Source organism: Bacillus cereus group sp. MYBK108-1 (genome assembly GCF_051917185.1).
In the GTDB taxonomy this organism is placed as follows: Bacteria; Bacillota; Bacilli; order Bacillales; family Bacillaceae_G; genus Bacillus_A; species Bacillus_A cereus.
Window position 1 is genome coordinate 115343 of the sequence record NZ_JBQAHZ010000009.1, and the last position, 57671, is coordinate 173013.

Sequence of the window (57671 nt, forward strand, 5' to 3'; positions counted from 1 at the left end):
CTTGCTCATTTCCCATTTAACCACCTCATATTTTATTAACACGCTCTTCTCATATGTAACAACATTTCTTAGCTATACTGATGACATAAGCACCCTTTTACTATTTATGAAAACTTCATTTTATTTATTCTTACTTTTATGTTGGGACATATTTCATGCTTCGCTTTATATTTGATACAATCAATACAAAAAACATAATACGGGAATCCGTACATTTCAAAGTCTAAGAGGAGGTTATATTTTGTTGGATTACATTTGGCTAGATGACAAATCACCAATTTTAGAACAACTACAAAGAAACTTTAAATCTGCAGCTATATTGCTACATCCTTTTATCCAAATGCCTTTAGGATGGGAAAAGTCTGTGAGAAAAAGACCATATGAGCACATCTATCCTAGCGCTGAAGAAATCATTTATAATGGGAAATCCGTTTCTTGGAAGGAAATGATGTCTTGTAGTGGATTACATTCATACGCAGACCTAGCAATGGCCATGTTGACTTCCATTAGTGCCCTTTCAGAAGAATATAAAAGAGAGGATTTAGCTGAAAAGCTACATTCAAACTTAAAAAAAGATCTTTATTATCCAACAGAAGATTATACATCTATATTTTTATTACACAAATTACTTAAACTCCTCGGTTCTAAAGGTGCAAAAAATCTATATTTCTCTGAACCAATTCTTGATACAAACGGATTATTACAGGTAAATAATACTACTCCATTAGATATTTGGGACATTAGCAATAATGAGTTAATTATTACTGGCGAAGATAATGAGTATGCGTTTATGAGTATATACGATTCCTTTACAACCTTATTATTAGCTAAAGAAGAAAATATAGAATATATTGTTCATTCAATGAACGTTGAAGCTATCATTTGTGACAAAAAAACGATGATTGATTGGTATTTTTAAATTAGTAATTTCTTAAACTATAAAAAAGAAACTTGCGCTTATACACAAGTTTCTTTTTAAAAACATCCTTATTTTTTCACAACTTCATGTCCACCGAACTGATTACGTAATGCTGAAACTACTTTTCCATGGAATGTATCATCTTCCTGAGAACGATAGCGCATAAATAATGACATAGCGATAACTGGTGCTGCAGCTTGAAGTTCAAGTGCAGTTTCAACAGTCCATTTTCCTTCTCCTGAAGAGTTCATTACACCTTTAATGCCATCTAGTTTCGGATCTTCTGCAAATGCTTTTTCAGTTAAGTCCATTAACCAACCACGGATAACTGATCCGTTAGCCCATACTTTTGCAACATCTTCATAATTGAAATCAAAGTCACTCTTATCTAGTACTTCAAATCCTTCAGCGATTGCTTGCATCATGCCGTACTCAATACCGTTATGAACCATTTTCAAGAAATGACCACTACCAACACGGCCAGCATAAGAATAGCCATTTTCTACTGCTAAATCTTTAAATAAAGGTTCTAATTGGTCGTAAATTTCTTTTTCTCCACCAACCATTAAGCAAGCACCGTATCTAGCTCCTTCTACACCGCCTGATGTACCGATATCTACATAATGTAATCCGAAGCTTTTTGCTTCTTCAGCACGGCGTAACGTATCTTTATAGAATGAATTTCCGCCTTCAATAACGATATCACCTTCATCTAATAATGGATATACATCTTTTAGTACTGACTCTACAACTTCTCCTGCAGGCACCATTACCCAAATTGTACGAGGAGCTTCTAGTTCAGCAATCATTTCTTTTAATGTATGACGTGCAGTAATTCCTAGTTTTCCTGCCTTTTCAACAAGCTCTTTATTTACATCGTATACAACTACTTCATGCTTGTCTTCATATAAGTGTTCAGCTAATGGAAATCCCATTTTTCCTAATCCAATTAAACCTAGTTTCATATTAATCAATCTCCTATTCTATACAAATATATTTAATATCGAAATTAGCCCAAGTGCTACTACAGATAATATAGTCTCCATTGCAGTCCATGTTAATAATGTTTCTTTCACAGTCATTCCGAAATACTCTTTAATCATCCAAAATCCTGAATCATTCACGTGTGATAAAATTAATGACCCTGCACCAGTTGCAAGTGCTAATAATTCAACATTTACACCTGGTGTGCTTGCTGCAATCGGCGCAACAATACCAGCTGCTGTCATCATAGAAACAGTTGCCGATCCAGTTGCAATTCGGATTAGTGCCGCAATTCCCCACCCTAATAATATCGGTGAAATATGTGATTCTTTCGCCATATCTGCAATTGTCGTTCCAATTCCAGAATCTAATAATACTTTATTAAATGCGCCGCCTGCACCAATCACTAACAATATGTTTGCAATAGGTCCAAGGCAATCATTTGTAAATTGTAACACTTTATCTTTTGAGAAACCTTTTGCATATCCAAGACTAAAGAAAGAGTAAATGGTTGCAATTAATAAAGCCACAATCGGATCTCCAATAAAGTGTAATACTTGTGCTAGTTGACTCGTTTTATTTAATGCAACTTCTGCTATTGATGCACCAAGCATAAGAAATACTGGAAGTAAAATTGTAAACAATGTATTCCAAAAGCTAGGAAGCTCTTTTTTATTATCTTTTTCAACAAATTGCTCCGCTATATCTAATGGTACTTCCTTATGTATACGAGCACCAATCCATTTCCCGTAAAGTGGACCTGAAATAATTGCAGTTGGAAGTCCGACAATTAACGCATATAAAATTGTCTTCCCTACATCTGCTTTAAAAATACCAACTGCCGCCATTGCCGCTGGATGCGGTGGAACAAGTCCGTGTACGACTGACAGTCCTGCTACTAGCGGAATACCAATTGTAATAAGTGATACCCCAGTTTCTAACGCAATTGTAAATACTAACGGAATTAATAGTACAAATCCAACTTGGAAAAATACCGGAATCCCTACTAAAAATGCAACGAACATCATCGCCCAGTGAACTCGTTTCTTCCCAAAACGATTAATTAATGTGTTAGCGATACGTTCAGCACCACCAGATTCGGCCATCATTTTTCCAAGCATCGTTCCTAGTGCTAAAACTATTGCTAAAAACCCTAATGTATTACCAAGCCCTAGTTTAATAGAATCAATAATCCCTGGATCTTTTGGTGAAGTTCCAATTAAAGGCATTCCCATTGCTAATCCTACACCAATTGCTGTTAAAATTAATGCGACAAATGGATGCCATTTTACTACCGTAATAAGTAAAAGTAGTATGACAACTGCCGCTAGTACGATCCCAACTACCATTTCTCCCAATCCCCCTATTGTTTACGTTGGAAAGCAGCTATACAATCAAATTCTTCTTTCAAGCGATTGTAAAGTCGTTCATACATATAAAACATTTCTAAATATATAGCCGTATTTTCTTTATTCGGTACATGGTGATGGACAATATCAATCCAATCCTTTACCTCTTCAAGAGAATCAATTTTTCCTACAGCATATAAAGCAACTGCCGCTGCCCCAAGCGCAGATGCTTCATGACTTTCAGGTACAAGCAATTCTTTTCCCATCATATCGGACAACATTTGTCTCCAAAATGCAGATTTTGCAAACCCTCCTGAAACTCGTATTTCAGTAAGTGGCCCTGTACAATCCCTGATTGCGAGTGCTACTGAATATACACTCATACAAACACCTTCCATCACTGCACGTATAAAATGTTCTCGCTTATGTTGAAGATTGATTCCAAAGAATGTACCACGAGCATTTGCATTCCAGTAAGGTGCGCGTTCTCCAGATAAGAAAGGTAAGAACAATAGCCCATCCGCTCCAGCTGGTACGCTTTCTGCATATTTAATTAATAAATCATAAGGATCAATGCCGAGCTTTCTTGCTACTTCTTGCTCTGGACTACCAAATTCATCACGTAACCATCTCAGTAATATTCCGCCGTTATTCGTTGGACCACCGATTACCCAGTGCTCATCTGTTAATGCGTAACAAAACGTTCTCCCTTTCTCATCTGTATTTATATTTGATGAGATTGTTCGAACCGCACCACTCGTTCCAATCGTAATTGCAGCCGCACCCGGTGATATCGCACCAACTCCTACATTTGCAAGAACCCCATCACTTGCTCCGATGACAATTGGTGTTTCTGCACTTATCCCCATCTTCTGTGCTAACTCTGGCTTCATACCTGATAAAATATATGTAGTTGGTACAGGGGTTGATAATTTTTCTGATGACATATGTAACATAGTTAAAACATCTTCATCCCAGTTTAATGTTTCTAAATTAAATAACCCTGTAGCAGAAGCAATCGAATAATCAACTACGTAGCGTGAAAATAATTGGTAAATCACATACTCTTTAATGGAAATGAATTTATAGGCACTTGTATATAACTCTGGTTCCTCTTCTTTCATCCATAACAATTTAGAAAGTGGTGACATCGGATGAATCGGTGTACCTGTACGTCTATAAATTTCATGCCCATTCATTTGTTGTAATAATTTTTCTGATTGCTTCGTACTTCGATTATCTGCCCAAATGATAGAACGCGTTAATGGCGTACCATTTTCATCTACTGCAATTAATGCGTGCATAGCTGTACTAATACCGATTGAAGAAATATCTTCTGGTAATACATTACCTTTTTCAATGGCAACGCTTACACTTTTGTATACAGCGGCACATATTACATCAGGATCTTGCTCAGCCCATCCTACATTCGGTTGAATAATTGGGTAATCGATTGCATGTGATGCAATGACTTTTCCTTTTTCTGTGAACACAACCGTTTTTGTACTTGTGGTACCGATATCAATCCCGATTACTCTCCCCCTTGTTTCCATGCGAATCTTCCCTTCATTACTAGCAAAATACGATTTAGTAAACCGTTTACATGAATTAGTATATAAAATATTTTTTCATTTATCAAGTTATAAAAAGAAAATTTTTTTCATACCAAAAATAAATCCCCTCATTCCATTTCACTTATATACTAAATTTAGCTTTTCCATGCGGTAAAATTACGTTATATTCGTTACGCAATACACTCTTTCCTCTCATTAACAACACATACATAATCCTCCATACGTTCTACTTATTTGCTTGAAGAAAAAGTTGAAAAGCAATATTCATTTTTAGCGGTCACGTAACATCACCATCAAGCCAAGAAAAGTAACTAACCGCAGAATGAGAATTCTGTGCATTTTACTCATATTTATTGTTTTAGGTTCACTAGTCTTTTATCTTGATAAACATAGAGCGTGGCCCCCTACTATCACTTTTTTATCTTGTAAATATATCTTGCATACTATAAAACCGAAAAGTATTTTTATTTTTCAGAAAAATAAAAATAATAACACGAAATTTATTGTATAATGTTGTAAAAAGATGTCGGAGGGATTTAATGTTAAATAAAATATCTCAATTCACAATTAAGCTTTCATCAATTCTTTTATCACTCTTACTATTATTAAATTTACCTTATTTATTTATCACTCAACAAGGATTTACCTTTCAACCAATTTATTTTTTTAATCAGACCGTTACTATGTTAAAACAAGTTTTTTCCCCTGAATCATTAGTGATTATAGGATCAGACCCGAAGTTTGGCCATTTCAAAAAAACACCATTATTTCCAACTGTTTTAGAACCTTACCTATATTCATTTACTATATTATTTTTAGCCTTTTTTCTTGCTCTCTTTTTATCATCTAGCATGGCATTTTTTTATTTTTTAGCAAAAGATTATATAAAAAAATGGATAAACCGAATTGTGTTCATATTAGAAGCTGTCCCTGATATGATGATGATGATCTGTTTGCAAATATTTTTCATATGGGTACTTCAGAAATTTGGGGAATCTCCTGTCACTATTATTTCCTTTAATGAAAATCGAGCTTATTTACTCCCTATTTTATCATTAGCTGTCTTACCTACATTACAAATGTTTCGGATGATGGTGTTATACATAAAAGAAGAGCAAGGAAAACATTACGTAGAGGTTGCATATGGAAAAGGCCTTTCATCAAGTTATATACTATGCATTCATTTATTCAAAAATATATCTATCCACTTCTTCCACCATTTAAAAACGATTTTTGTTTTCTTACTTTCTAATTTATTCATTTTAGAATTTGTTTTTAATATGGAAGGCATTATTCAATTTTTATTTAATAAGGCGTTTGTTTCACCTCCAGCTGCATTTATCATACTTGTTATGATTATTTTACCATTTTATGCTATTTTCCAAATAGTCTCATTCATGATGAATAGATGGAAAAAGCAATTGAAAGGAGTATCATTATGAAATCTATTTGGAAATCAAAACGCTTTTTAATCGGCTTTACTTATCTATTCATACTTATTTCAGCTAGTTTTATTTATAGTTGGTTCTTTAAAGATAACATCCCAAAACCTCCTCAGTTACTTTACAATGACAATAACGAATTACTTGGAAAGGCCCCCTTTCCGCCATCGTTAATTCCACCTTTTGGATCTGATCGTTTTGGAGAGTCTGTTTTCTTACAAATTGTAGAAGGAGCAAAATTCACTATTTTATTAGCCATGGCAATTAGCTTCTTTCGAATTTTATGCGGAACATGTATAGGAATCCTCTTAAGTTTATTTGCTCCAAAACTCAAGAGATTTTTCCAGTCATGCTCAGAAGTTTTTTATTACATTCCAACTCTATTTATCGCATTCATACTCATCACGCCCGTTAATATTATAATCACATCAAATGCTGATGGGGTAGATCCAAATATTTCATTTACGTTTTATCAAGTACTCGTACTTATTTTCGTCGCTCTGCCTACACTTTCTTTATACATATCCTCAGAGGTTGATGAATTTATGAAACAAGATTACATCTTAAGTTCACAATTACTGGGGGCTAGTCGTTTTCATATTATAAAAAAACACTTACGAGTCTTATTACTTGACCGCTTATTTGTATTATTTATGGAACATATCGTCCAAACACTCATACTCGTTATCCATTTAGCGTTGCTTAACATTGTAATTGGCGGCATACAAATGCGTGAACTCTATGACGGAGTGCTCAAACCTGTTTCTCTATCTAATGATTGGGCAGGTCTTATTGGATTAAATCGTAATGAAATGAATCTTTCATGGTGGATTATTTTTTATACTCTCGCTTCATTCTTTATTACGATTCTATTTATTAAGCTTATGACCATCGGGATTCAAGATGCACTGAAAGCAAGAGATTCGCAAATTGTAGCAATTCAAAACGTTCCAGATCATAAAAAATTTGTTAAACATAAAGATTCCTTTTCGTTTGCAAATAAAGTAAACCTTTAATCATTTCTCATTAATGAAGTATTAATTGGCATCGATATTAGTAGAAAATAAAGAAGATGATCCCTATTAAATACAGGGATCATCTTCTTATGCTGTCTAACTTTTTTACATGTCCTTTGCTAGACTCATGTTTTTTATATTTAAAGTGAATTATTTGCAATCACAATTATGTTTTTTAAAATCAATTACCATACGCCCTTGAATTCTACCTTGTTCCATTTCTTCGAATACATTTTGTACTTTATCTAGCGAACAAGTTTGAACAACCGGCACTACTTTTCCTTCTGCCCCAAACATAAACGCCTCTTCCAAATCTTTACGAGTACCAACTAGAGAACCAACTACTTCAATTCCATCCAGTACAAGTCGTGGGATGTTTAAGTCCATTGTTTCTACTGGTAGCCCTACTGCAACTACTTTACCGCAAGCACGTACTGCATCAACTGCTGAGTTAAAGGCTACTTTAGAGACTGCTGTTACTACCGCAGCATAAGCGCCACCAAACTTCTCTTGCACAATTTTATCAGCAGGACCTTGAGAAATTGGATTGATAGTCATATCAGCACCAACTTCTTTCGCTAAGGCTAATTTATCGTCATTAATGTCTACTGCGATTACCTTTGCACCAAATACATTTTTAGCATATTGGATAGCTAAGTTACCTAATCCACCGCAGCCATAGATTACAATAGGTTGACTAGGTTTAATATCTGATACTTTAATAGCTTTATATGTAGTTACACCAGCACAAGTAATTGATGATGCTTGAGCAGGATCTAATCCTTCTGGTACTTTTACCGCATAATCAGCTGTAACGATACATTGTTCAGCCATACCACCATCCACTGAATAACCAGCGTTTTTAACTTCACGGCAAAATGTTTCTCTACCAGTTACGCAATATTCACAACGTCCACAAGATTGGAACATCCATGCAATACTTACACGGTCACCTATCTTTAGTGAAGTAACATCATCAGCTATTTTCGTAACAATACCTACACCCTCATGACCAAGAATACGGCCATCAGTGTTACCAAAATCATGATTCGCAACGTGTAAATCAGTGTGGCAAACTCCACAATACTCTACATCTACTAACGCTTCACCTGAGTGTAACGGACGTAATTCTTTTTCAATCACTTCGATGTTTGCTTTGCTGTTTTTATTAACCACTACTGCTTTCATATGTGATCTCCCCTTTAGTGTTTTAGCATTTTAATGAGTTTATCTCACAACTACTTTCTTCACTACTTTGGCTAGTTATTGTACCAAATTTAAGTGTTCAATCATCATTACATCTTCATCATAACATGACACTTCATAAACAATTTGTGAAATTATGAACAATATTTGAATTATTACATAAATCGGTCTTTATTTTAAATTTTTAAAAATGAGAGTTTATCACTGACTATAAGTAAGTCATACATTTCTAAAAGAAAATAAAGTAACAAACTTCTCATCGATAAAAAAGCTCTTCACTCAATATTTTCTATATTTAAACACTTAGTTTCACAGTAATAGCCTTTGCCACCAACATAAACTTTTTCTATTTTATTCTTGCTATTGGTTGCTAATTTAACTAATATTTCGGAAGGCGAGTGTAAAGAATAACCTTGTTCAAATACATAGACTTCTTTTTGCAAATAGTGCTGTTCATAAAGATAGCAAGCTAATGCACCGTTTGAAGTTCCAGTCGCTGCTTCTTCATTAATGTCGTATAGTGGAGCAAAATTTCTGCATATAATTCGATTGTCATTAAAAGTATATAAATGCATCCCGACAACATTATAATACTTGCTGATTTCTTTAATTTTTTCAAAATTAGGTTGCAGTGCATGTAATTGTATTTCGCTTTTTATAGGAATTAAAATATCTTTTAAGCCAGTGGAGACAATTTGAATTGGGTATTTATTGTCTATATCTTTACTATCAAAACAGTCGGTGAACTCGTTTGGAGATACAACATCATAGAATCTCGGTTTATTTTGTTCCATGAATATGATGTCATCTTTTATAGTGATAGTAAGAACACCGCTGTTCGTTTCAATCGTATAGCGATTCCTGAAAAGTTTATTTAAATGCATCAGTATCGCGAAAGAGCCAATTGTGGCATGACCACATAAATCAACTTCTTCTTTTGGAGTAAAATACTCAAATTTATAATCAGCAATTTCAGATTCTGATATAAATGCGGTTTCCGCATAACCCAGTTGTTTGGCTATTTCGATTTTTTGAGTAGTGGTCAATGTATTTGTATTCTCAATAAATACCACTCCTGCTTTATTTCCGCCTTTATGCTCCTTGCTAAATGCACTTGCAACATAAACAGATATTTTCATAAGACATCTTCCTCACTTATAGTAAATTATAGTATAGAAAGCACTACATATAAATTCCATTGGATAAATTATCCCTAAAATAAGAAACAAACTATTTTTAGCATTTGAACTCTCCAAAAATAGTTTGTCTACAGTCTGAAAGCTCTTCATTTGAAGAGCTTTTTTTATATTCGCTTCATCGAAATCGTTTCACGTATACTTTGTAAATTTTTTAGAGTTTCCTCTTGTCGCTGCAACGACAACCCTACATACAAAGTATCTAATAAGCTTAACTGTGCTAATCGTGATGAACTTGCTTCTGTGCGGAATTCAGTCTCACGTGTTGATGTATATAACGTTATATCAGCAAGTTGACTTAATGCTGATTTCTTATAGCTCGTAATCGCAATAATTTTGGCTCCTCTTGCTTTCGCTACTTCTAACGCTTCAAGTAATCCTTTATTGCTACCAGAATGAGAAATACCAATAACAACTGAATTTTCTGAGAGTAAACCTGCTCCCATAATTTGAAAATGCGAATCAGTATGAGCGATACAAGAAATACCCGTTCTCATAAACTTATGATACGCATCCATTGCAATAATACCAGAGCCACCATTTCCATAAAACTCAATTCGACTTGCTTCTTGTAAGGCTCGTACAGCCTGCTCAAGTGCCGTTTCATTAAGCAAATGTAAAGTATCTTGCAGTCCTGTAATATGCGAATGAAAAACTTTTTTAGCAACAGTTACCATACTATCTTCTGCTGATACCTCTTCATGAATATTTTGCATCGGTGTATGTACAATTTCACGAGCTAATGTAATCTTTAAATCTTGAAAACCTTGCAAACCAAGGTTTTTACATAAGCGGAATATCGTAGCTTCGGAACTATTCGTAACTTCAGCTAATTCTGTAATAGATTTATGTACAACATCTTGTGGATGTTTCAAAATATGTTCGGCAATACTTCGCAATTTCGGTGATAAACCATTTAACGAAGCCTGAATCTTTCCAATCCCACTTCTTGTACCAGGCATAGCATATCCTCCCCTTCCATCGTAGCTTTATCCTGTAAAAACCGATTAGTTAAACTAATCATCAGTGGGGATGGTCCCCCACTGATTAGAGTTTCACTTTATTGTACCTAATTATCGAAAGAAGAAAAACCTATATTAGGGATTACTATAAATTTTAATTGCTCCTATGTATTCTGTCATACGATATAACAGAATTATTCATGCTTATGAATAATTCTCTCCATGTTTCACTGCGTATAATGCGGCTTGCGTACGATCATCCACTTCCAATTTAGCTAAAACGTTTGAAACGTGTGTTTTCACAGTTTGTTCTGTAATATGAAGTTCTGCTGCAATCTCCTTGTTGCTTCTTCCTTTCGCAATTTCGCGAAGTACCTCTTGCTCTCTTTTCGTTAACATTGAAAAAGGATTTTCTACTTCCTTCTTTACTGCAGAACGCCCCATTAATGCAGGTGTTACTTTCGGGTGAAAATTCGCATTTCCTTGATGTACTGCAATAATAGAAGCGACAAGTTGCTCAGGTTGTACTTCTTTTAATTGATAACCATCTGCTCCAGCTTCAAGTGCTGGTATAACATAATCTTGCTCTGAAAAACTACTTAATATAAGTACCTTTATTGTCTCATCATATTGCTTTAGACGTTTTGTTGCCTCAATTCCATCCATTTTCGGCATCGATACATCCATTAGTACGACATCTGGTCTTTCTTTTTGCATGAAATGTAATGCCTCTTCGCCATTTTCCGCTTCCCCAATAATTTCAAATTCTTCTCTCGTTTTCAAAAAGAATACAAGTCCTCTTCGAACGATATGATGGTCCTCAACTAGTAGCAGTTTAATCTTCAACCTTATTCTCCCCTTCAAATCGGCAATTGAATTTCTATTTTTGTACCCTTTTTCAGCTCTGTTATAATTTGAAACGATCCCTTCATTAACTGAATACGTTCCTTCATACTTTTCAGGCCAAGTGCTGATTCCCTTACTTGTTCTTGTATAAATCCTATTCCATTGTCTTCTATATAAAAATGTAACTGGTTATTTTCTATTTTCAAAAGAATATGTACCTTTTCACACGAAGCATGCTTTTTACAATTATGTAGCGCCTCTTGGCTAATACGCCATAAAACTTCTTCTATTTCATCCCCAATTGAAACCATCCCATCAATTCGAACTTCCACTTGAACTCCTAATAACTTCCCGTAATTTTGAATTGCTTCTGCTAATCCTTTCTCCAATCCTTCAGGTCTTAATTGCCAAATTAATAGCGTCATCTCTTGTAATGCTTCTTGTGATAATTCCCCAATATAACTTAACATCTCTTGCAATTCTCTATCTTGCGTCATATTCAGAGTACCTTTCGCTGTTAGCATAATAGAAAATAACAATTGTTTTACTGAATCATGTAAATCACGTGCAAGTCGATTTCTTTCCGCTACCACTACATATTTACGTTCTTTCTCAACTAATTGAATACGTTGTATTGTCGTTCCAATTTGAAATGCAATTGATTCTAATAACGCTAACTCTTCCTCAGAAAAATGAGTCTTATGAGGTGCAGCCACATTTAGTAGACCAAATTTTTCTGATCCAGACCTAAGCGGAATTGTCGCATGATGTGTAACATCTTCTGTCTCTCCCCAATTACATTCAATTGCATCTTCTATTCGCTTACATTCAATAATATTAGTCGCTTTTTCCAATCTCCCATTCACAAAACGTTCTACACACCAACAGTTTCCTTCACACATCGGCTTCTTCTTTTGCCACGTAAGAGCCTCTGGTAAATTTTCGTCTACAAGCATGCTGTGCTTTCCACTTTCATCAATAAAGAATATCCACCCTGTTTGTAAATTCATTACTTGTAACAATGTATGCAACACTTTTTCTAACATATCCTGTAAGTTTGTTGCTTCATTTAATAATTCAGCAATTTCTTTTAATGCTTCTAAACGACGCATCTCTTTTTCTTCAAAGTTCATTCTCATCACCAACTACAATTATAACATTAAGAAATTTCTAAATTCTATAAATAAAAAAAGAACCGAATTCCTTCAGCCCTTTCTTTATATCAATCATTTTATTATTGTTATTCTATCCAATGTTGGAAGCAGAATTTTTGTTAACAAACGATTCTACTTTAGCTGTCCGATAAAGATTGTCCACCATGGATATGCTGTAAACCTTCAGTAGTAACAACCATATTCGCTGCTGGCATTTGCACTTGATTCTTATGGAACATAGACATTAATTCAAATCTTACTTGTCTAGAAGTTTCAAAATAATCTTCTGGCTTTATTAAACCTGTAATACAAAATTCATAGCCAACATATTTCAAGTTAGGATTTAAGTCTGTAACACCGACGTATTTAAATGGTTCAACAGCCTCATCCTCTACTCTATAAAGAGTTTGATTCAATTCTTCATTGCATATAACACATACTTCTTCTAACAATTCCTTCACTCTTGTTGGATCTTCCTGATAACTTACCGTGATGCGTTCAATTACACGCATCCATCCTTTATTAAAATTTTGTATCGTTCTAATCTCTCCGTGCGGGATGGTAAGTAGTTTTCCTGACCATTCACGAATTTGCATAAAACGAATACTAATCTCTTCAATAGTTCCTGAATTTGTTCCGTTAAAAGTTACAAAATCACCAACCCGAAACTCTTTGTCCGCTAATCTTGCAAAGCCTAATATAACATCTTTTAGCATCTGTTGTGCAGCAAAACCGATGACAACTCCAGCTATCCCTGCACCTGCAATAATACTTTTTATATCTACAAATTGGCTAATTAAATATATGATAAGACTGATGATAATGATATATCTAAAAATAGATCGAATTACACTTTGAATCGTCTGCTCTACCTCTTCATCAAAAAAGCTTGATTTCCTAAAAAACCAATCAATAATACGGTTTATTACAAAAGAAATAATGATTAAAACTAAAGCAAATAGTAAAAATCTTAAAAGTAAAAACTCTCTTACATAATTAAAAAATTCTTCAGTATACGTTAATAAGCTCATTTAACCACTTCCTTACTAATTAAAAAATTCATAATCGCCTAAGTTTGTTCCAGAAAAATCTATTATCCTAATCTAAAATGCCACTATCCTTACTATGTATTTTGACTCTATTACTAATTCACCTTAAACAGTATGTCTAGGTGTTCTTTTTCCTTTCCCTTTAAATATACCCTTTTTAATAACCTAAGGGGGAGCGAATCGTGAAATTTTTTTATACGTTAAAACTTTATTCATCTCATTACGATTTCAACTCATTTATTCATTAACTACGTAAAAAAAGAGCTGAATTTATCAGCTCTTTTATTCAATATTAATTGTTGTCTTACTACTTTTTTCTTCTTTCAATTTTGGCAATTCAATTGTCAGTACGCCATCTTTATAATTTGCTTTAACATTTTCTTCCTCAACTTGTTTAAAATTAAAGCGTCGAGTTACAGAACCTATAGAACGTTCTTTACGAATATATGTGCCATTCTCATTTTTTTCGTCTACTTCATTATGATTCGTTGCTTGGATCGTTAATATATCTTGTTCAAAATCAACTTGAATGTTTTCTTTTTGAAAACCTGGTAAATCTGCTTTCACAGTATATTTACCAGATTGCTCATGAACATCTACTTTAAAAGTATCCATGTTCAGTGGCTTAAAGAAAGCATCTGTCATCCCTTCTAATAAAGAAGGCCCAAAATCAAAAATGCCATTTTGACGTTTTGTTATCTCTGGAAATAAATTACGCATATTTTTTCCTCCTTATTATTTATGAATGAAAGGATTATCTCTTTCTGCCTTTATTATAACATTTGGTCAAAAAAGGTCAAAGTTTTTGTTTGACCTTTTTTGATGTATATTTTACCAAATAAAACAAATAAGTTATATGTCATCTCTCCCCTTATAAAGAGGAATATATTTACATAATAACGAATAGTTTATTTGCTCTTATTTTTTCTTACGGAGGTTACATACAATGGGATATATTGAAGAACTTAGAAAAGTTGTCGGATCAAGACCACTCAATCTAGCAGGAGTTGCTGTAGCTGTTTTCAATGAACATGGACAAATAAAAGAGACCTTTTTTAAAGGCCTCTTTTTTCACTTCACTTCTGCATGTAAGCATGACTTAAGATGTCCAAGTGCATATTCATGCCCTTGTGCATTAAAAGATGCAACCGCCTTTTCATAAACAACAATTTTAAACCCTTTATTATAAGCATCTACTGCTGTATGAAGAACACAAATATCAGTACAAACACCTACAAGATGAACTTCTTCTATTCCTCTTTCTCTTAGCTTCATCTCTAAATCCGTTCCAGCAAACGCACTGTATCGCGTTTTGTCCATATAATATACATTCTCTGCATTTTTATATGTTTCGTACACATCTTGTAATTCACCAAACAAATCTCTTCCACTTGTACCAGCTATATTATGAGGTGGGAATAACTTTGATTCTGGATGATATGCATCATTTTCTTCATGTTTATCAATAGCAAAGACAACGTAATCTCCATTTTCAATATATTGCTTCGTTATATGTACAATTTCCTTCTCAATTTCCTGTCCTGGTTTCCCGCAAGTTAAAGCACCCTTTTCCGCTACAAAATCATATGTATAATCAATATTAATAAGAGCTCGTTTCATAACCACTATCTCTCCTTCTTCTGTTTCACAGTAAACAATAGAAAATTTGTTATTACGACATCGTATGTACTATTCGACATTTCAAATGAAATACCTACATTTTTCTTCTGAAACTTACCTTAGTCCGAGTTTATCATATAATAGATAAACAATGGTAAAACAAATAGCTCCTATTAACAAGTCATGAATTTGATAATTGAGCGTTATTTGCATAAACTCTTGTATCGTAAACCAAATTACTGCCATCATTAGGCTAATCAAAATGATACGAATACACCGATTCACGTATTCAACCTCTTTCTCTGTCATAGTAGTAACAAGTGATTACTTCCTATTTAATCGTATTAGAAAATGAAATAAGTTATTCACTCTTGCCCACTTTAGTCCAAACAAAAAAGCACACTACTTTTTGAGTAATGTACTTTTTATTCTTATTAAGACGCAGGTTTTGTCTCAAATGTTGCTTGATTAAAACTAATAACCTTTCCTTTCGGGTCATTGTTTTCATACTGAACTGCAGTAATTGTATGACTACCTGTTTCCAGCGTTTTTTCTTTTAACTGCACTGTTGTCTGCGTTGTACTAGTTACTTGATGTTTATCTGTATACATTTGATCTACAAATACGAATGTTTCTTTATCACTTTGAAAATTAGAAAGTTCTAATTCAACTTGCTGAATTAACGTATCCTTTTTGATGAATACAGTCGGTATATTGCCGTTTTCAGAAGTACCATCTGGAGTAATAACTTTTACTTTCCCTTCTCCAATTGACATTGCTCCTTCAGGAAATACAACCATATTCTCATCACTTGCGTTTACAACTTGTTCTTCCTGTTTTGATTGCGCGTCCTCTTTTTCCTGTGGAGCACCGCAACCAACTAATAACAATACAGACAATCCAGTGATTATGAATTTTTTCAAAATTCATCCCCCCTGTAACTTCATTATAATTTATTATACAAAAATAACTTTTAAATTTTGAGACTACTTTCAACACTTTCATGAACAAATAGAATCTTGCTCACGATTAATGTATCATACTTTCCTTAATAGAACATTAATTTTTTTTATGAAATAAATAGTAATTTCCTCTTATCTATCATTTTAGCCCAACATATGAATTACATACCCTCAAAAATAAAAAGACATTGTTAATTCAATGTCTTTTCTATACAGCAATTAAAAAACAAACGTTGTAATCTCATCTACTTCTTTTCTTGGAAGTTTCTTCGGTTTATCTTTCGGAAATCCGAGTGAAATAACCATATTTATTTGTTTTTCAGGCTCAACTTGTAAATATTGGCGCAGTTCATCTTGAGCTAGCAATACTGGCCCTGTCATTGGACAAGTACCAAGTCCCTTTGCATGTGCAGCTAACATTAAGTTTTGTGCCGCTAAACAGCTACTCTTAATGCCTTCTTCCTCCCAAACTGAATTTGGAACAAAAGCAATTGGATCAAATATCTTTTCACGGAACTTTGATTCATATGGTGTTGCCAAACATACGATTAATACTGGTGCCTCCGAGAAAGCTGTTGCATATGGTCCGAAAGAACGTGTAAGTAATTTCCCTGCTTTCTCTTCTCCATTTTCTGCTGCTTTTGCCGCAAGTTTATGTAATGCATCCCACGTCATTTGTTCAATTTCTTTAATCCTCTCTCGATTCATGATAACTAAGAATTCCCACGTTTGTGAATTCGTATCACTTGGTGCGTAACGAGCACAATCAATTATTTCTTTTATATCATTAGTAGATACTTCTTGATCTGTAAACTTTCTAACACTTCGTCTTCCGTGAATTACTTCTTTAAAATCTTCATAATTCATATATTAAATCCCCTTTTTACAGCGTTTTCAAAACTTGTCCTATGCTTGAATTATATCATGAAAAAAAGCCGGAAGAATACCAGCTTTTTTCTTCATGATTAATTTGTCACTTTAAACAAACGAATACTCTCTTCGTATGCAGCTTGTAGTTTTTTCGTAATTGGTCCTCTTTCACCAGCCCCGAACTGTTCATCACCAATTTGAACGACTGGGAATATTTCAAGTGGCGTCGCTGTAAAGAAGCACTCCTCAGCGTCATATACTTCTTGTAATGAAAACTCTCGTTCCTCTACATCGATATGTAACTCTTTCGCTAATGTAATTACATAGTGACGTGTAATACCATGTAAAATGAAATGATCCGCTGGATGTGTAATCAACTTATTATTCTTCACGATAAAGAAATTGGAATGACACCCTTCAGTCACAATACCATCTCGTACTAATATTGCTTCTTGATACCCTTGTTCATTTATTTTGTTTTTGATCATGATATTAGGAAGCAAATTTAAAGATTTTATATGGCAAAACTTCCACCTGATGTCCTCTTCTACTGTCACCTTAATCCCTGCCTCCATTGAAGCAACTGGTCTTGGGAACGAAACAAGATTTGCAAAATATGTCGGTTGTAAATCTGATTCATATACATGATTGCGCGGTTGTGCACCTCTTGATATTTGTAAATATACATTCCCATCTTCTTGAAATTGATTTTTTTCAATCATTTGATATAACTCTTCTACTAATTCTTCCTTCGTAAATGGTGGAATTAGTTTTATTTCTGCCATAGAGTTAAAGAATCGTTCCAAATGTAAATCTAATAAATGAGGCTTGCCATCGTATAGTCTAAATACTTCATAAATCCCATCACCAAATTGGAAGCCTCTCTCTTCTAATGCTACCATCGGCTGTTCTTCTTTCGTATTAATCATTCTCCCATTAAACAAGATCCAATCTTTATGAGTAGCTTTCATTCTTCCCCACTCCTTTATCACATGATTGATTTTATTGTACAACTTATGACACCCTGAAAGAAGGAATTTTCTGTATTTTCACAAACTAAAAATACATCACTTCGTAAAAGTGATGTATTTTATCATTTATTTAAGGAAATATTTTTCAATATCATCTAACATAAGGTTCGCAGCTTTAATACCGCCTGCTGTATTCCAGATTACCTCATCCACTTGGAATACTTTATTATTTTTAGAAGCCTGTAGTTGCTTAAAGAGTGGATCTTCTGTCCATTCCTTCGCTAACGAATTTCCTTCATTATTCTTATCTGCATCTTTATCAGACGTGAAATAGAATAAGTAGTCTCCGTCCATATTTGGAATCTGCTCTTTTGTAATTCCTTTTATCGCAAAATCATCTTTATCTTGTAATGGTGGTCGTTTAAATCCAATATCATTTAAAACAACGCCCGAGAATGAGTTTTTTTGATAAATACGAACATCACCTGGCACGAAACGAATAATAGAAACTTTAGAATTCAATTTATCGCCTAACTTCTCTTTCATTCCTTCAATGCGTTTTTTATAATCATCAAGAGCTTTTTGCCCTTCTTTTTCTTTATTTACAGCTTTTGTATAAAGTGTAAAGTTTTCTTTCCAATCACCGCGTAATGTTTCTGCATAAACAGTTGGTGCGATTTCTTTTAGCTGATCATATATTTTTTCATGACGCATTTTATTTCCGATAATTAAATCTGGCTTAAGCTTCATTACAGCCTCTAAATTAATATCACGTTCAGTTCCTACAACTTCCGTGTTTTTTAACTCTTTCGCTAAATGAGGATACCATTCATCACCAGCACGTGGTTTCGTAGTCCCCACTGGCGTTACGCCCACAGCTAGGAGAGCCTCTGCGCCTTCATTTGTTAAAACAACAACTTTTTTAGGTGTACCATTTACTGTCGTTTCACCCATTGCATGCTTTACCGTATATGAATCTTTTGCTTTCGCTGATATATTATTTTCTTTTTTCTCTTCTTTACTACATCCTGCAATTACAACCATGAGTATCATAATGCAGAACATAATTAGTTTTTTAGTATGTATCATATGTCCTCCCTAGATGAAATCGATTATCATTAACATTTAAAGATTAATGTATCTTACATACATTGTCAATGTATATCAGAAAACTTTTTTAATATATACTATTTAGATTCTATCCGCTTTTCTAATGTTTCTTTTTAAAACATAGTGCATAAGTATGAAAAAAATGTTGTTATTAAAATGCGTACCCTTGTTATACATAACAAGGATACGCATCCATATTGCACTATCATTTCAATTCCTAATATTGAGTATACTTAATATACGCTGAGTCATTATATACCCACTGATTTCCCCCAAGGTTTAACCAACCATTTTCATTTATATATACTAAATAAGATTCTGGAGAATTTAATTGGCGGATAACTGCAGATGTAGTTGATGGACCACTTCTTAAATTTACATTCATCCCTTGTATATATGCAACCCCAATCGGGCTTCCATCACTATTGCTTGTCTTTACAAAATTAATGTAAGAAGGATCATTATACACCCATTGTCCATTCCCCAAATCTAGCCATCCATTACTTTCTTGATATACAACGTAAGATTCTGGAGAATTTAATTGACGAATAACTGAGGAAGAAGTTGATGGACCATTTCTTAAATTTACATTTTTCCCAAGAACATAAGCGATTCCCTTCGTTTGAGGTGTCGGTTGTGGGTTAGGAGGTTGTGGATTTGGAGTTACTCCAAAAATAGCTGCTATTCCATTTGCATACGCTTGACTTAGATCTTCAATAAATTGTGGATTTTTTAATAAATTTGCATCAAAAGCTGTATCAATAAAAGCAGTCTCAGTTAAAATTGCATCCATTGCGGTTTCTCTTAATACCGCATAATTTTCTTTTTTTGCTCCTCGATCACGAAGACCATATTTTGTTAATACAGGATTGACAGCTGTATGCATTTTTTGTTGCTTTGCATATGCAGTGCTGCTATTGGATAACGCATTATAAATATAACTTTCAAAACCTGTACCCCCGCCGCTATTAATATGAAATGAAATAAAATAATCCGCACTGAAAGCATTAGCAATATTAGCACGTTCAGATAAAGAAATAAACACATCACTATCACGTGTCATTTTAATTGTAATTGGGTAATTTACCGTTAAAATGTCTCGAACGCGTCTAGCAATTTGAAGTGTTAAGTTTTTTTCTACTAAACCATTACCAACAGCACCAGAATCATATCCACCGTGCCCTGCGTCTATAACAAGTTTCATTTTATTGACCCGCCCCTTTCTTGTAATATGTTTGCATTTCTACTCGTCCTATTTTATGTAAAATGTACAAATTCTGTTACAATTGCAAATAAAAAAACCGCCTTATGTAAGGCGGTTTCTATCATCTTGCTTTAACCAATTTAAAATAAATATATACGATTGATAGTGAACATAACGTATGCAAAATAAAATAAATAAAAGTGCTATTCCAACACCACTATAAAGTAAACCGAACTTTAAAAAAACATTTACAAGTGGTGGAAAGTTTATTAGATTTTGTAATGTACTAAGCATACAAAACATAATGAAAAAGACAGGGACGTATTGTAATTCATACGGCTTTTTTTTCTTAATCATTCTTTTCCGAATGATTATATGACATAATTCTGCTACTATAAAGCACCCTCCAATTAATACAAGACCAGAAGTCATCGTCATACATCCACCTGCCTTATATTTATTGTATCGCATAAATAATCATCGTTATATTTTCTTTACATACTCTTCATCTTCTGAAGTAAAACCAAAACTCTCTATGAAAGACTTCGCCTTTTCTGTTAATTTCTCTTGTAGCACTTTTATTTCTTTCACATTTCTTTGTTTCATCATTTCTTCAAATGTAAAATACGTATTTGTACCATAACCGTAACCTTGGTAATCAAAATGAATAATTAGCTGTGATAAAACAGCCCGTTCCTCTTGTACACTATAATCTATTACACCAATATATGTATCATCAACTTTCACACAGTACTGTACCTTTTTCTCACCTAAACTATGCGATTTAAACATTTCTTTAACAACGCTTTCATTTTCTACAGTAACTTTCTCAAACGTAATCATATGTTGTCCATCCTTTTACTATTATTGTATCAATAATACTTCCTATTTATGAAAAAAACCTTAAGACCGTATGCGATCTTAAGGTTTTTCTAATTAAACTAAGCTATACGCACGTTTTGTTTCTTCATGGAACTTATTCGTATCGTATTTATGCTCAACATAAATTTGGTGCCATACCATAAACGCAAGTACAGTCCAAATTTTACGGCTATAATCGCCTTTATCTGCACAATGTGCTTCCAGTAAGTTTAATACATACTGTTTGTCGATTAAATGCTCTGTCTTACTTTCGTTTATAATATTTATAGCCCAATCATGCATTTCGTCTTTTAACCAGTGACGAATTGGTACTGGGAATCCAAGTTTTTTACGATCTAATACGTGATCTGGAACGATTCCGCGTGCTGCTTCACGTAAAATAGCTTTCGTAGTTCCGTTAGCAATCTTAAATTCAGTTGGAATTTTAGATGCAACATCGAATACTTCTTTATCTAAGAACGGTACACGAAGTTCTAATGAGTTTGCCATTGTCATTTTATCAGCTTTTAATAAAATGTCACCGCGTAACCATGTGAACATGTCAATGTACTGCATTTTACTTACATCATCATAATCTTTAATCTCGTTATACAATGGTTTCGTGATATCCATATAGTTAACACTTTCATTGTAATACTTCATTAATTCAGCTTTTTCTTCTTCACGGAAGATTTTAGCATTTCCATAGTAACGCTCTTCAATTGGTGTACATCCACGCTCTAGGAAGCTCTTACCTTTAAATCCTTCTTTAAGAGCACCACTTAATGCTTTTAGAACGCTCTTACCTGGGCTAGGAATGTAAGAGAACATTTTTAGTGAGTTTGGCTCACGGTAAATGTTATAACCACCAAATAGCTCGTCTGCGCCTTCACCAGAAAGAACAACTGTTACATGTTTACGTGCTTCTTTCGCAACGAAGTACAATGGTACAGCTGCTGGATCAGCTAAAGGATCATCCATATGCCAAATGATTTTTGGGAACTCATCCATAAATTCTTTCGCTGAAATGAATACGTTATGGTTTTTAACGCCTAATTTCTCAGCAGTTTCTTTCGCAACATCAACTTCACTGAAACCACGTTGCTCAAAACCAACAGAGAATGTTAAAAGATTTGGATTCATTTCTCTTGCGATAGAAGCGATGATAGATGAATCGATACCACCAGATAAGAATGAACCTACTGGTACATCACTACGCATATGCACTTTTACTGAATCATATAACACATCACGAATTGCTTGGATATGCTCCTCTTTCGTTGCACTTGAAGCGTTGAAATAAGGTTTCCAGTAGCGATGGATTTCCATCTCTTTACCGATTTCTTTTACGAAATAATGACCAGGCTCGATTTTATTAACATCAATTGTTAAAGTTTCTGGCTCTGGACCATATTGGTACGTAAAGTAATGTTGTAGTGACGTTGGATTAACGCCTTTATCTTCCATCACATGCATAATACTTTTCTTCTCAGATGCGAAGAATGTAGTATCACCTTGTTGTGCGATGTATAAAGGTTTAATACCGAAGTGATCACGTGCACCGAAAAGTTTCTTTTCTTCACGATCCCAAATCATAAATGCAAACATACCACGAAGGTAATCTACACATTTTTCTTTCATATGTGCATACAATGCAATGATAACTTCTGTATCAGATTGCGTTGCAAACGTTGCACCTTTTTCAAGTAACATTTCACGTAATTCTACATAGTTGTAAATTTCACCATTAAAAATAATTACATATCGATCATTTTCATAAGTTAGCGGCTGATGTCCTGCCTCTAAGTCAATGATGCTTAAACGGCGGAAGCCAAATTGTACATGTTCATCACGAAAATATCCTTCGTCATCTGGACCACGGTGGAAAATCATCGTGTTCATATTTTCAAATTGATGTTTTTCTGTTTCTGAAAACTCTCTAGGGTTTTCACATAAACATCCTACAAAACCACACATACTTCTTACCCTCTTTCAGTTTTCATTCTGTCTCTATACTACTATATCAACCCTATTTATACTAGCATAATCAACTGAATATGGCGACCAAAAACTATAAAAAAATCACTCCATTTCACATTTTTAACAATTTTTTATGAAAACATGAAAACTAGGCACTCACCTTTCTCCGCTTTTGTCATATGATATTGCAAATTGATTTCTAGGAGGGAATACCATGAGTGAAGAAAAAAAAGATTCTTCTCGCCCACCGGTTCGTAATTACTTAAAGCAAATTGATGATTTCTTCGAGCAAACACCTCTTCGCAATGTAATCGCTGATTTAAATCATTTTTTCCAAAAAGGAAACCGTTTATTAACATTCCCTGTAGATTTATATGAAGTTGGTGAAGAACTCGTTGTTACAGCTGAACTACCAGGTATACAAAAAGAACAAATCCAAATTGAAATACAAAGTGAATACTTAAAAGTCTCTGTAAAAGAAGAGATACTTGAAGAGGAAGAAGAACAAACATCCCATAACTATTATCGCCGAGAACGTTCCATTTCAGAAGCATCAAGATTGATTAAATTGCCGTATTCAATTAATAAAAAAGCGGCAAAAGCTTCTTATCAAAACGGCGTATTAGAAATTCGGGCGCCGAAACTTCCCCAGCAACATGACATTTTATCGATAGACTAATGCAAAAAAATAAGGGTGCTATGCACCCTTATTTTTAACCCACTAATCGCTTCATATCACGTATAATGTCTTCGTATGGCGTATTACTAATGCCACTATACTTTTTCATTACTTTTCCGTTTTGATCAATTAAATAAAATGATGTACCATGCATGACCTGACCGTTCTCCGGCTTATCTACAAGTGATTGGAAATTATCTTTTGAAAACTTTGTAATATCTTCTAACGAATACCCCGTTAATAAATTCCAGTTACTAGTATCCTCTGTAAACTTTTGAATAAAAGCTTTCAGATTTTCTGGCTTATCAAGGTCTGGATCTACACTAAATGAAACAAACTGAACGTCTAATTTCTCTTCTTTTGCCATCTTTTGAAGCTTGGCCATATTTGCAGTCATTGGTGGACAAACTGTCTGACAATTTGTGAACATAAAATCTGCAACCCAAACTTTCCCTTTTAAATCTTTTGTACCAAATTGCTTTCCATCTTGATTTGTAAATTGGAAGGTTTCTAAATCCCAATTTAATGGTTTACGAAGCTTTGAACCTGATTCACTACATCCAGCAAGTACAAAGAGACAAAATACAACCATAAGACCAATTATTTTTTGATAACGCTTCATTTATAAACCTCTTTTCTCTATCCTAAATTTAAATAGGTTATGTTTATAATAACAAAAGTTAACACTACGAGAAAATTGTTTACTACATTTGTTCACGAAATCGTACGAATTTACGTATGTTACTTCTTTATTTCAAGCGAATTACTAGACAAAATATATTTTTTTACTATTATTTCTATAAATAAAAGTGATAAAACTAATTTTATTGTTACTTTTGTAAATACCTCTCCCTATTTTTTAACAATTCCTTAAACATTAATCCATGTTTTACACTGTATTCCTTAACAACATTTCGGTACAATACAAATACAACGATTTTAAATGAGGTGATGTTCATGGCAAAGCGCTATGAAAATATGGATAATGTTAGTACAAAAAAATCAATTCGCTCTTTTTTACGCTGGCGTAAAGAACGAAAGCAAAACAAAAAAGATTTTTCTTTCTTAGTAGAACAATCACCCGTTAAACAAAGTGCATTTTTGCAAAGTAATGTTGAAAAAACGACTATCACATGGATTGGGCATTCCACTTTTCTTATCCAAACGAATGGACTTAATATATTAACAGATCCAGTATGGGCTAATAAATTAAAGCTAGTTCCAAGACTTACAGAACCTGGACTCTCTATAGAATCACTACCTAAAATTGATATTGTCCTTATTTCACATGGTCATTATGATCATTTAGATTTTTCAACTCTTCGTCAGTTGAATGATGATGTTCTATATCTTGTACCTATTGGATTAAAAAAATTATTTACTCGTAAGAAATTTAAACATGTAGAAGAGTATAAATGGTGGGAAAGTACGATAATTAACGAAGTTTCTTTTCACTTCGTACCTGCTCAGCACTGGACGAGAAGATTCTTATTTGATATGAATACGTCTCACTGGGGTGGATGGATTATTGATAATGAAACGACTATGGAAACCATATATTTTTGTGGTGACAGTGGCTATTTCCAAGGTTTCAAAGAAATTGGTGAACGCTTTTTAATTGATATTGCTCTTATGCCCATTGGCGCTTATGAACCAGAATGGTTTATGAAAGTATCTCATGTTTCACCTGAAGAGGCCGTGCAAGCTTATTTAGATTTAAACGCTACGCATTTTATACCAATGCATTACGGAGCTTTTGCACTCGCCGATGAAACACCTCGTGAAGCAATAACTAGACTTCGAAATAATTGGAATTTGCGCATGTTACCGTGGGAACAACTGCATGTACTCTTTTTAGGTCAAACTTTTATTTATAGTAACGCAACAAATAATAAGCAAATAAACGAAAAAATTGAAACTTTACATGTGTAACGTAATGACTGATTTTCTATATCCAACATATAATATAGAAAATCCTATAGTGAAACTTTAATTAGTGGTTTTTCTTCATCCCCACTGATTATTTGCCTTCACCAATCAAGCTTTTACGGGCAGCCCGCTACCTAACCTCTTTGCTCCAGCTAAATTTGAGGTAGAGAGTTTTACTGTCCGCAAATAGCGGGATAAAGGGTGTTTTCTATGAATGAATATTTACAGACTCGCTATATCATTAGCGGTAGTGCCTGTGTAGCTCTTCTTATTTCTTACTTTCTATTTACATAAAAAAGCTACTTGAAATATATTTTCAAGTAGCTTTTTTATTACTCTGCTAAATACATAAATCCGATTGCGCCCGGACCTGTGTGAGTACTAATAATAGGCGTTGTATAGAAAATTTCTGATTGAGCAAATCCACTCACTTTTTCAACCGCCGCTTTCATACTTTCAGCTAAAGGAATTGCTTTCGCATGCGGAATTGCAACAGCTTTTACGACTTTTCCAGCCGTATCTTGCTCAAATAACTTAGCTAATGTTTTTACAATTTGACCTTGGCTACGAACTTTCGTTACAGGATTATAAACACCGTCTTCAAGACTAGCAATTGGCTTTATATTAAGTAGCGAACCGATAAACGCTTTTCCTTTACCGATACGTCCACCCTTCACTAAGTTTTCTAATGTATCCACTACTACATATAAACGAGTATTCTTTCTTACTTCATCTACACGTTTTAAAATTTCTTCTAGTGAGCGTCCGTCATTTGCCATTTTTGCAGCTTCAATTACTTGATATGCTAAAGCATGTGTAATAAATTGAGAATCAACAACTGTTACTTTTGTATCAGTCATTGATGCAGCGCTATTTGCAGTTGCTACAGTACCGCTCATTCCACTTGTCATATGGATAGAAAGGACTTCGCTTCCATCTTCCCCTAGCTTGTCATACATTTCTACAAATGTACCCATAGCTGGTTGTGATGTTTTTGGTAATTCCTCTGATTTAATCATTTCTTCAATAAATTCGTCAGGTTGTAAATCAACGCGATCTAAATATGTTTGTCCATTTACAGAGATTGATAATGGTAAAACATGAATGTCATACTTTTCGATTACGTCTTGTGATAAATCTGCCGTTGAATCTGTTACAATTTTAATTTTTTGCATACTATACTTCTTCCCTTTCCAATACGCTCTCCTTGTTATTATACTAGTATTCCCATTGCTTTCAACAATTTGGAACGAAATTTCATCAAATTAATTATATTTTCATATCTAAAATGAAAAAGACAGAGTTTACTAACCCTGTCCGTACTTCGTATCATGCATTTTTTTCAAGGGTATTTGTTTTATATACATTTAAATAATCATTCCACTTCAAACAATTTTGTAAATATTCACGGAAAGAATACGAAAATCTTGGGTGTTTTTGTTTTTGAATTTTTGCAATAAATAATTGAAGACGAGACTGAATTAGAAACGATAATGGATGCTGTGCCTGTAGGACAGGGATTTCGAATATTTTAATGCAATCCCCTGTTGAATGAGTGAAATAAAAACTTTTCGTAATCACAATATCAATCCTCTTTTTCATTGGATTTTTGAACTTCCTCTACTTTGCGCTGTAACACGTTGTTTAAAGTGGAGTAAAATCAGACTTATATGATTTCTGTAGTCCTTATGGCTAGAAGATTTATACTCTATTCATCTCCACCTAATTCACCTTCCCGTCCTAAATATCTCTGAGACGGGAATCTCATTATCCATCAATTGTTTAATACATTTAGTATAAGCTTATAAAAGCGCAAAGTTTGTCTAAATTTTGGAGATTCTATAATTTTTTTCTTCTATATATTGTATACGTTTATAGCTATAGTATAACAAATAAATAAAAAAGTGCCTTTATAACGAGGCACTTTTCGACTGCATTTCTTCTCTTTTCTTTTTCCTCTTACTAACAACCTTTGATAACGCAATACTTACTTCATAAATACAAATAAGCGGCACTGCAACTAAACTATGAGATAAAAAGTCTGGCGGTGATATACAAGATGCAATGATAATTAATGCTACGTAAGCATACCTTCTTATTTTTATTAAAAATTCCGCCGTAAGTATTCCAATACTAGTTAAAAACATTACAACGACTGGCAATTCAAAAATCACAGCAAATGGAACTGTTAAATTAAGTACAAAATGAAAATACTTTTCTGTCGTAAACATCGTATTAAACATTTCATTACCTATCGTAGTTAAAAAGTGAAATAGAAACGGCATTACAATAAAGTATCCAAAACATAAACCTGCAATAAATAATATAGACAATACCGGTATATACATTATTGTCATCTTTTGTTCATTTGGATGTAAACCCGGTTTTACAAATAACCAAATTTGTATAGCAGCAAAAGGAATTGTACAAACGATAGCAAATACTGTAGCAATCGAGAAAAAAATCCACAATACATCACTTGGACCGAGAACAGTTAATTTCATTGGTAAATCTTTTACAAGCCAAAAATAAATATCCTTTGTAAAAGTAAATCCAATAATTAAAAATAGTACAAAGGATAACACCGTATATATTACTCTTTTTCGAAGCTCAACAATATGTTCTACTACGCTCATTTCCCGATTTTCCATCTCGTTCACCACACTTTATTTATCCATTACAAGGAAAATACACTACATTTTTTCTTTCTTTTCCTTTTCTTGAAATGCGTCATCTGTCAATTCTTTCGTTGATTTTTTAAACTCTTTTAACGTTTCCCCTAAAGCCTTCCCGATTTCCGGCAATTTTTTAGGTCCAAATAAAATGAGTACTGCTACTAAAATTAAAATTAACCCTGGAAAGCCAATATTTGAAAACATTTCCCCATCCCCTTTATTAGTAGTTTCCTTGTCCTACTATTACATAATTTTATTTTGTCAAAAAAGTTTGAAAACGTCAACAAATCCATTGTCTTTTGTCAAAAAAATTCAAAAATATAATCAATTATACAAATTTCATTTTCTATTGCTCTTGTGTATGATATGGTAAGGGAAATGACATATTATTTTATGATAGTAGAAAGGATTTGCATTATGACTGAAAAAATGACACGAATGACCCAATTTGTAAAAGAAGAAATTGCAAATGCAATTACACATGGTATCGGTGCCATTTTAAGCATCCCTGCCTTAATCATATTGATTATTCATGCTTCTAAGCACGGTACCGCATCAGCCGTAGTTGCATTTACTGTTTATGGTGTAAGTATGTTCTTACTGTACTTGTTTTCAACATTGCTACATAGCATTCATCATCCTAAAGTAGAAAAAATATTTACTATTTTAGATCATTCAGCCATTTACTTATTGATTGCTGGCACGTATACTCCTTTTCTACTTATTACACTTCGTGGCCCATTAGGATGGACGTTGCTTGCTATAATATGGACACTAGCAATCGGAGGTATCGTCTTCAAAATTTTCTTTGTACGTCGCTTTATTAAGGCATCAACGCTATGTTATATCATAATGGGATGGCTCATAATCGTTGCTATTAAACCACTTTATGAAAATCTAACTGGACATGGTTTTTCACTACTTTTAGCAGGTGGCATTTTATATTCTGTCGGAGCTATATTCTTCCTTTGGGAAAAGCTACCTTTCAACCATGCCATATGGCACCTGTTCGTTTTAGGTGGTAGTGCGATGATGTTCTTCTGTGTACTCTTTTATGTCTTACCTACAGCATAATAAAAAGGATTCAGCTTACGATAAGCTGAATCCTTTTTTATTACTTATGTAATTGTGATGCAATAACTTCCTGTGTATGCTTCGTTAATTCTTTAATATCCATATTCGCATAATCTTCAGGTGTAATCGGCTTAGAAATTGTTACTGTTGCATGAGCTGGCTTCATACGATTTCCATTCGCTTCAAACATCTTATATGTACCATCTAACGTTACAGGTAAAATTGCTACACCTGACTTTACTGCAAGATGAAAACTACCAGCCTTAAACTCTCCAACTTCGCCACCCTTACTTCTCGTTCCTTCAGGGAAAATTACGATAGAATGTCCATTCTTTAATAGTTCAATTCCATCTTTAATCGCTTGAAGAGATTGACGACGATCGCTACGATCCATAAATACACAATTCATCAGTTCCATCCAAGTTGGTACAACTGGGAACTTTTTAATCTCTGCTTTTGAAACGAATCCAATTGGTTTATTTAAGTAACCTAGTAAAACAGGGATATCCATATTACTTTGGTGATTACTTACAACTAGCACTGGCTTGTCTTTCGGAACATTTTCAAGTCCTTTCACTTCTACTGCCCCTCCAGCTACACGTACCATTTTCTTACCAAACCAATTTGTCGTTTTATACACAGCATTGTCTTTTTCTTTTGGCGCCATCGTATTTACTTGTCTTTTAAGACGCCACATTCTCGGTGTAATCGCAATTACGATTAAAATTAAATAAAAGATTTTAAAAAACGTTTGAATCATACAGAACCCCCACCTATTATCATTCCGACCTTCATTATACTAGACAAACGAAGGAAAAAGAAGAAAAAAAGTCCAAACAGCAAGTGTTCGGACTTTTTAAGCATTCTATATTAGAAACGTTTTGCTAATTCACGAGCATTAGCAATTGCTGCTTCTTTAATTTCTTGTGCTTTTTCAGGGTTTGCATTCATGCCTTCAACTGCAATATATTCAGTATCATTCACACCGACAAATCCTAATACAGTCTTTAAGTGATTACGACCGAAGTCTACAGCTGCGTATGCTCCTTCAGAATATACGCCACCTGTTGCTTGAATGTGAAGTGCTTTTTTACCTTCTAATAAGCCGACTGGACCATTTTCAGTATATTTGAATGTTTTACCTGCGATTGCTACGTTATCTAAGTATGCTTTTACTACTGGTGGATAGCTAAAGTTCCACATTGGAGTTACGAATACATAACGATCTGCATTCATAAATGTTTCTAAGTTTGTGTTCATTGCTGCTACTTTTTGTTGTTGAACTTCAGTTAAAGCTTCAAAGCCTTCACCTGCTGCAAATTTACCCCAAGCAGCAAATACATCTGCATCAATTGCTGGTACTGTAGTGTTGAATAAATCAATTGTTACAACTTCGTCTTGTGGATGTTCGTTTTTATAAGCTTCGATGAAAGCTTCCCCTACTGCCATTCCGAAAGAACCTTCTGCTGAATTTGGATTTGCTGTGATAAATAGTACTTTTGTCATTGTATTCTCTCCCTTTTTTCTCTTTATCTTTAATTCAAGATTTGTTTTTTAAAAGTTAATAACTTACCTTATGTAAGTATAATACAAAAAGTTTTAATCAATGTCAATAAAAAATAGCTACTTTTTTTTCGTAAGTTAATGATTTACTTTGTTTCCTTAAAATTTAGTATACAGATATTACAAACTCTTTCATATAAAAAGGCTACCTCTACAACCTATAGAGATAGCCTTCTATTACATATTATTTTTGAAATACATGTTTTACTTTTTCAGCTGGAATATTACTTCCGCCTCTACCTTTTACATCTTCAATCATCATTGTAATGACCATATCTGGCGAATTTAAATCAAATGCAGCGAACCAACCTAGTTCTTTTCCTTCGGCCTCTTTTGATACTTTTAATTCCGCTGTACCTGTTTTTCCAGCAAGAGTCATACCATCAATTTTAGCAATTTTCCCTGTACCATCTGGATCATTAATTACTTTCGTCATTGCAGTTTTTAATATATCCTGATTTCCTTTAGAAATTACATTTTCTTTCCAAGCTTTTGGTTGTTTATCTGTTTTAATAATATACGGTGACGGAATCGTTCCATCATTTACAATTGGCGCATACGTTAAAGCTAAATGAAGAGGAGTCATTAATACTTGTCCTTGTCCATATCCCGTATCTGCCATTTGAATATCATTTTTAATGCCGTCATTTGCAATTTTAGAAGCAGGGAATCCATATTCAATTGGTAGTTTCTCATCGAATCCGAATTTTTTTGCTTCACTCATAAACTTGTCTTTTCCGATTTTCAAAGCTTCTTGTGCGAAGTAAATATTATCCGAGTATTTCATCGCCTTATCAAGATCAATCGGATTTGCATCTTTCACACGCGTTACATAGTAATTACCCCAAGAAGAATCTTTTGTCCATTTTAATCCTTCAATTTTCAACTCTTCTTTTGGATCAATCGTTTTCGTTTCAAGACCAATTGCAGCTGTAATAGGTTTAAATACAGAACCTGGTACCGACAATTGTGTAAAGCGATTTGTCATTGGTTTTTTCGGATCATTATTCCAAGCTTCGCGTTGTGCCTTCGATGTCCCTCGTGCAATTATATTAGGATCATATGCTGGACTACTTACTAGTGCAATTGTTTCTCCACTTTTCGGATTAATTGCTGCACTTGAACCAGCTTCGCCCTTCATTTCATTATACGTTTTTTCTTGAACAACACTATCAATAGTTAAAGTTACATTTTCTCCATCAACAGCATCTGTTTTTGCCAAGTTTTTAATTTCTTTTCCTTGCGCATCTTCTACAAAGACACGGCCACCTTTTTTACCGCGTAGCTTTTCCTCTAATACTTGCTCTAAACCAGCTTTACCAACTGGGTCATCAGCTTGATAGCCTTTCTTTTGTAGCGTTTTTAAATCTTCAGCATTTACCTTTCCAATATAACCAGTCAGATGAGCTGCCGCTTCCCCTAACGGATATGTACGAACATTTACAGGTTTTGTTGAAACACCTGGTAAATCAATGTACGTATTTTGTGTTGCCCCTTCAGGCAAAATTCCAATTGGTACGAGATACCCTGGTTTTACCCATTTAGCAGCTAATTTTTGATCAATTTCTTCTACAGACATATTTAATAACTTCGCTACTGTTTCTTTCGTTTGCGGAGCAGTATCGCCTAACTTTTCAGGAATCAATCCGATTTCAGAAGCTTTCCCATTCGTTGCAAGACCTTTTCCATTACGATCGTATATTTCACCACGTTTTGGCTGTGTTGTCTGCATACGCACTTTACTATCTTTCGTCATGCCTGGGAAAATAAAATCAGGAGTCCAATCTATTTTCCAAGATTCTTTATCTCCATCTTTTTCTTTCACCATCTTTGCTTCATGACCAAATGTAATTTTACCACCAACTGTATCCATGCTTACTTTAAAAGGAACAGGGCCTTCATCTTTTTTATCTTCTTTTACTTCCCCTGTTTCTACCTTTAAGTCTTTCACTTCGATACCAGAATAAATTTTTTCATATTTCTCAGTAAACTCTTTCTTTGAAATATCTTTTTTTGCATTTTTTGATAGTTGATCATACATATCTGCAAATTTTTGTTTATTCCACGCTTTTACATATGTATCAAACGCTTCTTGTGGTTTTTCTTCTTTACCACATCCAACTAACATGAATGTTAAGCAAAGAAAAAGAATCCCCCATATCTTTCTCAATCGATTCTCCTCCTCTTTCTATATTAGTACTTTTGAAAATTTTAGCATTTTTACATGCTACCTATCATTATAGCACTATCGAATCTCATCTATAAACTTATATTGGTGAATATAAATAAAAAGATTGATGCGAATTCTCACATCAATCTTTTTTATTATTGTTGTTTCTCATATACATGGTAATAATACGTATATGGGTTTTTTTCATCCGTTAAACCTTTTTCTACAAAAATCTCTTTCCAATTTGTCATATCTATTTCTGGGAAGAATGTATCTCCTTCAAATGCATGATGGATTTTTGTTATATATAACTTGTCTACATAAGGTAAAAAGAGGTCGTAAATTTGCGCTCCACCAAAAATAAAAATCTCTTCTTCATTTTTACATAGTTCAAACACTTCTTCTACAGAATGAACAACTTCACAACCTTCAACATGATACCCTTCATTACGAGTTACAATAATATTACGTCTTCCAGGCAGTGGTCTACCAATCGCTTCATAGTTCTTTCTTCCCATAATAAGCGGGTGACCCATCGTTGTTTTCTTCACGTATTGTAATTCACTCGGTAAACGCCAAGGTAAATTATTATCTTTACCAATTACTCTATTTTCGTCCATAGCGACCATAAATGAAACAATCATTTTTTCATCTCCTCTACAATTATACTGCAACCGGTGCTTTAATTGCTGGATGCGGATCGTATCCTTCAATCGTTAAATCTTCCATTTCAAAATCGAAAACAGATTTCACATCTGGATTTAATGTAAGTTTCGGGAATGGACGTGGTTCACGTGCCAATTGCTTTTCTACTTGTTCAAAATGATTTGTATAAATGTGTGCATCACCAATTGTATGAACAAATTCTCCCACTTCAAGTCCGCATTCATGTGCAATTAAGTGTGTTAGTAGTGAGTAACTTGCAATGTTAAATGGAATTCCAAGGAATATGTCACCACTTCTTTGATATAACTGACAAGAAAGCTTTCCATCTGCTACATAAAACTGGAATAGCGTATGACAAGGCGGTAAGGCCATACTTGGTACATCTTCTGGATTCCAGGCAGAAACGATTAAACGACGTGAGTCTGGTGTTTTTTTAATCATTTCAATTACATCTTTTAATTGATCAAGTGTCTCACCAGCTGTCGTTTTCCAAGCACGCCACTGTTTACCGTAAACGTCTCCTAAATAACCATATTTATTTGAGAACTCATCATCTTCTAAAACGTTCTTTTTAAACAATTCCATTTGCTCGTCGTACTGTACTTTAAATTCTTCATCTTGTTGTGAGCGAAGACCAAAATCAGTCATGTCAGGACCAGTATACTCATCACTTTCTACCCAGCTCTTAAAAGCCCATTCATTCCAAATGTTATTATTATGCTGCAATAAATAGCGAATATTTGTATCACCTTTCATAAACCAAAGCAGTTCACTTGCTACAAGGCGAAACGGTACTCTCTTTGTTGTTAATAAAGGAAAACCTTTACTTAGATCAAAACGCATTTGATATCCAAATACAGATACAGTGCCTGTCCCTGTACGGTCTTCTTTCTTCGTACCATGTTCCATTACATGGCGGCATAAATTTAAGTATTCATTTTCAGCATGTTTCATATGTAGGAAAACCTTCTTTCAATCGTATATGCAATTTATCATAACATGAAAAATGATAAATTTAATAATCCTAATTAATAAAATTTCTTGCGCTAATTCTTACAAAATTATTAACTTTCCAAATATAAAAAGGTTTTCATTTTCTATTACCGAAAGTATAGTGCGGTAGAACAAAATTTATATTTGGAGGTTAGAAGTATGTCTAAAATTGAAACGCCTGTTATGACTTCTTTACAAACAACGGCTGAAAAAATGATGAAGGATTTAAATGTTCCTGGTGCTGCTGTCGCTGTTATAAAAGACGGTGAAGTTATTATTTCAGAAGGTTTCGGCTATCGTAATATAGAAACAAAAGAGGCTGTTACACCGAATACTCGATTCGCAATCGGTTCCTCAACGAAAGCATTTGGCACACTTTCATTAAGCTTGTTAGCACAGCAAAAAAAGTTTAATTGGGATACCCCTATCCAGTCCTATATACCTAACTTTACTTTATCTGAACTACTTGCTAGCTCACAAGTTACAGGACGGGATTTAGCTTCTCATCGAACTGGAGTGAGTCGTCATGAGGCTCTTTGGTACAGTTCTTCCTTATCTCGAAAAGATCTCGTTGAAAAAATAAAACATTTACCACTTGATGCACCGTTCCGAACTGCATTTCTATATAACAATTTAATGTATGCAACAATTAGCTACATTGTTGAAAACATTACAAATCAAACGTGGGAGCAATACACTACAGAACATATTTTAGAACCTTTAAATATGAGACATACAAACTTCTCTGTTAACGATTCACAAACTACAGATGATTACGCTTTACCTTACATTGAAAATGACGGTGAAATAAAAGCAGTTCCATTCCGTAACATCGATACAGTTGGCGCTGCTGGGTGTATTAATTCCACAATTGAAGATATGGCAAATTGGGTACTTCTCCACTTAAATGAAGGAAAATTTGGAGATCATGAATTAATCTCCTCTGAATTATTACAACAAATGTATACACCACACAATTCAATTCCAGACCAACCGGTTTTATCACTCCCTGAATCTCCATTAAATAGTTACGGTCTTGGTTGGTTTATTAGCGCTTATCGTGGTAAAAAAGTGATTCATCATGGCGGTAATATCGATGGATTTTCAGCGCTTGTTTCATTCATACCAACAGAAAACATAGGCCTTGTCATTTTAACGAATGCTGGAGGAACATTACTTCCTACTTATCTCGCTAATCAAATTTATGACGAACTACTTGAATTAGAATCCATTGATTGGCATAAACGTGCTGTAGAAGATACTAAAAAAATGAAGGAAATGATGAAAGAAGCAACTGAATCCCTCCCTGAACAAATTAAAGGGACTACACCTTCGCACAAGTTAGAGGATTATACTGGTACTTTTGAACATCCTGCATACGGAACATTACAAGTATACAAACGAGATGATTCGTTATATGTACAATTTATGGAAATGGATATTCAATTAGGGCATCATCATTACGACATCTTCTCTGCAAAAGTTGACTTATTCCAAATGAAAATGAGCTTATTATTCGCTTATGAAATGAATGTAAGTGGTGAATTCCCATCCCTTCAGTTACATGTACCAGCTACATTAAGTACTCAGCCGCTTACATTTAAGAAAATTAAATAAGTATTTTGATGGTAAAAAATAAAGGTAGGTGCGAATCACACCTACCTTTTCTATTTCATATCAATCTTATCTGGTTGAAACCAAATTGGCTTCGATAACTCAAAGTTATTATGATCCTCTAAAACTATAGTAAGGCGCTCTAACATATCATCTAACATATGCGGCGCTGCTCGTAATGTCCAGACAACTGAGGAGAAAACTGTCATACCAACGTACACCGTGTATAATTTCCAGAATTCCTCTGGTATTTTTCTATTAAAGTATCCTTCTATTTGTCCGATTGAATACGGAATACTAATGTCCCTTGCAAACAGTGCAATTTTCACAAAATCATGAAGTGGGTCGCCCCAGTCGTAGCCATTAAAATCAACAACACCTACATATTTTCCATCCCGTACAATTATATTTTCTAAATGAAAATCATCGTGTTGAAATCGATTGGGGCGGTTCTTTAAAGATATTTCATTTTCTTCAATAAACTTTATGATTTTATCATCATTTTTTATGTTTATTCCACATGTTTTATATGCCTCTAAATATTTACTATGTTTTTTCATTGCTCTTTCATACCATGGAAGTATATTATTAGGTGCTTCATATGTATGCATTTTTGCTAAATCTTTCCCTGCCTCTATACCAATATCATATTGTTCTTTTGGTGAATACGTAGGCAATAACTTCTTCGCATCTTCCCCTTCTAAATACGAAAAGATGCCATAGCATAAACCTTCTTCTGCCAACAAACCTATTTCAATTGGTTTTTGTGCTTGCACACTACGATTTTGCATTTCATTTAAAATTTGAAACTCTATTTTCTTTCTTTCATACTCTTTTATATCGCCTGTCCGCAATAAATATTTATCATTATTCGCACTCGTAATTATATATTTCTTATCAGGTGAAAAACCTTTAGAAATTTCTTTAATATCCACTGCATTTTTTACTATTTGTATATTGTTTTGCCATGCTGTAATTATCTTCATATCTATTCCCCTTACATTTCTGCATTTGGTGTATAGGCAACTTCTACAATAAATCCATTCGGATCGTAAAAATCAATCGTATAGTAACCTTCCGAATAATGATTCATTTCAATTGGACCACGTATTACCTTCACTTTCGTACTAGAAAGAAAATCTGCTACTTCCTCAACTACTTCTCTATGAATAGCTTGATAACAAATATGTCTAGGCCCTAACGTCCTTACAATTTCCTCATCTACTTCTTTAAAGTATATTTCACTTTCTCCTGTGCTATATGCTATTTCATTTAACTTTCTCCACCCAATTATGGAAAACAACTTATTATAAAAAGAAATGGATTCCTCTAAATTTGCTACCCAAAATTCAATATGATGAATGCCTGCTCGCAGTGTATTCATATTAAGAATACGCTCCTTGTACTACTTGCACAATTTCCATCGGCTTATGAACCATGTAATCTGGTGCATCTTTTTTCACTGTTTCAATAACATCATATCCCCAAGATACCCAAATTACGTTCACTCCAGCCTTTTTACACGCTGCTACGTCTCGCTGTTCATCACCGACATATAACATATCTTTCTCTGTTATTTTTTTTGATTTCAAAAATCTTTTTATCATTTTATCTTTACCAAACAAATTTTTAGAACAATACACTTCTTGAATATTTTCGATACCATTCTTGTGTAAAAACGCCCGAATATGCTCTTCTGAGTTCGATGATATGACTGCAATTCCGTAGCCTTTTTTATGTAGTTCATCTAATACTTCTTTCATCCCATGGAACAAAACGAGATTTTTTATAGCAGGCTGATATAATTTATAAAATTCCAACGCTAATATCGGTAGTTTATACAGTGGTACATTAAGTTGTTTACATCTCTCTGGCATCGTTAATTTACGTAAATGTTCAATTTCGTCTTCCTTTACTGCTTTATACCCATGTTTTTCAGCAAGTTGATTATAAATCGGTACAAATATATTTTGTGAATCTACTAATGTGCCATCAAAGTCAAAAACAATATATTTTTGCATTCCCATACTCCCTTTGCTTCTTTTTTCTAAACCTATGTTATTCAACAACATAGTTGTCTGTCCCTTCTATAAAAATAAAAAAGAACAAGATTTTCTCTTGTTCTTTTTAAGACAACCATTTCGGTGGTACATTCGTATTCCAATAAATATTTCCTAACTCATGATGTCCAGAGTATCCATCATCAAAACGGTGGTAATGGAAATTAAAATAATAACCATCTTGCGGTGGATGATCTCTTCTTACATGGAAACGCAATAAATCATTTCCAGATTTCGTATCGTAGACGTGAAAAATCTTCTCATTATTTCCACCAGCTGGTTTTTGAGAAATCGCTAATGATTGTAGTGAATCTTCTGGTACATCACTAGCAAGCTCAGCAATTGCCTCTTCAATTTTCGGTAATATTACATCTTTAAACTCATCTTCAATTACTGGACCAATTTTAGTACCAAACTTTTGCATCGACTGCTTCTCTGCTTCTTGCATTGCATAAGTAATAAAAGTATCGGTGGTTAACCTGTCATTCGTTTCTTCATATGTATAGGACGTGCTCTCCAAACTTTGTTGCCCAGCTGTGCTCGTAGGCTTGTCCGCAGCTTTGGCATTATCAAGTAATATGGAAGGAGGCGTCACTAAACCAAATGTAAACACGGTAATTAATGCGACTAAGGTTTTTCTAAACCAATTTGGCATTTATGTTCCCTCCCCTTTCACTCATTATTTTTTATATAACGGTGGTTTCTTCTATTATACAAAATGATTGTAATTTTTGCACTTTACAATTTTGTTAACGTTCACATATTTTTCACTTGAATATGAAATTGTAAGATTTCATACAATAAAAATACAACAACAATAAGGAGGCGATTAGATGACTTTAGATGTCATGTATTCCGCCGCAAGTATACTCGTTTTAGTATATTTTATTTATCAATGTGTTACAGACTAGAAAAAGAGCCGTCAATGGCTCTTTTTTAATGGTACAAATACAATCCATACAATTAATAAAATAAAAACAACGCTGCCTACCACAGCTGGCAATAAATAAAACTGTGAAAGTATAACTATTCCATATAAAAGTATTGCTGGTAGTAATAAATAACGATCTGCCTTCCATCTTAACAATAGTAATTTCCCTTCATCACAATATAAACGAAGAAACATCTTATTCGTAAATTCATTCCAATAATCACGTGCATAGCGAGAAATTGCAACTACAGCAAATACGAGAACAATAGCTGCAATCCACCTTGGAGTCATAATTATACTTGCAGTACTGATACATATAATTTGAATATAAAATATTCGTGCAGTACTTGTACGGAAAAATTCTTTCAAAAAAGATTCGACAATACGAGAATCAGCTTTTTTCCCTAAAAGTCTTTTAGAGCGCGGAAACATCCACGGTTTTTTATTCGAACTACTCGGTTTAGCCGCATGACCACCAACTTGCATAATTCCGCTCGTCCAGCGCATGCTTTCCTCCTTTTCTTTCTCGATTTCTTTAAAAAAGAACTTTTTATAATTCATTTTCTCTTTTACTAATACACTACTTAAGAAAATTACTAGACCGATAAATAGAATTGAATACAACGGATTTTTATAAATAAAAAATAAACTAATTCCAAAAAAGGACACGCTCATAGAAAATACTACATTTTTTACAATCCATAAAACCCATCGTTTCCCCACATGTACATGAACAAATCTCGTTAACAACGACAACATAAATCGAAATATAGTAAAGAATACCCAAAATAATAGGACTTGTATCTCTGTTACTTCGATACTTTTCATCAACACTGGTAACATAATAACGACTACTATTATATTCGTTATCGCTATTCGAACAAATGTGTACATCATGCCATACTGGACTAATTTTCGCATATGTGTTGCATACGAAATTAAAAATAAACTATCCGCTTGCTCAAAAAATGAACGAACTCCTCTTGGATATGTTACTAGATAAAATGCGAGTAATCCTAATCCGAAATAAATCGTCTCTTCCGTTGATAATTCATTTATCCATAGCGATCGATAATAGATTCCCATAAATATAAGTGCTGGAATAATAATATATAATGCGACTGTCCAATCTGTTACCGAACGTATAGACTTCCATTTCCGCTCAAGTTCATGGCGTAATCTCTTATAAAATTGTTGTTTAATCATGTTGTTCACGCCTTACAATTACATCAAAGCAGTCTAATAATGAACTACCCGGCATTTCCGCTAATATTTGAATAGATTCTAAATGTCCATCTGCGACTAATGTACCTTGTGAAATGAGTAAAAATCTTTCACAAATTTTTTCAGCAGTATCTAATACGTGCGTACAAAGTATAATTCCTGCCCCGCGCTCTTTTTCTTTATATAAATAATTTAAAAACTCTTTCGTAGCTACTGGATCTAAACCGATAAAAGGTTCGTCAATGATATAAAAATCTGGCTCAGTTAAAAACGCCAATATTAGCATAGATTTTTGTTTCATGCCTTTTGAAAACTTTGATAAATACTCATGTTTATGCTTATTCATTCGAAAAGTATGTAATAATTGTTCCGCTCGTTCTTCCCAACTTCCCATTTCACTTCCACGAGCTTCCATTAATAATTCAATATGTTCCCAGAGCGTCAAGTAATCATAGTATGTTGGATGTTCTGGTACGTATGCATATGGATTTTTCTTTTCACCGAATGATATTTCACCGTCCATATTTACAAGTAATCCGAGTATCGTTTTAATCGTCGTACTCTTCCCAGCACCATTTGCTCCAATAAGAGCAACTAGTTCACCTTTTTCGATAGAAAAAGCTATATCATGAATTGTTTTTTCGCCTATTTCATATCCAGCTGAGCGGATATTTACTTTTAACATGCATTCCCCTTCTTTCCATTTCCAATACAATCAAGGAAAAGAATAACATATAACTATCTATATATCATTATAAAATATTTATTTTCATAGCAGGAAAAAACATTTTTTAACAGAATATTAAATGTTTGATTACATTTTATTGGAGTTGATAATATGTCTTTTCAAATTCGTGAAGCAACGATAGATGATATAGACGCACTTTGTTCTTTAACGAAAGAATTAAAAGGTTCCTCTATTTCCTATGAAGATATGAACAACCGCCTACAATTCGTACAAATGAGTCCGTTTGATTTTTTATATGTTTACGAGGAAGAAAAAGCTATATTTGGATTACTTGGATTTCGTATACGTGAAAATTTAGAAGATGTAACACGTTATGGAGAGATTTCAATTATTAGCGTTGATTCTAACATACGACGGAAAGGCATTGGACAAGTTTTGATGGATTATGCCGAGCAATTAGCAAAGAAACATAATTGCATTGGCACATGGCTAGTTAGTGGAACAAAAAGAGTAGAAGCTCATCCTTTTTACAAAAAATTAGGTTATGAAGTAAATGGCTACCGATTTGTAAAATATTTTTAAACTACTTTATAAAGTGAAGGGACTATAACAATGACAAACATTAATGCAATTTTCATTGATCGTGACGGTACAATTGGTGGTGACACTACAATACATTATCCAGGATCTTTTACATTATTTCCATTCACAAAAACATCCTTGCAAAAACTAAAAGCTAAAAATATAAAAATTTTCTCTTTCACAAATCAACCCGGTATCGCAGATGGAATAGCAACTGTAGCCGATTTTGTACAAGAATTAGAAGGCTTCGGTTTTGATGATATTTATGTATGTCCTCATAAACACGGTGATGGTTGTGAATGCCGTAAACCAAGTACAGGCATGCTGCTTAAAGCAGCAAAAAAACATGGACTTAATTTAACACAATGTGCTGTAGTTGGTGATCGTTGGACTGATATTGTTGCAGGAGCAAAAGTAAATGCGACTACGATTCTAGTCCGAACAGGCGCTGGGTATGATGCTTTGCATACGTACCGAGACAAATGGGCACATATTGAACCAAACTACATTGCAGATAACTTTGAAGATGCAACAAACTGGGTTTTAAATCAACTATAATACAAATGAAAATTTTGATTCACACGAAATAATTTAAAACATAGTTAAAATAGCCTTTTTGGCAAATAATTGTATTCCACAAAACGGATCACCTCAAAAGGTAGCAAGTTCCCTTTTGATACGCAAACATTGCAATTCAAATTATATTTTTTATTAGTAACAGCAATTAACGTAAAGAAGGAATAGCTTAGTGGCTATCCCTTCTTTATTGACTTCTATTATTTACATTTGTTATCTGTTTTTATTGAGTATTCTCATCGTTTTTATACTCCAAAATATCCCCTGGCTGACACTCCAAAGCTTTACATATCGCTTCTAATGTTGAAAAACGAACCGCTTTTGCTTTCCCATTTTTCAAAATAGAAAGATTCGCCATCGTAATTCCAACCTTCTCCGAAAGCTCCGTTACACTCATTTTTCGTTTTGCTAACATGACGTCAATATTAATAATGATTGTCATATCCGCCGCCTCAGACCGTCAAATCATTTTCTGATTTTATGTGAATTGCCTCTTGTAGAAGTCGTTGGAGGATAGTAGCAAAAACGGCGATAACGAGCGAAGCAAAAACGATAATGAGTCCCACTAACCCAATAGGAGGATCCATTTTTTTCGCTATAAAATGAAAAAGTGGCAAACTTAATACATACAAACCACTGATTGTAATTGTACAGCGCTTTATATTCTTTAACGCCTTTACTGATAATTCCGAGAACGCTGTGTTCTCATCAATGTACTGTAAAAGATTGAAAGCCTGATAAAGAGCAACGTAAAAAGGCACAGCTGCTCCATACATTACAATGAAAACAAGATATTTTATCGGAGCAATGTTAGGATACAAATTCGCTGTGAAATCCGCCATTTCCGGCACTAAAAATATGCATAAAGCAAGCACTGAAATTCCAGCAAGAAAAATAATTACTTTTAAGAACATTGTTGAACTTCGTTTAAGATTCATTTACAATACCTCACTTATTTAATGGCAACATAATTTTATCACAACATTTATTGTTTAACAATAAATAAATATCGTTTTATTTTTGTCATGTTTTTTAATTTAGGCAAAAATAAAAAAGAATTTCTCATTACAAAGAAATTCTTTTTCTTGAAAATGCCTCTTTCAACTTAATTTTTTAAAACGTTAATTCGTAATGGAAATAACGATTATCTCTCAAATAGCCATTTTCAGCGTATAATCGTTGTGCTGATAAATTATCAATCTCTGTTTGCAATTTTACACCTTTTGCTCCATTTTCTAATGCGTATTCTTTAGCAGCTTCTAATAATTTTTTACCTGTTCCGGCTCCACGCTTCGCCGCTTGTACAAATAAATCATTTAAAATCCATAATTCTTTCATTGAAATGGAAGAAAATGATGGATATAGTTGCGTGAATCCAATATATTCGCCATTTTCAACTGCTACGAAAATAACGGACTCTTTTCTCTCAATTCGATTTCGTAAAAATACTTTTGCCCCTTCTAAATCAGAATCTTGTCTATAAAACATGCGATAGTTATTAAAAACTGATGCCAGTCCATCTAAATCTGCAATTGTTGCCTCATATATTCTCATTTTACTCCATTCCCCTTCCAATACTGTCTCATTATATCCGTTGCCCATTTAGGCTGGTGTATTTCTTCTGTCGGCATAAACTCTTTCATTATTGGTTTTATATCCAATATAGGAGTGCCATCAATAGCATCTAATCCCTCAACAATAATTGATTTACCTTCTCTTTTGATCACCTTTACAATTGTTACACCTATGCGATTCGGACGATTTTTCCCGCGCTGTGCAAAAATACCTACTTCAGGATAATCCTTATTATTTCTAGGATGTCTAGCAAAATACTGAATTTGCTCGTCAGTTACTTTATGAAAATAAAAAACAACTTCAATATGAGAAAAATCTTCAATCCCTTGTATACTTTTTTCTGCATACATTTCAGTTAAAGTTATACGGGATCTTACTTCTCCCCACTCATCATCTTTTATTTCCTTTCTTTCATTATGTACAAATGCGATTGGTTGAACTGAAAACATACGCATTCCCCCTTAAATGTAACCACTTACATTATAAAGTATTTTCTGAATGTTTTCCAGATATACGAATTAAGTTTACATAATATAATTATTATCTATTTATCTAAAGCTACCTTGACTGCTTCAATTGCATGTATATGGGTCGTATCAAATATCGGGACTGATACGTTTTCTTGCTTTATTAATAAACCTATTTCCGTACAACCTAATATAATTCCTTGTGCTCCTTCTTGTACTAATTCTTCTATAACCCTTTTATAATACTCTCTAGATTGAACTACTATTTTTCCTAAACATAATTCTGTATATATTACTTCGTTTACTTTTTCTCTATTTGTTCCTGATGGTACTATTACTTTTATATCATGCTCTTCAATACGTGACTTATAGAAATCTTGCTCCATTGTATATTTAGTTCCAAGCAGACCAACCTTTTGAATGTCTTTTCTTTTAATTTCTTTTGCAGTTGCATCAGCAATATGTAAGACTGGAATATCAATTTTCTCCTTTATTTTTTCAACTACCTTATGCATTGTATTTGTACAAATGATTATAAAGTCTGCTCCTCCCTTTTGTAATGAATATGCCGCATTCCCTAGAATTTCTCCAGCACCATCCCAATCTCCGCTAGACTGACATCGTTCAATCTCTTCAAAATCCACACTATTAATCAAACATTTTGCTGAATGTAGCCCTCCTAATCTCTCTTTTATTTCTTCATTAATAATTCGATAATATTCAGAAGTTGATTCCCAACTCATGCCACCTATAAGACCTATCGTTTTCATATAAACACCTACCTAAACTATTTTTATAAAACTAATAACAACGTTTTATTGTGTATATTATACATAATAAAACAAGACTTTAAGTTTGGAATATAAAGTCTTGTTTTAACGGAAATATGGAAATAATAAAGAATAATTCTGCTTTCATTTCCAAGGGAATTTTTATAGAATATTCTGAAATTAATAATCTGATGTTTTTATAAATTCTTTATACTTATAATTAAAACACTCTCGATACAGCTCTTTGATTTCATCATATGATGGAACACGTGGGTTATTAGCTGGGCTACCACTTTCAATTGCATCTGATGCCATTTTAGAAATAGCATTTTCAAATTCAATTTCATCGATTCCGTATTCTTTTAAATTTGGAATACGAAGATCAAAGCAAAGTTTTTTTATTTCACCAAGTGTGTAGTCTGCTACTTCCTCATCAGAATTCGAATACAAATCCTTATTTAAACTACGTCCAATTTTTGCTAACCTTTTCATTGCACTTGTTTTTGTAAAATCTAACACTGTAGGTAATAGTATGGCATTTGATATTCCATGCGGTACATGAAATAATGCTCCCACTGGCCTTGACATTCCATGAACTAATGTAACTGATGCATTAGAAAATGCAATTCCAGCTTGTAAGGAAGCAATCATCATCGCTTCTCTTGCCTCCATATTACGTCCATCTTCATATGCTATACGTAAATATTTCATAATACTTTCAATAGCTGAAAGAGCAAGTACATCTGTAAGTGGTTGTGAAAATTTAGAAATATACGCTTCAATCGCATGACATAACGCATCTATTCCTGTTGCTGCCGTAATTTGTGGGGGTAACGAACTTGTCAAAACTGGATCTATAATTGCTACTTTCGGTATAAAACTAGGATGCTTCATCATCATTTTTACATCTGTTTTTTTATTCGTAATTACTGCTACACTTGTAACTTCCGATCCAGTACCAGAAGTTGTTGGAATTGCAATAAGTGGTAGTGGATTGTTTTCTATTTTAATATCCTTTTGGACATAATCCTCAACTTCTCCACCATTTGTATATAAAACCGCTACCGCTTTCGCAGCATCAATACAACTTCCACCACCAATACCGATAATAAAATCGCACTTTTCCTCTTTACAAAGAGATAACGCTTCTAATACGTGTATATTTGTAGGCTCAGCATCCACTTTATTATATGTACTAACAGTAATACCTTTCTTATTTAGTTGTTGCATACACTTTTCAACATATCCTAATTTCTCCATAATTGTATCAGTAACTATAAAAGCTCTTTTCCCTAACTTTTTTGATTGTTCTCCCAGTTTTTCAAGCGAATTCCTTCCATATAATACCGACTTTGGCATACGAAACTCAGAAACCTCTTGCAAGTCCCCCACCCCTTCTTATCCTAATTAATATTTTATAACATAAATTATCGATTTGATGAATCTTTACGATCCAAATTTTTTAATAGAGTCCTGTTAAAGTATAGAATGCGATAACTAAAAATACAGCAACCGTTTTCAAAATTGTAATAGCAAATATATCTTTATATGACTGTTTATGTGTTAGTCCTGTTACTGTAAGAATAGTAATAATAGCCCCGTTATGTGGTAGTGTATCCATTCCTCCTGATGCCATTGATACGATACGGTGCATAACTTCTAATGGAATATCAAATTGATTGGCCGCTGCAATAAATTTATCTCCCATTGCACTTAATACTATTCCCATTCCTCCTGATGCCGAGCCTGTAATTCCAGCTAAAATATTCGTCGTTACTGCACCATTCACTAACGGATTTGTGAAAGTAGCAGAGATGCCATCTCTCATAATTGCGAAACCTGGAAGTGCTGCAATGACACCACCGAATCCAAACTCAGCTCCTGTATTCATCGTTGCAAGTAGCGCTCCACCAATACTTGTATTCAATCCAGCTTGGAAACCTGTTACTACTCGCTTCCAATATAATAATAACGTTGTTAAGATCCCTATAATAAGTGCCAATTCTACAGACCAAATTCCTACTACTGCACTTAATTCTACTTTTCCAAATGCTTTCATACCAATTGCAGAAAAATCAAAACCGCTTGGATACCACTTCGGTATCATAATAGTAAACACTTTATTCATTACACCTACTAAAATAAGTGGTATAAATGCAATAAGTTGTTGTGCTCTTGTGATTTCAATGTTATTAATTAATGGCATATTTTTTTGTTCTACTTGCAAAGATGCTGCCATTTCAGTATTTCCATCATTAAAACCAAAGTATCCTTCACCTGCCGCTTTTGCCTTCTTACGTCTACTCTCTAAATATAGTAAACCTACTGTAAGAACAAAAATTGCTCCTACAATCCCAAGTATCGGTGCAGCATAAATATCCGTTTTAAAAAATGTTGTAGGTATTACATTTTGAATTTGTGGTGATCCAGGTAACGCATCCATTGTAAACGTTACTGCTCCAAGAACAATCGTTCCAGGGATTAAACGCTTTGGAATATTAGCTTGTCGAAACAACTTAGCTGCGAACGGATAAACAGCAAACACTACTACATACACACTAACACCACTATACGTTAAAATAGCCCCCATTAATACAATCGCTAATATAGTACGTTTTTCACCAACTAACTCAATAATTGTTTTTGCGATAGAATCTGCAATTCCTGACATTTCCACTACTTTTCCAAATATTGCTCCTAATAAAAACACAGGAAAATATAATTTTATAAATCCAACCATTTTCTCCATAAAGATATTAGAAAAGAAAGGTAATACATAACTAGGTTCTGTCAAAAATACTGCAAATAATGCAAATATCGGCGCGAATAAAATAACAGAAAAACCTCTGTATGCTACGAACATAAGTAAACTTAGTGCTAATAATATAATAACTAACTCCAATTTTACCCCTCCATTAAACAGAATATTCTAAATTTTATTGATAAATTTCTACTAACCTTTTAATTCTGACATCCCTCCTCTTATTCATACAAATTTTTATGCTAAAAATGTCTAATTATAATTATTCGATTACATATGAAAAATCCCTTTAAACAGAAACGAATTCATCGTCATACGTTATAAAGGGATTGCTAGAATCTATATTTACTGCTGTATTAAATTTTTCTCTACACAAAAATGATACAGTTCTTCAACATCTTTCACTATGTAGGTCGCACTAACTTCAGTCAGTTCTTTTTCACAGCCATAGCCATATAAAACACCAATTGAAGCAATTCCATTCTGATTTGCACCTATTATATCGTGCTTTCTATCACCAATCATTATCATTTCTTCTTTATTTAGTTCTTCATTTTTTTGTAAAATATGAGCAATTATTTCTTTTTTTTTTATTCTCGTACCATCTAAATTACTTCCAATGATGTCTTCGAAATAATTCGTTAATTGAAAATGCTCTATAACTTGTTTCGCAAATACAGTGGGCTTTGAAGTTGCTACAAATATGCGATTCCCTGAACTTTTTAATTGTTGCAAGAGCTTCAGAATCCCCTCGTATACATTATTTTCAAACAATCCACGCTGCTTTAAATACTCACGGAAGTAAAAAACAGCACGTTCAACCTCTCCTTCACTCATATTATATCTCTCTATGAATGATTGCTGAATAGGAGGACCTATAAATGAATCTAACTCACTTATATGTACTTCTTCAATTCCTACTTTTTTTAATGCATATAAAACCGAGTTTACAATCCCTTCTTTCGGATCCGTTAAAGTTCCATCTAAATCAAATAGAAATGTTTTATACATGCTTCATTCCTCCACTTAATTTGCTGTATAAATAACTGCTAACATCTCTTCCACTTCTCCCTATTATACTATTATTATCTATTTTTTCGAAAAATCAATTTCCATATGTCACATACTTTCAGTTACAAAATACGATAGATATGATACAGTAAAAAAGTTACAATTATTTTAATAGAAACTGGTGAAACAAATGTCAATTACGTTAATTTTTATAATGGCTTTCACAATTGTGATCCACGCAGTTGAAACAAGCTCTTATAGTATTCGATTAGCTGGAGTACGTTTAAAGAAGATTGCGGTTGCCTTGTCTGTTGTAGGAATGGTGTTACTTATTTCAAGAACATCAAACTTACTACAAGCCTTTTTAATCGGTGGTATTGTCGATGAAGCAAAACTAGATTCTTCTATTAATTTAGAGCATATTATACGACTCGTACTATTATCGGCTTCTATCGGTACATTAATCGCGATCATTCTTTATCCAACTTTGACAAAATTATTTGGATATGTCATTCAAAACTTTGAAACAGACGGTTCTTTCATTCGAATGATGAAAACGAATAACATTCAAAAATTAAAGTACACAAAAAAATATGTCCGTTTTCCAAAGTTAGAAATGATTCATAGACTGCGTATCGGTGGTATTCCAAAGCGTATTATGCTTATTAACATGTTTGCTACTGCTATTTATACAGCGGGAGTTCTTTCCGCACTATATGCTTCTTTTTTAATTCCAGCTTTCGCAACAAAAGCCACTACAGCTTCTGGTCTTATTAATGGTTTTGCTACTATTTTATTAACAGTGCTACTAGATCCACGTATTGCTCTTTTAACAGAGCGAGCTCTTCAATCAGAAGAAGGTGCTGAAGCAATGAGTAAAATGTATGCTTGGCTAATGATTTCTAGACTTTTTGGTACATTACTTGCTCAACTGTTATTCATACCAGGTGCTTACTGGATTACATGGATTATAAAGCTTATGAATTAAATTTACTCTCTAAAAAAAAGCAGGTGAGATAACAAATGACTATACAAACAGAACAAGATATCATTCGCTTAATAGAAAACGACGAATGGATGATGAATGTATTACAAATGGCAAAATCACTAGAGCTACCTGATTGGTGGATTTGTGCCGGATTTGTTCGTTCTAAAATTTGGGATACTTTACATGACTATGAAGCTAAAACGGCTATGCCTGATGTTGATGTGATTTATTATGATAGTCTACATCAAGATGAGATATACGAACAATCATTAGAAACGAAATTAATGAATATTGATGCTACTATCCCTTGGTCTGTAAAAAATCAAGCTCGTATGCATGTAGTGAATAATATGCCACCATATTCTTCTTCTGTTAATGCTATATCTAAATTCCCTGAAACAGCAACGGCTTTAGGAGTTACACTTGATGAACTAAACAACGTTATCTTAGCAGCCCCATGTGGTATTGAAGATGTCCTTTCCTTACAAGTGAAACCAACAGCTCATTTTCTTGAATCGAAAGAACGATTACATATGTACAAAAACAGAGTTATAAAAAAGAATTGGCAAAGTAAGTGGCCTAGCATCACAATCACATATCCAGAAATTTAGAAAGGGTGCCGCTCATTTATAGAAGCACCCTTTTCTTCATTTCAAAAAATGTATGACTGTTTCTGCAAATCTATCTGCTTCCTCATAATGAGGTGAATGACCGCTCTCTTCAAATACGATATACTTGCCGTTTCGGGCATCTTTATTAAATGTTTTAATTTGTTCTTCACACGTTACTACATCATGTTTTCCTACTATTAATAACATTAGATTTTGTACATCTTTTATTTTTGATAATAATGATGTATGACATGCTCCTTCTAATTTTAATCTATCAAAGTGAATTTTAGAGCGATTTGAAAATATTTCCCACTCTTCATCACTGTATAAACTCTCATCTGTCCTATCTTCCTTATTATTGTAAATCTCCATTCTTTTTTCTTCTAATTCAGCGCTTAATCTTATATAAGCTTCTAACAACTCTTCTGAACTAGCATCGCTAGATGAATAAGCAAGAGACTCTTCTGCTACTTCTTCTTTTCCATACTTTTTTAATAAATGCCCTGTCTTTTGCAACAAAGCTCTACTTGTTAATGCAAAATCAAAAGTTGGTCCTTCAAATATTATTTTCTCTATTGAACTTGGATATATCGACGCATAAAGCAATGCTACATATCCACCGAAAGAATGTCCAATTATAGACCACTTCTCAATTTGTAATACTTTTTTTAATTCCTCACAGTCTTCAATCAAATCATTTAATCCAAAAGCTTCGTCTTCAGTAATTTTTTCTGAACGACAAACACCTCTTTGATCTATCATAATTACATATAAAGAATCTTTTAAACGTTCCGCTTGGTGAAATGAAAAATCATAACAACTCTCTCCTGGACCACCATGCAAGTATAAGACTGGCTTATTTTTAGGATTTCCATGTGTTTCAACGTATAGCTTTTTCCCTCTAACATGCATATACTCTCCTGTTTCTATCAAATTCGCCATAAACATCACCTTCTTCTTTTTACTGAATATTATAACATTTATTGTTAAATAATCCCTATTACATTTAAGAAGACGATAATTATTGCAAGTGGTGCTACAAATCGAAGTAAAAATGCCCAACAAGTAAATACTTTCTTTCCATAATTTCCACCTACAAAAAACTCTGCTTCTAGTACCTTCTTCTCCATTTTGAATGAAACGAAAATACTAATAAATAGTGCTCCAAGTGGCATTAATATATTACTAGATAAGAAGTCTACTGCATCAAAAATATTCTTTCCGAAAATCGTAATATCACTCCATACTCCAAATGATAACGCTGATGGTATACCTACTAAGAAAATGCCGAAACCGATCAGCCATGATAATTTCGTTCTCTTTTCTTGTTCACCATTTGCTAATGCTGAAACAACAGTTTCTAGTAGAGAAAATGCTGATGTTAATGTCGCAAATGTAAATAGTGCAAGAAATACTGTTAAGAAAAATCCACCGAATGGGATTTGACTAAATACAGATGGTAATACGATAAATAGTAATCCAGGTCCTTCTGTTGGCTCCATTCCTAATGAAAATACGGCTGGAAAAATAGCAAGACCTGCAAATAATGAAACAAATAAATTTAATCCAACAATTGTTATTGCTGATTTTGGTAAACTTTCTTTTTTATTTAAATAGGAACTATACGTAACCATAATTGAAATCCCGATACTAATTGCAAAGAATGATTGCCCCATTGCGAACAAAATACTTTCCGAAGTAATCTTTGAGAAATCTGGTTGTAAGAAAAACTTCACACCTTTCATTGCATCATCAAGTGTTAACGAACGAATAATAAGAGCGACAAATAAAACGAACAATGCTGGCAACATATATTTACTTGCTTTTTCAATTCCGTTTTGTACACCCTTTGATACAACCCATATCGTAATGAACATAAAAGCGAAATGTCCCATAATAGCCCAAGCAGGATTCCCAATTGTTTCAGTAAATAATGTGCCGTAATTTTGTCCTGGCGTAATCAGTTGTCCAGTTATTCCTCTGAATAAATAAATTAATACCCATCCACCTACAACACTATAAAATGAAAGTAGTATAAAACACGTTCCAACACCAAGGCGTCCAATCCAATGCCATCCTGTATTTGGTGCGATGCTTTTAAATGCTCCAACTGCTTGTTTCTGCGTACTGCGTCCAATCATAAATTCAGCTATAAGTAGCGGTAGTCCAATTAAAACAGTAAATAATATAAATATTAAAAAGAATGCTCCTCCCCCACTCTTCCCAGCGATATAAGGGAACTTCCATATCGCACCAAGTCCAATTGCTGATCCGGCTGCCGCCATTATAAAACCTAATTTCGAAGTCCATTGCTCCGTCTGTTTCATCTCATTTTCCTCCTAATTAAATCTTTTTATATAAATAAATAAATTTTATAAACCTATTCAAATAAACCCTCCATTTCTTCTTCCATATAATAAAAAAATGGCCTAGCATCTCTATATAAAGAGACGCTAAGCCATTTACTTAACGCGGTACCACCCTTATTGATTCCATTATGAATCCACCTTAGTAGTAATCGTTTGATTACAAACCTAATATCGAAGGTTAACCGTTAAGATTTACTAAGAATGTAATTCCGTTCCACCTTACTGCTCCTAGGCGAGTTCAGGATGTCATTTGACTATGTCACACCAACCCATAGCTCTCTGTACAAATACATGACCTTACTACTCCTATTCAACACATTGTAATATTTAGAATATATTTTCTTTTGAAATTAATATGAAGTATATCGGTTATATTTGTAACTGTCAAGGAATATGTTAATTTTTTTCGAAAAGAATGTTCTGTTGTAATTTTGTACAATAGGGCGATGTTATTAATCATCTAGATCATCATACTCCATATCGTCTTCACCTTGGTCATCATCTTCATCTTCATTTTTAATAAATTCAAATTCCTTTTCCGCTATAATATTCCCGTTTTTCTTCTTAATATATATTTCTTCCTCATCTTCGTTTGTTTCTACCTCTATTTCATATACACCCTTATCATCCATACGTTCTACATCAATTTCCTCTACAACTCCATTTACCTTTTCAACTGCAATTTGCTTAGCTATTTCTGGACTAAACTCTTTACTTTCGTAACTTTTTTCTTCTCTCTCTTTATATCGTATTTCTTCATGTTCCATTGTATTTACACCATATGCTGTCCCTCCAGCAATGAAAAGCACCATTACGATTCCAATCCATAATTTCATTCCATGTTCCCCCTCTTCATTTCTTTCTTACTTACATACTAAAATGTTAAAATGAAAAAAAACTGTGAGAAACATTAAAATTTGATGAGAATCCGTTTATTTTTGTGATTATCCTTCGTCATCATCATCTTGATTATCATTGCCTTCTTCTTGATCATCGTCATCTTGTTGTTGAGATGGCTCCTTTTGCTGAATAGCGTTATTTACTGCTGTAGTTGATAAAATTTCTCCTGTTATTGTATGTACTCTTACATCAACAGTTTCAGTTTGTTTTTTTATAATAATTTGGTAAGTAGCCGTACCATTTATATCAATTATACTTACCTTCTCAATAAATCCACCTTGTATTTTTTGTAACGCAACTTCTTTCGCCTGTTCTTCTGTTATAACTTTTGGTATTTGTGAACTACCAATTAAAGCGCCTGTAGTTTCTTCAATTTCTACGATTACATTTTCACTTGCACTTTTCTCTATTTCTATTACATATATATTTTTTTCATTTTTTTGCTCAAGCCTAATTCCCTTTACATTCCCTGGCACTTGCTGCACTGCAATTTCTTTTGCCTGCTCTTCTGTAATTTTTGTCATCGGTTTTTCTGACAATTGAATTTTACCAGTTGTTTTTTCAATCTCAACTACCTTACTTTTCTTATCATTTGTTTCTACCGTAATTACGAACACTTCTATCTCATTTCTCTTTTCTAATATAGTATGTTTAATTACACCTTGTACTTCCTGTAGCGCCATTTCTTCTGCTTTCTCTTTCGTTATTGTATTACTTTTTAATGCTATTTCTTTTGCACGTTTTACCTCTCCATTTTTGGCATCTACTATTATTTCATATAAACCTTGTTCATTTGAAAGATTTACCCTATAAAAATCTTGTTCCCCTTTATTTACTAATTTCATACTTTTAATTTTCCCAGGATACTGTTCAGATACAATACTTTGAATTTGCTTCTCAGATAATATTCTTTCTCCTTGCTTTGAAACAATACGTTGTGATACAAACGCTACACTTACAACCGCAAAGCAAACGAACAATGCAATTTTCCATTTCTTTTTCATTTATAAAGCTCCTATCCCTTTATAAAAAATGAGGTAAATTTACTGTAACTTTCGTCCATTTTCCTTCTTCACTTTCAAGTTGTATATCTCCTTCATGAGCATCAATAATTTGTTTGGCAATCGATAAACCTAAACCAGTACCCCCTGTTTCCCTGCTCCTCGCTTTATCAACTCGAAAGAAACGATCAAACACTTTCTGTATATCTTCCTTAGGAATTCCCATACCGTAATCTTGAATAGAAAAAAAGACTTTTTCTTTTTGTATTCCTACTATCATATCGATTGAATCTTTACTGTATTTCATTGCATTATCTAATAAAACTACTAATACTTGTTTTATTTTTTGTTCGTCAATATTTACAATAATCTTTTCTTCCTCTGTAATAACACGAAAATCTCGATTATATGTTTTTTCTAGTTGTTCCGCAGTCATCTTACATAATCGAACTAAATCTGATTCTTTCGTTTCCAACTTCCACTCTGCACTACTGTTGGCAAGCAGTAACATTTGATTTGTCATGCCTTTCATTCTTACTGCTTCAGAGTATATCGCCTCTACAGATTCTTCTAAAACATCTTGTTTTTTCATTCCCCATCTTTTTAATAATTTCGCATAACTTTCAATAACTGTTAACGGTGTTCTTAATTCATGCGAAGCATCTGAAACGAACTGTTGTTGCTTTTCAAAGTTCTGATGTAATAAATCAATCATTTTATTAAATGTCGTTCCCATTATGTGCAATTCATCTTTTGATTTATTCTCAAGCGGTATTTTTTTGAATATCCCTCTATCTTGTATATGCTCCATTGTTTGTATTAAAGAATTTACAGGTTTTAAAATGAGTTTACTTAACATTCTTCCCGCAAAAAAAGATGGAATTAAAACGAAAAGTGATGCAATAACTAATACATTTTTTAACATATTTAAATTCTCTTGCAAACTATCTAAACGTTCTGTCATTTCTAACGAAACGATTTTCCCATCATTCCAAATGATTGGCATTTTTATATAAGCAAATTCACCCTCGTTCTTCTCATAAATTCCAGCGGATTCTTTTCTTTCAAATTTCGTATTTAATGCCGGAATTGGTTTTGTACTATCTACTTCTTGCCTAATCATTACCTTTGAATTTTCATTAATAATTCTAATCATACCGTTTGAAGGTAAGTATGGTTGCAATAGACTTATTGCATCTACTTCTTTTGCTGAATCTGCGTTCATTCCATCAATGATATGTATTGCCTCACGTTTCAATCGTTCTAACTCTCCGTTCGTAGTCACTTTATAAAACAAAAAATATATTGAACTATTAATAATTAATAAAATAAGTAGTAACCATACTGTAGAGAATAAATATATTTTATTTTTAATTTTCATACATTACCCCTTTAAGACATACCCAACACCTCTAACAGTGTGAATAAGTGGTACGTCCACATTACAATCTACTTTTTTACGCAAATATCTAATATATACATCAACAACATTTGTATCGCCATAATAATCAAATCCCCAAACATTCGTTACAATTTGCTCACGGTTTAACACTTGATTTTCATGCTTCATTAAAAAGAGTAATAAATCAAATTCACGTGGTGTCAAGTCGACTAGATTATCCCCTCTTTTCACTTCTCTCGTTTTCTCATCTAAATATAAATCTGCAATTTGATAACTACTATTTTCCTCTTCTTTTACTACATTTGAAATTCTCAAACAAGCACGAATTCTCGCTAATAATTCTTCTATTTGAAAAGGCTTTGTGATATAGTCACTTGCTCCTTGATCTAAACCACTAACCTTGTCAACAACTGAGTCACGAGCAGTTAATAAAATAATAGGTATTACAGCATTTTTCAAACGTATTCTTCGAAGAACTTCTAACCCACTTATATTTGGAAGCATTACATCAAGTAATATTAAATCCCAGTTACCATTGCTGAACTTTTCCATTGCCTCTGTACCTGTTTTTGCAATTTCACTTTCATATCCTTCAAATTCTAATTCTAACTGCACGACACGAGCAATTTTTTCTTCATCCTCAACGATTAAAATCCTTTCTCCCATAAAAGCCTCCTATAATATATATTTGCACCATTTTAGTATAACAAGTAATACTTTCCTTCAAAAGAAAAAATACCCAATATATTTTATCCTTAATGAAAAAAATCAGGAATGAAATATATTCCTGATTTTTAAAGAGACAATCCAACCCATTGCCAATATGCATAGTAAAATATAACCATTACAAATATATAAATAACGCTTAAATAACTACTTAATTTTAATAAATCTTGTGGTTGAAAAGTTTCTCTATCACTTTCTTGAAATAATAGTAGTGCCTTAGAACTGACCGGAAAGGTTAAACAATAATTCATTCCAACAATACCTATAAATAAGACAGCTACTTCATTTAATTGTAGACTAGTTGCAAAGTATAGTAGTGGCGGAATAAAAATTACTGCTCTCGTAGTGTGAGATGTAATATATAAATGTGATGTTACGGAAAGAATAACAA

The 57671-nt window shown here is 33.5% G+C and carries 63 protein-coding genes, 1 pseudogene and 1 other annotated feature (2 of these 65 running past the window's edge); of the genes and pseudogenes, 12 read left to right on the forward strand and 52 right to left on the reverse strand.

Translation table 11 applies throughout. The features are described 5' to 3' along the window. Positions 1 to 16, reverse strand: the 5' portion of a protein-coding gene (locus tag ACTFSL_RS15000) for a glycosyltransferase (RefSeq protein ID WP_000526219.1). It extends 1205 nt beyond the left edge of the window; the window shows 16 of its 1221 coding nt (coding positions 1-16); its start codon is at positions 14 to 16; its stop codon lies off the left edge, out of view. 225 nt (positions 17 to 241) lie between these two features. Here ACTFSL_RS15000 and ACTFSL_RS15005 point away from each other — a divergent pair, with 225 nt between their 5' ends. Continuing rightward, positions 242 to 919 carry a DUF2711 domain-containing protein gene (locus tag ACTFSL_RS15005; RefSeq protein WP_088338512.1) on the forward strand — a complete coding sequence of 226 codons (678 nt, stop codon included), beginning with the start codon at positions 242 to 244 and terminating at the stop codon, positions 917 to 919. Positions 920 to 987: 68 nt separating this feature from the next. Here the strand turns inward: ACTFSL_RS15005 and gnd are convergent, their stop codons facing one another. Genes gnd through gntK form a run of 3 tightly spaced genes read right to left on the reverse strand, consistent with a single transcriptional unit; the run spans position 988 to position 4805 of the window. Next, positions 988 to 1884 (reverse strand): phosphogluconate dehydrogenase (NAD(+)-dependent, decarboxylating), encoded by an 897-nt coding sequence (gene gnd / locus ACTFSL_RS15010; RefSeq protein WP_000765995.1) that lies wholly within the window; start codon positions 1882 to 1884, stop codon positions 988 to 990. Between the two features lie 18 nt (positions 1885 to 1902). Continuing rightward, positions 1903 to 3252, reverse strand: coding sequence for a GntP family permease (locus ACTFSL_RS15015; protein ID WP_000260208.1), 1350 nt, complete (start codon positions 3250 to 3252; stop codon positions 1903 to 1905). Between the two features lie 14 nt (positions 3253 to 3266). Next, positions 3267 to 4805 (reverse strand): gluconokinase, encoded by a 1539-nt coding sequence (gene gntK, locus ACTFSL_RS15020; protein ID WP_000450007.1) that lies wholly within the window; start codon positions 4803 to 4805, stop codon positions 3267 to 3269. A 560-nt stretch (positions 4806 to 5365) separates the two neighbouring features. Between gntK and ACTFSL_RS15025 the strand changes: the two genes are divergently transcribed. Both ACTFSL_RS15025 and ACTFSL_RS15030 read left to right on the forward strand, forming a co-directional pair. Then, positions 5366 to 6268 (forward strand): ABC transporter permease subunit, encoded by a 903-nt coding sequence (locus tag ACTFSL_RS15025; protein WP_000932683.1) that lies wholly within the window; start codon positions 5366 to 5368, stop codon positions 6266 to 6268. Then, a complete protein-coding gene (locus tag ACTFSL_RS15030; protein WP_000836565.1) occupies positions 6265 to 7284 on the forward strand; it encodes an ABC transporter permease in 1020 nt (339 codons plus the stop codon). Before ACTFSL_RS15025 ends, ACTFSL_RS15030 begins: the two co-directional genes overlap by 4 nt. Positions 7285 to 7434: 150 nt before the next feature. Here ACTFSL_RS15030 and adhP read toward each other — a convergent pair whose 3' ends face one another. The 7 genes from adhP to ACTFSL_RS15065 form a co-directional block, all read right to left on the reverse strand. Continuing rightward, positions 7435 to 8472 carry an alcohol dehydrogenase AdhP gene (gene adhP, locus ACTFSL_RS15035; protein ID WP_000649120.1) on the reverse strand — a complete coding sequence of 346 codons (1038 nt, stop codon included), beginning with the start codon at positions 8470 to 8472 and terminating at the stop codon, positions 7435 to 7437. Between the two features lie 293 nt (positions 8473 to 8765). Continuing rightward, positions 8766 to 9629: a PhzF family phenazine biosynthesis protein gene (locus tag ACTFSL_RS15040; RefSeq protein ID WP_000704348.1), complete on the reverse strand. Its 864-nt coding sequence runs from the start codon at positions 9627 to 9629 to the stop codon at positions 8766 to 8768. 164 nt (positions 9630 to 9793) lie between these two features. Continuing rightward, positions 9794 to 10648, reverse strand: a complete 855-nt coding sequence (locus tag ACTFSL_RS15045) for a MurR/RpiR family transcriptional regulator (RefSeq protein WP_001119646.1) — start codon at positions 10646 to 10648, stop codon at positions 9794 to 9796. A 204-nt stretch (positions 10649 to 10852) separates the two neighbouring features. Further along, positions 10853 to 11494, reverse strand: coding sequence for a two-component system response regulator CasR (casR, locus tag ACTFSL_RS15050; RefSeq protein ID WP_000694623.1), 642 nt, complete (start codon positions 11492 to 11494; stop codon positions 10853 to 10855). A gap of 14 nt (positions 11495 to 11508) precedes the next feature. Continuing rightward, a complete protein-coding gene (gene casK, locus ACTFSL_RS15055) occupies positions 11509 to 12606 on the reverse strand; it encodes a two-component system sensor histidine kinase CasK (RefSeq protein WP_170879395.1) in 1098 nt (365 codons plus the stop codon). 179 nt (positions 12607 to 12785) lie between these two features. Then, on the reverse strand, positions 12786 to 13679 hold the full coding sequence (locus ACTFSL_RS15060) for a mechanosensitive ion channel family protein (RefSeq protein WP_000055427.1): 894 nt from the start codon (positions 13677 to 13679) through the stop codon (positions 12786 to 12788). A 300-nt stretch (positions 13680 to 13979) separates the two neighbouring features. Continuing rightward, entirely contained in the window at positions 13980 to 14417 is a 438-nt protein-coding gene (locus ACTFSL_RS15065; RefSeq protein ID WP_001245055.1) for an Hsp20/alpha crystallin family protein, read from the reverse strand. Positions 14418 to 14643: 226 nt separating this feature from the next. On the opposite strand from ACTFSL_RS15065, the pseudogene ACTFSL_RS15070 reads away from it, so the two are divergent. Next, positions 14644 to 14739, forward strand: a pseudogene (locus ACTFSL_RS15070) (DNA mismatch repair protein MutT); the annotation flags it as partial. 29 nt (positions 14740 to 14768) lie between these two features. Here ACTFSL_RS15070 and ACTFSL_RS15075 read toward each other — a convergent pair. From ACTFSL_RS15075 to asnB, 10 genes are all read right to left on the reverse strand, one after another. After that, positions 14769 to 15317 carry a cysteine hydrolase family protein gene (locus ACTFSL_RS15075; RefSeq protein ID WP_098584533.1) on the reverse strand — a complete coding sequence of 183 codons (549 nt, stop codon included), beginning with the start codon at positions 15315 to 15317 and terminating at the stop codon, positions 14769 to 14771. 114 nt (positions 15318 to 15431) lie between these two features. After that, positions 15432 to 15626, reverse strand: coding sequence for a hypothetical protein (locus ACTFSL_RS15080; RefSeq protein WP_017674122.1), 195 nt, complete (start codon positions 15624 to 15626; stop codon positions 15432 to 15434). A gap of 125 nt (positions 15627 to 15751) precedes the next feature. After that, positions 15752 to 16240: a hypothetical protein gene (locus tag ACTFSL_RS15085; protein WP_000713496.1), complete on the reverse strand. Its 489-nt coding sequence runs from the start codon at positions 16238 to 16240 to the stop codon at positions 15752 to 15754. 258 nt (positions 16241 to 16498) lie between these two features. Beyond that, positions 16499 to 17146, reverse strand: coding sequence for a nitroreductase family protein (locus tag ACTFSL_RS15090; protein WP_440041933.1), 648 nt, complete (start codon positions 17144 to 17146; stop codon positions 16499 to 16501). Positions 17147 to 17244: 98 nt separating this feature from the next. Further along, positions 17245 to 18120: a D-amino-acid transaminase gene (dat, locus tag ACTFSL_RS15095; protein WP_000648383.1), complete on the reverse strand. Its 876-nt coding sequence runs from the start codon at positions 18118 to 18120 to the stop codon at positions 17245 to 17247. A 126-nt stretch (positions 18121 to 18246) separates the two neighbouring features. Beyond that, the gene (locus ACTFSL_RS15100; RefSeq protein ID WP_000581989.1) at positions 18247 to 19209 is read right to left on the reverse strand and encodes an ABC transporter substrate-binding protein; all 963 of its coding nucleotides are present in this window, start codon (positions 19207 to 19209) and stop codon (positions 18247 to 18249) included. A 238-nt stretch (positions 19210 to 19447) separates the two neighbouring features. Continuing rightward, positions 19448 to 20434 (reverse strand): N-acetylmuramoyl-L-alanine amidase, encoded by a 987-nt coding sequence (locus tag ACTFSL_RS15105; RefSeq protein WP_000779892.1) that lies wholly within the window; start codon positions 20432 to 20434, stop codon positions 19448 to 19450. 102 nt (positions 20435 to 20536) lie between these two features. Further along, positions 20537 to 20866 carry a hypothetical protein gene (locus ACTFSL_RS15110; RefSeq protein WP_000200455.1) on the reverse strand — a complete coding sequence of 110 codons (330 nt, stop codon included), beginning with the start codon at positions 20864 to 20866 and terminating at the stop codon, positions 20537 to 20539. Between the two features lie 51 nt (positions 20867 to 20917). Further along, a complete protein-coding gene (locus tag ACTFSL_RS15115) occupies positions 20918 to 21277 on the reverse strand; it encodes a GNAT family N-acetyltransferase (protein ID WP_000627523.1) in 360 nt (119 codons plus the stop codon). 93 nt (positions 21278 to 21370) lie between these two features. Further along, entirely contained in the window at positions 21371 to 23272 is a 1902-nt protein-coding gene (gene asnB / locus ACTFSL_RS15120) for an asparagine synthase (glutamine-hydrolyzing) (protein ID WP_000333816.1), read from the reverse strand. Between the two features lie 217 nt (positions 23273 to 23489). On the opposite strand from asnB, the gene ACTFSL_RS15125 reads away from it, so the two are divergent. Beyond that, positions 23490 to 23954, forward strand: a complete 465-nt coding sequence (locus tag ACTFSL_RS15125) for an Hsp20/alpha crystallin family protein (RefSeq protein WP_001288085.1) — start codon at positions 23490 to 23492, stop codon at positions 23952 to 23954. Positions 23955 to 23988: 34 nt separating this feature from the next. Here ACTFSL_RS15125 and ACTFSL_RS15130 read toward each other — a convergent pair whose 3' ends face one another. Beyond that, complete coding sequence (locus tag ACTFSL_RS15130) at positions 23989 to 24576, reverse strand: SCO family protein (RefSeq protein WP_000833335.1); 588 nt, start codon at positions 24574 to 24576, stop codon at positions 23989 to 23991. 335 nt (positions 24577 to 24911) lie between these two features. On the opposite strand from ACTFSL_RS15130, the gene ACTFSL_RS15135 reads away from it, so the two are divergent. After that, positions 24912 to 25886: an MBL fold metallo-hydrolase gene (locus tag ACTFSL_RS15135; RefSeq protein WP_400155109.1), complete on the forward strand. Its 975-nt coding sequence runs from the start codon at positions 24912 to 24914 to the stop codon at positions 25884 to 25886. A gap of 329 nt (positions 25887 to 26215) precedes the next feature. On the opposite strand, the gene ACTFSL_RS15140 is transcribed toward ACTFSL_RS15135, so the two are convergent. The 4 genes from ACTFSL_RS15140 to ACTFSL_RS15155 all read right to left on the reverse strand — a co-directional run bounded on the left by ACTFSL_RS15140 (position 26216) and on the right by ACTFSL_RS15155 (position 28762). After that, positions 26216 to 27058: a DegV family protein gene (locus ACTFSL_RS15140; protein ID WP_001169470.1), complete on the reverse strand. Its 843-nt coding sequence runs from the start codon at positions 27056 to 27058 to the stop codon at positions 26216 to 26218. Between the two features lie 154 nt (positions 27059 to 27212). Further along, positions 27213 to 27464: a DUF2535 family protein gene (locus tag ACTFSL_RS15145; RefSeq protein WP_000629012.1), complete on the reverse strand. Its 252-nt coding sequence runs from the start codon at positions 27462 to 27464 to the stop codon at positions 27213 to 27215. A 329-nt stretch (positions 27465 to 27793) separates the two neighbouring features. Beyond that, positions 27794 to 28534 (reverse strand): twin-arginine translocase subunit TatC, encoded by a 741-nt coding sequence (gene tatC / locus ACTFSL_RS15150; protein WP_000431523.1) that lies wholly within the window; start codon positions 28532 to 28534, stop codon positions 27794 to 27796. A 42-nt stretch (positions 28535 to 28576) separates the two neighbouring features. Continuing rightward, a complete protein-coding gene (locus ACTFSL_RS15155) occupies positions 28577 to 28762 on the reverse strand; it encodes a twin-arginine translocase TatA/TatE family subunit (RefSeq protein ID WP_000492443.1) in 186 nt (61 codons plus the stop codon). Between the two features lie 213 nt (positions 28763 to 28975). Between ACTFSL_RS15155 and trhA the strand changes: the two genes are divergently transcribed. Next, positions 28976 to 29632, forward strand: coding sequence for a PAQR family membrane homeostasis protein TrhA (trhA, locus tag ACTFSL_RS15160; RefSeq protein ID WP_000136889.1), 657 nt, complete (start codon positions 28976 to 28978; stop codon positions 29630 to 29632). 40 nt (positions 29633 to 29672) lie between these two features. Here the strand turns inward: trhA and ACTFSL_RS15165 are convergent, their stop codons facing one another. From ACTFSL_RS15165 to ACTFSL_RS15185, 5 genes are all read right to left on the reverse strand, one after another. Then, positions 29673 to 30392, reverse strand: coding sequence for a lysophospholipid acyltransferase family protein (locus tag ACTFSL_RS15165; protein ID WP_000616577.1), 720 nt, complete (start codon positions 30390 to 30392; stop codon positions 29673 to 29675). A gap of 110 nt (positions 30393 to 30502) precedes the next feature. After that, the gene (locus ACTFSL_RS15170) at positions 30503 to 31138 is read right to left on the reverse strand and encodes an FMN-dependent NADH-azoreductase (protein WP_000170025.1); all 636 of its coding nucleotides are present in this window, start codon (positions 31136 to 31138) and stop codon (positions 30503 to 30505) included. 241 nt (positions 31139 to 31379) lie between these two features. Next, positions 31380 to 33365, reverse strand: a complete 1986-nt coding sequence (gene pbpC, locus ACTFSL_RS15175) for a penicillin-binding protein 3 (protein WP_001227248.1) — start codon at positions 33363 to 33365, stop codon at positions 31380 to 31382. A 155-nt stretch (positions 33366 to 33520) separates the two neighbouring features. Next, on the reverse strand, positions 33521 to 34009 hold the full coding sequence (locus tag ACTFSL_RS15180; RefSeq protein WP_000637205.1) for a dihydrofolate reductase: 489 nt from the start codon (positions 34007 to 34009) through the stop codon (positions 33521 to 33523). Between the two features lie 19 nt (positions 34010 to 34028). After that, positions 34029 to 34985 carry a thymidylate synthase gene (locus ACTFSL_RS15185; RefSeq protein WP_000679609.1) on the reverse strand — a complete coding sequence of 319 codons (957 nt, stop codon included), beginning with the start codon at positions 34983 to 34985 and terminating at the stop codon, positions 34029 to 34031. A 198-nt stretch (positions 34986 to 35183) separates the two neighbouring features. Between ACTFSL_RS15185 and ACTFSL_RS15190 the strand changes: the two genes are divergently transcribed. After that, positions 35184 to 36641, forward strand: coding sequence for a serine hydrolase (locus ACTFSL_RS15190; protein ID WP_000034322.1), 1458 nt, complete (start codon positions 35184 to 35186; stop codon positions 36639 to 36641). A 50-nt stretch (positions 36642 to 36691) separates the two neighbouring features. Here the strand turns inward: ACTFSL_RS15190 and ACTFSL_RS15195 are convergent, their stop codons facing one another. From ACTFSL_RS15195 to ACTFSL_RS15220, 6 genes are all read right to left on the reverse strand, one after another. Further along, complete coding sequence (locus tag ACTFSL_RS15195; protein WP_400155108.1) at positions 36692 to 37624, reverse strand: aminoglycoside phosphotransferase family protein; 933 nt, start codon at positions 37622 to 37624, stop codon at positions 36692 to 36694. An 11-nt stretch (positions 37625 to 37635) separates the two neighbouring features. Beyond that, on the reverse strand, positions 37636 to 38022 hold the full coding sequence (locus ACTFSL_RS15200) for a VOC family protein (protein ID WP_001094664.1): 387 nt from the start codon (positions 38020 to 38022) through the stop codon (positions 37636 to 37638). A 1-nt stretch (position 38023) separates the two neighbouring features. After that, the gene (locus tag ACTFSL_RS15205; RefSeq protein ID WP_025687389.1) at positions 38024 to 38659 is read right to left on the reverse strand and encodes an HAD family hydrolase; all 636 of its coding nucleotides are present in this window, start codon (positions 38657 to 38659) and stop codon (positions 38024 to 38026) included. Positions 38660 to 38765: 106 nt separating this feature from the next. Then, positions 38766 to 39353: a YpjP family protein gene (locus tag ACTFSL_RS15210; protein ID WP_001134421.1), complete on the reverse strand. Its 588-nt coding sequence runs from the start codon at positions 39351 to 39353 to the stop codon at positions 38766 to 38768. Positions 39354 to 39620: 267 nt separating this feature from the next. Beyond that, a complete protein-coding gene (locus tag ACTFSL_RS15215) occupies positions 39621 to 40835 on the reverse strand; it encodes an ABC transporter permease (RefSeq protein WP_000595441.1) in 1215 nt (404 codons plus the stop codon). Continuing rightward, positions 40828 to 41538: an ABC transporter ATP-binding protein gene (locus ACTFSL_RS15220; RefSeq protein ID WP_400155107.1), complete on the reverse strand. Its 711-nt coding sequence runs from the start codon at positions 41536 to 41538 to the stop codon at positions 40828 to 40830. Before ACTFSL_RS15220 ends, ACTFSL_RS15215 begins: the two co-directional genes overlap by 8 nt. 153 nt (positions 41539 to 41691) lie before the next feature. On the opposite strand from ACTFSL_RS15220, the gene ACTFSL_RS15225 reads away from it, so the two are divergent. Together ACTFSL_RS15225 and ACTFSL_RS15230 are read left to right on the forward strand one after the other, a co-directional pair. Continuing rightward, on the forward strand, positions 41692 to 42123 hold the full coding sequence (locus tag ACTFSL_RS15225; protein WP_088351522.1) for a GNAT family N-acetyltransferase: 432 nt from the start codon (positions 41692 to 41694) through the stop codon (positions 42121 to 42123). Between the two features lie 30 nt (positions 42124 to 42153). Continuing rightward, the gene (locus ACTFSL_RS15230; protein WP_400155106.1) at positions 42154 to 42681 is read left to right on the forward strand and encodes an HAD-IIIA family hydrolase; all 528 of its coding nucleotides are present in this window, start codon (positions 42154 to 42156) and stop codon (positions 42679 to 42681) included. A 241-nt stretch (positions 42682 to 42922) separates the two neighbouring features. On the opposite strand, the gene ACTFSL_RS15235 is transcribed toward ACTFSL_RS15230, so the two are convergent. The 8 genes from ACTFSL_RS15235 to ACTFSL_RS15270 form a co-directional block, all read right to left on the reverse strand. Then, positions 42923 to 43141 (reverse strand): helix-turn-helix domain-containing protein, encoded by a 219-nt coding sequence (locus ACTFSL_RS15235; protein WP_000152534.1) that lies wholly within the window; start codon positions 43139 to 43141, stop codon positions 42923 to 42925. Between the two features lie 10 nt (positions 43142 to 43151). Then, positions 43152 to 43637 (reverse strand): DUF2975 domain-containing protein, encoded by a 486-nt coding sequence (locus ACTFSL_RS15240; protein ID WP_440041935.1) that lies wholly within the window; start codon positions 43635 to 43637, stop codon positions 43152 to 43154. Between the two features lie 175 nt (positions 43638 to 43812). Next, complete coding sequence (locus tag ACTFSL_RS15245; RefSeq protein WP_001223873.1) at positions 43813 to 44253, reverse strand: GNAT family N-acetyltransferase; 441 nt, start codon at positions 44251 to 44253, stop codon at positions 43813 to 43815. Next, positions 44250 to 44723, reverse strand: coding sequence for an SAM-dependent methyltransferase (locus ACTFSL_RS15250; protein ID WP_000493257.1), 474 nt, complete (start codon positions 44721 to 44723; stop codon positions 44250 to 44252). The genes ACTFSL_RS15245 and ACTFSL_RS15250 overlap by 4 nt, the downstream gene beginning before the upstream one ends. A gap of 95 nt (positions 44724 to 44818) precedes the next feature. Further along, positions 44819 to 45511, reverse strand: coding sequence for an aspartate/glutamate racemase family protein (locus ACTFSL_RS15255; RefSeq protein ID WP_000848563.1), 693 nt, complete (start codon positions 45509 to 45511; stop codon positions 44819 to 44821). Between the two features lie 180 nt (positions 45512 to 45691). Continuing rightward, positions 45692 to 46894 (reverse strand): iron-containing alcohol dehydrogenase, encoded by a 1203-nt coding sequence (locus tag ACTFSL_RS15260; protein WP_440041937.1) that lies wholly within the window; start codon positions 46892 to 46894, stop codon positions 45692 to 45694. Positions 46895 to 46973: 79 nt separating this feature from the next. After that, entirely contained in the window at positions 46974 to 48413 is a 1440-nt protein-coding gene (locus ACTFSL_RS15265; protein ID WP_000424332.1) for a GntP family permease, read from the reverse strand. Positions 48414 to 48617: 204 nt separating this feature from the next. After that, positions 48618 to 49283: an HAD family hydrolase gene (locus tag ACTFSL_RS15270; protein ID WP_440041938.1), complete on the reverse strand. Its 666-nt coding sequence runs from the start codon at positions 49281 to 49283 to the stop codon at positions 48618 to 48620. Positions 49284 to 49473: 190 nt separating this feature from the next. On the opposite strand from ACTFSL_RS15270, the gene ACTFSL_RS15275 reads away from it, so the two are divergent. Both ACTFSL_RS15275 and ACTFSL_RS15280 read left to right on the forward strand, forming a co-directional pair. Beyond that, positions 49474 to 50271, forward strand: coding sequence for a lipid II flippase Amj family protein (locus ACTFSL_RS15275; protein ID WP_076876393.1), 798 nt, complete (start codon positions 49474 to 49476; stop codon positions 50269 to 50271). 35 nt (positions 50272 to 50306) lie between these two features. After that, positions 50307 to 50882 (forward strand): nucleotidyltransferase family protein, encoded by a 576-nt coding sequence (locus ACTFSL_RS15280; RefSeq protein ID WP_440041939.1) that lies wholly within the window; start codon positions 50307 to 50309, stop codon positions 50880 to 50882. A 36-nt stretch (positions 50883 to 50918) separates the two neighbouring features. Here the strand turns inward: ACTFSL_RS15280 and ACTFSL_RS15285 are convergent, their stop codons facing one another. From ACTFSL_RS15285 to ACTFSL_RS15315, 7 genes are all read right to left on the reverse strand, one after another. Beyond that, the gene (locus ACTFSL_RS15285; protein ID WP_440041940.1) at positions 50919 to 51824 is read right to left on the reverse strand and encodes an alpha/beta fold hydrolase; all 906 of its coding nucleotides are present in this window, start codon (positions 51822 to 51824) and stop codon (positions 50919 to 50921) included. A 44-nt stretch (positions 51825 to 51868) separates the two neighbouring features. Continuing rightward, positions 51869 to 53209 carry a sodium-dependent transporter gene (locus ACTFSL_RS15290; RefSeq protein ID WP_000814537.1) on the reverse strand — a complete coding sequence of 447 codons (1341 nt, stop codon included), beginning with the start codon at positions 53207 to 53209 and terminating at the stop codon, positions 51869 to 51871. 116 nt (positions 53210 to 53325) lie between these two features. Next, positions 53326 to 53574: a binding site (T-box leader), on the reverse strand. A gap of 129 nt (positions 53575 to 53703) precedes the next feature. Next, on the reverse strand, positions 53704 to 54087 hold the full coding sequence (locus ACTFSL_RS15295; protein WP_440041941.1) for a PepSY domain-containing protein: 384 nt from the start codon (positions 54085 to 54087) through the stop codon (positions 53704 to 53706). A gap of 108 nt (positions 54088 to 54195) precedes the next feature. Then, positions 54196 to 55155 (reverse strand): PepSY domain-containing protein, encoded by a 960-nt coding sequence (locus ACTFSL_RS15300; protein ID WP_000731146.1) that lies wholly within the window; start codon positions 55153 to 55155, stop codon positions 54196 to 54198. 19 nt (positions 55156 to 55174) lie between these two features. Beyond that, entirely contained in the window at positions 55175 to 56533 is a 1359-nt protein-coding gene (locus tag ACTFSL_RS15305) for a sensor histidine kinase (protein WP_063220597.1), read from the reverse strand. Between the two features lie 3 nt (positions 56534 to 56536). After that, positions 56537 to 57220: a response regulator transcription factor gene (locus tag ACTFSL_RS15310; protein WP_000504581.1), complete on the reverse strand. Its 684-nt coding sequence runs from the start codon at positions 57218 to 57220 to the stop codon at positions 56537 to 56539. Positions 57221 to 57348: 128 nt separating this feature from the next. Beyond that, positions 57349 to 57671, reverse strand: partial view of an SLC13 family permease gene (locus ACTFSL_RS15315; protein ID WP_440041942.1) — the 3' end only. 1108 nt of this gene lie beyond the right edge of the window; only the last 323 of its 1431 coding nucleotides appear in the window; its start codon lies beyond the right edge, outside the window — the gene reads right to left on this strand; the stop codon is at positions 57349 to 57351.

Bases quoted from the DNA above. Each gene is read 5' to 3' on its own strand.
- trhA (WP_000136889.1), top strand. From the start codon at position 28,976: ATGACTGAAAAAATGACACGAATGACCCAATTTGTAAAAGAAGAAATT.
- gntK (WP_000450007.1), bottom strand. From the start codon at position 4,805: ATGGAAACAAGGGGGAGAGTAATCGGGATTGATATCGGTACCACAAGT.
- adhP (WP_000649120.1), bottom strand. From the start codon at position 8,472: ATGAAAGCAGTAGTGGTTAATAAAAACAGCAAAGCAAACATCGAAGTG.
- ACTFSL_RS15040 (WP_000704348.1), bottom strand. From the start codon at position 9,629: ATGAAAATATCTGTTTATGTTGCAAGTGCATTTAGCAAGGAGCATAAA.
- ACTFSL_RS15255 (WP_000848563.1), bottom strand. From the start codon at position 45,511: ATGAAAACGATAGGTCTTATAGGTGGCATGAGTTGGGAATCAACTTCT.
- ACTFSL_RS15155 (WP_000492443.1), bottom strand. From the start codon at position 28,762: ATGTTTTCAAATATTGGCTTTCCAGGGTTAATTTTAATTTTAGTAGCA.
- ACTFSL_RS15170 (WP_000170025.1), bottom strand. From the start codon at position 31,138: ATGACAAAAGTACTATTTATCACAGCAAATCCAAATTCAGCAGAAGGT.
- ACTFSL_RS15225 (WP_088351522.1), top strand. From the start codon at position 41,692: ATGTCTTTTCAAATTCGTGAAGCAACGATAGATGATATAGACGCACTT.
- ACTFSL_RS15060 (WP_000055427.1), bottom strand. From the start codon at position 13,679: ATGAGCTTATTAACGTATACTGAAGAATTTTTTAATTATGTAAGAGAG.
- asnB (WP_000333816.1), bottom strand. From the start codon at position 23,272: ATGTGTGGTTTTGTAGGATGTTTATGTGAAAACCCTAGAGAGTTTTCA.
- ACTFSL_RS15125 (WP_001288085.1), top strand. From the start codon at position 23,490: ATGAGTGAAGAAAAAAAAGATTCTTCTCGCCCACCGGTTCGTAATTAC.
- ACTFSL_RS15230 (WP_400155106.1), top strand. From the start codon at position 42,154: ATGACAAACATTAATGCAATTTTCATTGATCGTGACGGTACAATTGGT.
- ACTFSL_RS15135 (WP_400155109.1), top strand. From the start codon at position 24,912: ATGGCAAAGCGCTATGAAAATATGGATAATGTTAGTACAAAAAAATCA.
- ACTFSL_RS15075 (WP_098584533.1), bottom strand. From the start codon at position 15,317: ATGAAACGAGCTCTTATTAATATTGATTATACATATGATTTTGTAGCG.
- ACTFSL_RS15205 (WP_025687389.1), bottom strand. From the start codon at position 38,659: ATGCAAAAATATATTGTTTTTGACTTTGATGGCACATTAGTAGATTCA.
- ACTFSL_RS15240 (WP_440041935.1), bottom strand. From the start codon at position 43,637: ATGAATCTTAAACGAAGTTCAACAATGTTCTTAAAAGTAATTATTTTT.
- casK (WP_170879395.1), bottom strand. From the start codon at position 12,606: ATGCGTCGTTTAGAAGCATTAAAAGAAATTGCTGAATTATTAAATGAA.
- ACTFSL_RS15090 (WP_440041933.1), bottom strand. From the start codon at position 17,146: ATGAATTATGAAGATTTTAAAGAAGTAATTCACGGAAGACGAAGTGTT.
- ACTFSL_RS15165 (WP_000616577.1), bottom strand. From the start codon at position 30,392: ATGATTCAAACGTTTTTTAAAATCTTTTATTTAATTTTAATCGTAATT.
- ACTFSL_RS15115 (WP_000627523.1), bottom strand. From the start codon at position 21,277: ATGATTACGTTTGAGAAAGTTACTGTAGAAAATGAAAGCGTTGTTAAA.
- ACTFSL_RS15195 (WP_400155108.1), bottom strand. From the start codon at position 37,624: ATGAAGATAATTACAGCATGGCAAAACAATATACAAATAGTAAAAAAT.
- ACTFSL_RS15185 (WP_000679609.1), bottom strand. From the start codon at position 34,985: ATGAAACATGCTGAAAATGAATACTTAAATTTATGCCGCCATGTAATG.
- ACTFSL_RS15140 (WP_001169470.1), bottom strand. From the start codon at position 27,058: ATGCAAAAAATTAAAATTGTAACAGATTCAACGGCAGATTTATCACAA.
- ACTFSL_RS15280 (WP_440041939.1), top strand. From the start codon at position 50,307: ATGACTATACAAACAGAACAAGATATCATTCGCTTAATAGAAAACGAC.
- ACTFSL_RS15105 (WP_000779892.1), bottom strand. From the start codon at position 20,434: ATGAAACTTGTTATAGACGCAGGGCACGGTGGATATGATTCTGGTGCT.
- ACTFSL_RS15290 (WP_000814537.1), bottom strand. From the start codon at position 53,209: ATGAAACAGACGGAGCAATGGACTTCGAAATTAGGTTTTATAATGGCG.
- dat (WP_000648383.1), bottom strand. From the start codon at position 18,120: ATGAAAGCTACTCATAAAGATTGGATCTTGTTTAATGGGAGAATGATT.
- ACTFSL_RS15285 (WP_440041940.1), bottom strand. From the start codon at position 51,824: ATGGCGAATTTGATAGAAACAGGAGAGTATATGCATGTTAGAGGGAAA.
- ACTFSL_RS15220 (WP_400155107.1), bottom strand. From the start codon at position 41,538: ATGTTAAAAGTAAATATCCGCTCAGCTGGATATGAAATAGGCGAAAAA.
- ACTFSL_RS15215 (WP_000595441.1), bottom strand. From the start codon at position 40,835: ATGATTAAACAACAATTTTATAAGAGATTACGCCATGAACTTGAGCGG.
- ACTFSL_RS15025 (WP_000932683.1), top strand. From the start codon at position 5,366: ATGTTAAATAAAATATCTCAATTCACAATTAAGCTTTCATCAATTCTT.
- ACTFSL_RS15275 (WP_076876393.1), top strand. From the start codon at position 49,474: ATGTCAATTACGTTAATTTTTATAATGGCTTTCACAATTGTGATCCAC.
- ACTFSL_RS15305 (WP_063220597.1), bottom strand. From the start codon at position 56,533: ATGAAAATTAAAAATAAAATATATTTATTCTCTACAGTATGGTTACTA.
- ACTFSL_RS15130 (WP_000833335.1), bottom strand. From the start codon at position 24,576: ATGAAGCGTTATCAAAAAATAATTGGTCTTATGGTTGTATTTTGTCTC.
- gnd (WP_000765995.1), bottom strand. From the start codon at position 1,884: ATGAAACTAGGTTTAATTGGATTAGGAAAAATGGGATTTCCATTAGCT.
- ACTFSL_RS15180 (WP_000637205.1), bottom strand. From the start codon at position 34,009: ATGATTGTTTCATTTATGGTCGCTATGGACGAAAATAGAGTAATTGGT.
- ACTFSL_RS15080 (WP_017674122.1), bottom strand. From the start codon at position 15,626: ATGACAGAGAAAGAGGTTGAATACGTGAATCGGTGTATTCGTATCATT.
- ACTFSL_RS15245 (WP_001223873.1), bottom strand. From the start codon at position 44,253: ATGAGAATATATGAGGCAACAATTGCAGATTTAGATGGACTGGCATCA.
- ACTFSL_RS15235 (WP_000152534.1), bottom strand. From the start codon at position 43,141: ATGACAATCATTATTAATATTGACGTCATGTTAGCAAAACGAAAAATG.
- ACTFSL_RS15200 (WP_001094664.1), bottom strand. From the start codon at position 38,022: ATGAATACACTGCGAGCAGGCATTCATCATATTGAATTTTGGGTAGCA.
- ACTFSL_RS15250 (WP_000493257.1), bottom strand. From the start codon at position 44,723: ATGTTTTCAGTTCAACCAATCGCATTTGTACATAATGAAAGAAAGGAA.
- ACTFSL_RS15110 (WP_000200455.1), bottom strand. From the start codon at position 20,866: ATGACTTCTGGTCTTGTATTAATTGGAGGGTGCTTTATAGTAGCAGAA.
- ACTFSL_RS15190 (WP_000034322.1), top strand. From the start codon at position 35,184: ATGTCTAAAATTGAAACGCCTGTTATGACTTCTTTACAAACAACGGCT.
- ACTFSL_RS15310 (WP_000504581.1), bottom strand. From the start codon at position 57,220: ATGGGAGAAAGGATTTTAATCGTTGAGGATGAAGAAAAAATTGCTCGT.
- ACTFSL_RS15065 (WP_001245055.1), bottom strand. From the start codon at position 14,417: ATGCGTAATTTATTTCCAGAGATAACAAAACGTCAAAATGGCATTTTT.
- ACTFSL_RS15030 (WP_000836565.1), top strand. From the start codon at position 6,265: ATGAAATCTATTTGGAAATCAAAACGCTTTTTAATCGGCTTTACTTAT.
- tatC (WP_000431523.1), bottom strand. From the start codon at position 28,534: ATGGAAAATCGGGAAATGAGCGTAGTAGAACATATTGTTGAGCTTCGA.
- ACTFSL_RS15270 (WP_440041938.1), bottom strand. From the start codon at position 49,283: ATGTATAAAACATTTCTATTTGATTTAGATGGAACTTTAACGGATCCG.
- ACTFSL_RS15300 (WP_000731146.1), bottom strand. From the start codon at position 55,155: ATGAAAAAGAAATGGAAAATTGCATTGTTCGTTTGCTTTGCGGTTGTA.
- ACTFSL_RS15295 (WP_440041941.1), bottom strand. From the start codon at position 54,087: ATGAAATTATGGATTGGAATCGTAATGGTGCTTTTCATTGCTGGAGGG.
- ACTFSL_RS15210 (WP_001134421.1), bottom strand. From the start codon at position 39,353: ATGCCAAATTGGTTTAGAAAAACCTTAGTCGCATTAATTACCGTGTTT.
- ACTFSL_RS15100 (WP_000581989.1), bottom strand. From the start codon at position 19,209: ATGATACATACTAAAAAACTAATTATGTTCTGCATTATGATACTCATG.
- ACTFSL_RS15045 (WP_001119646.1), bottom strand. From the start codon at position 10,648: ATGCCTGGTACAAGAAGTGGGATTGGAAAGATTCAGGCTTCGTTAAAT.
- ACTFSL_RS15015 (WP_000260208.1), bottom strand. From the start codon at position 3,252: ATGGTAGTTGGGATCGTACTAGCGGCAGTTGTCATACTACTTTTACTT.